Origin of the sequence: Streptomyces sp. 4F14 (genome assembly GCF_048159485.1) — a bacterium.
GTDB lineage: Bacteria > Actinomycetota > Actinomycetes > Streptomycetales > Streptomycetaceae > Streptomyces.
Genome location: NZ_JBLRVY010000006.1, coordinates 169873 through 227543, shown reverse-complemented (window position 1 = coordinate 227543; position 57671 = coordinate 169873). Strand labels below are relative to the sequence as shown.

General features: G+C 72.3%; 46 protein-coding genes, 1 pseudogene and 1 riboswitch (2 of these 48 only partly in view). Of the genes and pseudogenes, 26 read left to right on the top strand and 21 right to left on the bottom strand.

The window, feature by feature from the left end:
• The 3 genes in view from ACLZOT_RS12385 to ACLZOT_RS12375 are tightly spaced (at most 20 nt apart) and all read left to right on the top strand, a layout consistent with a single transcriptional unit that may run on beyond the window.
• Positions 1–13 carry the 3' end of a vWA domain-containing protein gene (locus tag ACLZOT_RS12385; RefSeq protein WP_416968874.1) on the top strand. The gene continues 1367 nt to the left of window position 1, outside the view, so only the last 13 of its 1380 coding nucleotides appear in the window; its start codon lies off the left edge, out of view; the stop codon is at positions 11–13.
• Between the two features lie 20 nt (positions 14–33).
• Positions 34–1146: an ATP-binding protein gene (locus ACLZOT_RS12380; RefSeq protein ID WP_416968873.1), complete on the top strand. Its 1113-nt coding sequence runs from the start codon at positions 34–36 to the stop codon at positions 1144–1146.
• Positions 1143–4226, top strand: a complete 3084-nt coding sequence (locus ACLZOT_RS12375) for a hypothetical protein (protein WP_416968872.1) — start codon at positions 1143–1145, stop codon at positions 4224–4226. The genes ACLZOT_RS12380 and ACLZOT_RS12375 overlap by 4 nt, the downstream gene beginning before the upstream one ends.
• Before the next feature lie 25 nt (positions 4227–4251).
• On the opposite strand, the gene ACLZOT_RS12370 is transcribed toward ACLZOT_RS12375, so the two are convergent.
• Positions 4252–5061: an alpha/beta fold hydrolase gene (locus ACLZOT_RS12370; protein WP_416968871.1), complete on the bottom strand. Its 810-nt coding sequence runs from the start codon at positions 5059–5061 to the stop codon at positions 4252–4254.
• A 93-nt stretch (positions 5062–5154) separates the two neighbouring features.
• On the opposite strand from ACLZOT_RS12370, the gene ACLZOT_RS12365 reads away from it, so the two are divergent.
• The 6 genes and pseudogenes from ACLZOT_RS12365 to ACLZOT_RS12340 all read left to right on the top strand — a co-directional run bounded on the left by ACLZOT_RS12365 (position 5155) and on the right by ACLZOT_RS12340 (position 10554).
• Complete coding sequence (locus ACLZOT_RS12365; protein WP_416968870.1) at positions 5155–6267, top strand: hypothetical protein; 1113 nt, start codon at positions 5155–5157, stop codon at positions 6265–6267.
• A complete protein-coding gene (locus tag ACLZOT_RS12360; RefSeq protein WP_416968869.1) occupies positions 6260–6955 on the top strand; it encodes a GNAT family N-acetyltransferase in 696 nt (231 codons plus the stop codon). Before ACLZOT_RS12365 ends, ACLZOT_RS12360 begins: the two co-directional genes overlap by 8 nt.
• A 141-nt stretch (positions 6956–7096) precedes the next feature.
• Positions 7097–7507: pseudogene (locus ACLZOT_RS12355) on the top strand (sigma factor); the annotation flags it as partial.
• 58 nt (positions 7508–7565) lie between these two features.
• Positions 7566–7648: riboswitch (cobalamin riboswitch) on the top strand.
• Between the two features lie 109 nt (positions 7649–7757).
• Entirely contained in the window at positions 7758–8798 is a 1041-nt protein-coding gene (locus tag ACLZOT_RS12350; RefSeq protein WP_416968868.1) for a FecCD family ABC transporter permease, read from the top strand.
• Positions 8799–8803: 5 nt separating this feature from the next.
• Positions 8804–9559 carry a heme ABC transporter ATP-binding protein gene (locus ACLZOT_RS12345; protein WP_416968867.1) on the top strand — a complete coding sequence of 252 codons (756 nt, stop codon included), beginning with the start codon at positions 8804–8806 and terminating at the stop codon, positions 9557–9559.
• Positions 9560–9579: 20 nt separating this feature from the next.
• Positions 9580–10554, top strand: coding sequence for an ABC transporter substrate-binding protein (locus ACLZOT_RS12340; RefSeq protein ID WP_416969061.1), 975 nt, complete (start codon positions 9580–9582; stop codon positions 10552–10554).
• Here the strand turns inward: ACLZOT_RS12340 and ACLZOT_RS12335 are convergent.
• Both ACLZOT_RS12335 and ACLZOT_RS12330 read right to left on the bottom strand, forming a co-directional pair.
• Positions 10551–11369, bottom strand: a complete 819-nt coding sequence (locus ACLZOT_RS12335; protein WP_416968866.1) for a peptidoglycan-binding domain-containing protein — start codon at positions 11367–11369, stop codon at positions 10551–10553. The genes ACLZOT_RS12340 and ACLZOT_RS12335 overlap by 4 nt on opposite strands.
• A 145-nt stretch (positions 11370–11514) precedes the next feature.
• Positions 11515–12357, bottom strand: a complete 843-nt coding sequence (locus tag ACLZOT_RS12330) for an NAD(P)H-binding protein (protein WP_416968865.1) — start codon at positions 12355–12357, stop codon at positions 11515–11517.
• 88 nt (positions 12358–12445) lie between these two features.
• Between ACLZOT_RS12330 and ACLZOT_RS12325 the strand changes: the two genes are divergently transcribed.
• From ACLZOT_RS12325 to ACLZOT_RS12300, 6 genes are all read left to right on the top strand, one after another.
• The gene (locus tag ACLZOT_RS12325; RefSeq protein ID WP_416968864.1) at positions 12446–13372 is read left to right on the top strand and encodes an AraC family transcriptional regulator; all 927 of its coding nucleotides are present in this window, start codon (positions 12446–12448) and stop codon (positions 13370–13372) included.
• Positions 13373–13551: 179 nt separating this feature from the next.
• On the top strand, positions 13552–14391 hold the full coding sequence (locus ACLZOT_RS12320) for an alpha/beta fold hydrolase (protein WP_416968863.1): 840 nt from the start codon (positions 13552–13554) through the stop codon (positions 14389–14391).
• Between the two features lie 65 nt (positions 14392–14456).
• The gene (locus tag ACLZOT_RS12315) at positions 14457–15410 is read left to right on the top strand and encodes an ankyrin repeat domain-containing protein (RefSeq protein ID WP_416968862.1); all 954 of its coding nucleotides are present in this window, start codon (positions 14457–14459) and stop codon (positions 15408–15410) included.
• Between the two features lie 204 nt (positions 15411–15614).
• Positions 15615–16589, top strand: coding sequence for a Dyp-type peroxidase (locus ACLZOT_RS12310; RefSeq protein WP_416968861.1), 975 nt, complete (start codon positions 15615–15617; stop codon positions 16587–16589).
• A gap of 139 nt (positions 16590–16728) precedes the next feature.
• Entirely contained in the window at positions 16729–17634 is a 906-nt protein-coding gene (locus tag ACLZOT_RS12305) for an ion transporter (RefSeq protein WP_416968860.1), read from the top strand.
• A 64-nt stretch (positions 17635–17698) separates the two neighbouring features.
• The gene (locus ACLZOT_RS12300) at positions 17699–18175 is read left to right on the top strand and encodes a MarR family winged helix-turn-helix transcriptional regulator (protein WP_416968859.1); all 477 of its coding nucleotides are present in this window, start codon (positions 17699–17701) and stop codon (positions 18173–18175) included.
• Between the two features lie 21 nt (positions 18176–18196).
• Here ACLZOT_RS12300 and ACLZOT_RS12295 read toward each other — a convergent pair whose 3' ends face one another.
• The 10 genes from ACLZOT_RS12295 to ACLZOT_RS12250 are packed head-to-tail and all read right to left on the bottom strand — an operon-like array spanning position 18197 to position 29645.
• Entirely contained in the window at positions 18197–20170 is a 1974-nt protein-coding gene (locus tag ACLZOT_RS12295; protein WP_416968858.1) for an ABC transporter ATP-binding protein, read from the bottom strand.
• Positions 20170–20961: an ABC transporter permease gene (locus ACLZOT_RS12290; RefSeq protein WP_416968857.1), complete on the bottom strand. Its 792-nt coding sequence runs from the start codon at positions 20959–20961 to the stop codon at positions 20170–20172. Before ACLZOT_RS12290 ends, ACLZOT_RS12295 begins: the two co-directional genes overlap by 1 nt.
• Positions 20958–21911, bottom strand: a complete 954-nt coding sequence (locus tag ACLZOT_RS12285) for an ABC transporter permease (protein ID WP_416968856.1) — start codon at positions 21909–21911, stop codon at positions 20958–20960. The genes ACLZOT_RS12290 and ACLZOT_RS12285 overlap by 4 nt, the downstream gene beginning before the upstream one ends.
• Complete coding sequence (locus tag ACLZOT_RS12280) at positions 21908–23461, bottom strand: ABC transporter substrate-binding protein (RefSeq protein WP_416968855.1); 1554 nt, start codon at positions 23459–23461, stop codon at positions 21908–21910. The genes ACLZOT_RS12285 and ACLZOT_RS12280 overlap by 4 nt, the downstream gene beginning before the upstream one ends.
• A gap of 9 nt (positions 23462–23470) precedes the next feature.
• The gene (locus ACLZOT_RS12275) at positions 23471–24247 is read right to left on the bottom strand and encodes a class I SAM-dependent methyltransferase (RefSeq protein WP_416968854.1); all 777 of its coding nucleotides are present in this window, start codon (positions 24245–24247) and stop codon (positions 23471–23473) included.
• A 3-nt stretch (positions 24248–24250) separates the two neighbouring features.
• Positions 24251–25498, bottom strand: coding sequence for an MFS transporter (locus ACLZOT_RS12270; protein ID WP_416968853.1), 1248 nt, complete (start codon positions 25496–25498; stop codon positions 24251–24253).
• Complete coding sequence (locus ACLZOT_RS12265) at positions 25482–26525, bottom strand: mandelate racemase/muconate lactonizing enzyme family protein (protein WP_416968852.1); 1044 nt, start codon at positions 26523–26525, stop codon at positions 25482–25484. The genes ACLZOT_RS12270 and ACLZOT_RS12265 overlap by 17 nt, the downstream gene beginning before the upstream one ends.
• Positions 26522–27595: a PLP-dependent cysteine synthase family protein gene (locus ACLZOT_RS12260; protein WP_416968851.1), complete on the bottom strand. Its 1074-nt coding sequence runs from the start codon at positions 27593–27595 to the stop codon at positions 26522–26524. Before ACLZOT_RS12260 ends, ACLZOT_RS12265 begins: the two co-directional genes overlap by 4 nt.
• A complete protein-coding gene (locus ACLZOT_RS12255; RefSeq protein WP_416968850.1) occupies positions 27592–28398 on the bottom strand; it encodes a Rossmann-like domain-containing protein in 807 nt (268 codons plus the stop codon). Before ACLZOT_RS12255 ends, ACLZOT_RS12260 begins: the two co-directional genes overlap by 4 nt.
• Positions 28395–29645 carry an ATP-grasp domain-containing protein gene (locus tag ACLZOT_RS12250; protein WP_416968849.1) on the bottom strand — a complete coding sequence of 417 codons (1251 nt, stop codon included), beginning with the start codon at positions 29643–29645 and terminating at the stop codon, positions 28395–28397. Before ACLZOT_RS12250 ends, ACLZOT_RS12255 begins: the two co-directional genes overlap by 4 nt.
• Before the next feature lie 147 nt (positions 29646–29792).
• Between ACLZOT_RS12250 and ACLZOT_RS12245 the strand changes: the two genes are divergently transcribed.
• The 3 genes from ACLZOT_RS12245 to ACLZOT_RS12235 all read left to right on the top strand — a co-directional run bounded on the left by ACLZOT_RS12245 (position 29793) and on the right by ACLZOT_RS12235 (position 34341).
• Positions 29793–31499, top strand: a complete 1707-nt coding sequence (locus ACLZOT_RS12245) for an alpha/beta hydrolase (protein ID WP_416968848.1) — start codon at positions 29793–29795, stop codon at positions 31497–31499.
• 309 nt (positions 31500–31808) lie between these two features.
• On the top strand, positions 31809–32729 hold the full coding sequence (locus ACLZOT_RS12240; RefSeq protein ID WP_416968847.1) for a hypothetical protein: 921 nt from the start codon (positions 31809–31811) through the stop codon (positions 32727–32729).
• Positions 32730–32871: 142 nt separating this feature from the next.
• A complete protein-coding gene (locus ACLZOT_RS12235; protein ID WP_416968846.1) occupies positions 32872–34341 on the top strand; it encodes a glycoside hydrolase family 3 N-terminal domain-containing protein in 1470 nt (489 codons plus the stop codon).
• Between the two features lie 109 nt (positions 34342–34450).
• On the opposite strand, the gene ACLZOT_RS12230 is transcribed toward ACLZOT_RS12235, so the two are convergent.
• Positions 34451–35713: a glycoside hydrolase 5 family protein gene (locus ACLZOT_RS12230; protein WP_416968845.1), complete on the bottom strand. Its 1263-nt coding sequence runs from the start codon at positions 35711–35713 to the stop codon at positions 34451–34453.
• A gap of 57 nt (positions 35714–35770) precedes the next feature.
• On the opposite strand from ACLZOT_RS12230, the gene ACLZOT_RS12225 reads away from it, so the two are divergent.
• Positions 35771–37246, top strand: coding sequence for a BadF/BadG/BcrA/BcrD ATPase family protein (locus ACLZOT_RS12225; RefSeq protein WP_416968844.1), 1476 nt, complete (start codon positions 35771–35773; stop codon positions 37244–37246).
• A gap of 134 nt (positions 37247–37380) precedes the next feature.
• Positions 37381–39630, top strand: a complete 2250-nt coding sequence (locus ACLZOT_RS12220; protein ID WP_416968843.1) for a glycoside hydrolase family 3 N-terminal domain-containing protein — start codon at positions 37381–37383, stop codon at positions 39628–39630.
• On the opposite strand, the gene ACLZOT_RS12215 is transcribed toward ACLZOT_RS12220, so the two are convergent.
• The 6 genes from ACLZOT_RS12215 to ACLZOT_RS12190 all read right to left on the bottom strand — a co-directional run bounded on the left by ACLZOT_RS12215 (position 39620) and on the right by ACLZOT_RS12190 (position 48941).
• A complete protein-coding gene (locus tag ACLZOT_RS12215) occupies positions 39620–40507 on the bottom strand; it encodes a carbohydrate ABC transporter permease (RefSeq protein WP_416968842.1) in 888 nt (295 codons plus the stop codon). The two genes, ACLZOT_RS12220 and ACLZOT_RS12215, sit on opposite strands and share 11 nt — an antisense overlap.
• Positions 40504–41514, bottom strand: coding sequence for a carbohydrate ABC transporter permease (locus tag ACLZOT_RS12210; protein WP_416968841.1), 1011 nt, complete (start codon positions 41512–41514; stop codon positions 40504–40506). The genes ACLZOT_RS12215 and ACLZOT_RS12210 overlap by 4 nt, the downstream gene beginning before the upstream one ends.
• Before the next feature lie 2 nt (positions 41515–41516).
• Positions 41517–42890, bottom strand: a complete 1374-nt coding sequence (locus tag ACLZOT_RS12205; RefSeq protein ID WP_416968840.1) for an extracellular solute-binding protein — start codon at positions 42888–42890, stop codon at positions 41517–41519.
• A gap of 138 nt (positions 42891–43028) precedes the next feature.
• Complete coding sequence (locus ACLZOT_RS12200; protein ID WP_416968839.1) at positions 43029–43700, bottom strand: peptidyl-prolyl cis-trans isomerase; 672 nt, start codon at positions 43698–43700, stop codon at positions 43029–43031.
• Positions 43697–47959 (bottom strand): NEW3 domain-containing protein, encoded by a 4263-nt coding sequence (locus tag ACLZOT_RS12195; RefSeq protein ID WP_416968838.1) that lies wholly within the window; start codon positions 47957–47959, stop codon positions 43697–43699. Before ACLZOT_RS12195 ends, ACLZOT_RS12200 begins: the two co-directional genes overlap by 4 nt.
• Positions 47960–48056: 97 nt before the next feature.
• Positions 48057–48941, bottom strand: a complete 885-nt coding sequence (locus ACLZOT_RS12190; RefSeq protein WP_416968837.1) for a MurR/RpiR family transcriptional regulator — start codon at positions 48939–48941, stop codon at positions 48057–48059.
• Between the two features lie 153 nt (positions 48942–49094).
• Here ACLZOT_RS12190 and ACLZOT_RS12185 point away from each other — a divergent pair, with 153 nt between their 5' ends.
• Positions 49095–49883 carry a sugar isomerase domain-containing protein gene (locus ACLZOT_RS12185; protein ID WP_416968836.1) on the top strand — a complete coding sequence of 263 codons (789 nt, stop codon included), beginning with the start codon at positions 49095–49097 and terminating at the stop codon, positions 49881–49883.
• Positions 49884–49926: 43 nt separating this feature from the next.
• Here ACLZOT_RS12185 and ACLZOT_RS12180 read toward each other — a convergent pair whose 3' ends face one another.
• On the bottom strand, positions 49927–52956 hold the full coding sequence (locus tag ACLZOT_RS12180) for a beta-N-acetylglucosaminidase domain-containing protein (protein ID WP_416968835.1): 3030 nt from the start codon (positions 52954–52956) through the stop codon (positions 49927–49929).
• A 136-nt stretch (positions 52957–53092) separates the two neighbouring features.
• Here ACLZOT_RS12180 and ACLZOT_RS12175 point away from each other — a divergent pair, with 136 nt between their 5' ends.
• The 5 genes from ACLZOT_RS12175 to ACLZOT_RS12155 all read left to right on the top strand — a co-directional run.
• Complete coding sequence (locus ACLZOT_RS12175; protein WP_416968834.1) at positions 53093–53569, top strand: hypothetical protein; 477 nt, start codon at positions 53093–53095, stop codon at positions 53567–53569.
• A gap of 60 nt (positions 53570–53629) precedes the next feature.
• A complete protein-coding gene (locus ACLZOT_RS12170) occupies positions 53630–54136 on the top strand; it encodes a MarR family winged helix-turn-helix transcriptional regulator (RefSeq protein WP_416968833.1) in 507 nt (168 codons plus the stop codon).
• Between the two features lie 215 nt (positions 54137–54351).
• The gene (locus ACLZOT_RS12165; RefSeq protein WP_416968832.1) at positions 54352–56094 is read left to right on the top strand and encodes an FAD-dependent oxidoreductase; all 1743 of its coding nucleotides are present in this window, start codon (positions 54352–54354) and stop codon (positions 56092–56094) included.
• 9 nt (positions 56095–56103) lie between these two features.
• Complete coding sequence (locus tag ACLZOT_RS12160; protein WP_416968831.1) at positions 56104–57000, top strand: dioxygenase; 897 nt, start codon at positions 56104–56106, stop codon at positions 56998–57000.
• Between the two features lie 23 nt (positions 57001–57023).
• Positions 57024–57671, top strand: partial view of a maleylacetate reductase gene (locus tag ACLZOT_RS12155; protein WP_416969060.1) — the 5' portion only. Its footprint extends 399 nt past the window's final position; only the first 648 of its 1047 coding nucleotides appear in the window; it begins with the start codon at positions 57024–57026; its stop codon lies off the right edge, out of view.

Sequence of the window (57671 nt, the reverse complement as noted above, 5' to 3'; positions counted from 1 at the left end):
CTTCCTCACCTGACCAGCCAGAAAGGCCCTCACATGTCCGACCTGCTGCGCGCCCCCGCCGAACTCAAGTACGCCGAGGAGCTGGACTGGCTGGAGTCCGTCGACGACAGCCCCAAGCCCTTCACCTGGCGCCTGTCGCCCAAGATGATCCGCCTGTTCGTCCTCGGCTCCGAGCGGGCCGACGGGCTGGACCGCGAGATCTCCCAGAAGTGGTTCGGCGACCGCGCCATCGTCGAGCGGGCGATCGTCACCCTCGCCTCCGACCGCGGCCTCCTGCTCATCGGCGACCCCGGCACCGGCAAGAGCTGGCTCGCCGAACTCCTCGCCGCCGCGGTCTGCCGCAACTCCACCCTCGTCGTCCAGGGCACCGCCGGGACCACCGAGGACCACATCAAGTACTCGTGGAACGTCTCCCAGGTCATCGCCAAGGGCCAGTCCCGCGAGTCGATGATCCCCTCGCCGATCATGACCGCCATGGAGGCCGGCGCGATCGGCCGCGTCGAGGAGCTCACCCGCTCCACCAGCGACGTCCAGGACGCGCTGATCTCGATCCTCTCCGAGAAGTACATCTCCGTCCCCGAACTCGACAGCGACGGCATCGTGTTCGCGAAACCCGGCTTCTCCGTCATCGCCACCGCCAACAGCCGCGACCGGGGCGTCAACGACCTCTCCTCCGCACTGAAACGCCGCTTCAACTTCGTCCGCATCCCGGTCGTCACGAACAAGAAGAGCGAGGCGGAGATCGTCCGCTTCCGCACCGAGGAACTCCTCCAGCGCCACCGGATCGAACTCGACGTCCCGCCCACCCTGCTGGACGTCCTCCTCCAGAGCTTCGCCGACCTGCGCGCCTCCTCCGCCGCCGCGGGCAGCGACGACGAGAAACTGGAGTCCGCGCTGTCCACCGCCGAACAGATCGGCGTCCTCGAAGACGCGATCCTGCACAGCAACTTCTTCGGCCGACGCGCCCTCACCGCGCACACGCTGGCGTCCTCCCTCGTCGGCTCCCTCGCCCGGCGCGCGCCCGAGGACCTCGCGATCCTCAACAAGTACCTGCACGGCGTGATCGAACCGCGCGGCAAGGAAGAGGGCGGCTCCTGGCCCGAGTTCCTCGAAGGCGGCCGGGCCGCGATCGCGACGCTGTCATGAGCGGGCCCTTCGACGCGCTGCGCGTCCAACTCGACGACGCCGCCCAGACGTTCGCCGACGGCCCCGACGCCCTCGAAGGCATCCTGCGGGGCATCGTCGACGACGTCGACCGGGCGATACGCGAACCCCTGGAGATCTTCCCCGTCTGCCACCACTCCCCGGCGTCCGCGCTCGCCATGGCCCGCCGATTGCGCGAGAAGCAACCCCGGGTGATCTACCTGGAGTTGTGCGAGGACATGGCGCCGCTCCTCACCGAGCTGCGCAACTGCCGCCTCCCCGTCGCCGTCCAGGCGTTCGCCGGCGAGGTCGAGGGCTTCCCCCTCGACTGGGCGCCCCTGTCCGTCGTCGCCCCGATCACCGAGGCGTCCGCCGAGTACCAGGCCATCGCCTACGCCCTCGACACACCCGGCGTCGAACTCGTCCTCGTCGACCGCTCCTCCGACCACGTCTTCCAGTGGGAGACCCCGCGCGGCGCCGACCCCGCGCCGGGCGACGAGGACAGCGCCCTGCACGGGGACGCCGTCGGCGTCGAGATCGGCGATCTGCGGCCCCGGTTCGGCGAGCTGGAGGAACACCTCCTGCGGCACGGCAAGGTGAGGCACTGGTCCGAGTGGTGGCACCAGTACGTCGAACTCCCCCTCGGGGACGGCGACCACGACACGTACCGGCAGGTCATGCTCCTCATCGGCAGCCTCTTCCGCCGCCTCGCCCCCGGCGACACCCGGCGCGTCGCCATCGACGAGGACCGCGAGCGGTACATGTGGACGCGGATGCGGGAACACCTCGCGGCGAGCGGCGCCGACCCCGCCGACTGCCTGTACGTGTGCGGCGCGTTCCACGCGGCCAGCCACGTCGACGAGTTCGGCATCGCCGGCACCGACACCTTCACCATCACCCCGCCCAGCGGCACACAGTGGCGCCACGGCCTCATCCCCTCCAGCAACACGGCCATCGAGACACAGTTCGGCCTCGCACCCGGTTCGGTGTCGATCGCGGCGACGGAGTGGACGAAGAACCTCAGACGCACCCGCGTGAAGCCGTACCGGCTGGAGGGACAGGCGGGGACGGGGAAGGGGCGCAGGAAGAAGGCCGGGGCGACGATTTCCTCCGGGACGGCGGCGGGGAGCCGCCAGGGAACAGCCGCGGTCGTGGCCGGCACGAGCGGGGTCACCCCACCGCCGGCCCCTGAGGCACCCGAACCGGCACCGGCCGGCTCCGCCTCGGCACCCGCCGCCGTGGCCCCGGGCGCCTTGGGGGCCACGGAGAGTGCGCTCCCCGGGCGGCCGACGGCCCTGGACGACGCGGCCGGCTCGGCACCGAGTGCGTCGGCCGAGTCCGCCACGCAACTCGCCGCATCCGCCTCGGCACCGCCCGGCGCCCTGGGCCCCACGCCGGGAGCCACGGCCGTACAGCTCCCCTCCCCGCCGTCCGCCACCACACCCTCGCCCGCCCCCGACCGCCTCACCGGCTTCCTCCGGCGTCCCCCGGTCCTCGACCCCGTCGACGAGGCCGAACTCCTCGGCTGGTCCGTCGACATCGTGCACGCCGCCCGGCGCAACGGGTACCTCGCCTCGACCGCCGACGCCATCGCCGTGTTCGAGACGTCGATCCTCCTCGCGGGGATGCGCGACCGGGCCAAGCCGACGCCGTACGACTTCCAGGACGCGGCCGTCACCTGCATCGAGAAGGACTCGGTGCCGGGGCGGCGGGACGTCGGCAGGCTCGTCGAGATCATGATGGGCGGGGACCGGATCGGGCAGGTCGGGTACGACGCGCTGCCGCCGCTCGCGCGGGACGTGCACGACAGGCTCGTACCGCTGAACCTGAAACTCCAGCAACGCGGCGTACAGCGCGCCCTGTTGGACATCGCCGGGCAGCCCGAGCTGGGCGCCTGCTCCGATGTGCTGTGGATCCTGCGCAGGCTGCTCCCGAAGGGTGCCGCGCGGCCGATCATGGGGGAGCGCAAGCTCGGGGAGCGGTCGATCCAGGAGTCCTGGGACCTCGCGCTCGGCACCCACCAGCGCGAGCTGATCGAGCTGGGCTACGAGGGCGTCAGCGTCGAGCAGGTCCTCGAACAGCGGCTGCGCCGCGCCGCGTACGGCCCGCAGGCCACCGCCGCGACCGTCCTGGAGGCCGTCGAGGACGCCGTGCTGTACCTGCGCAGCCGCCGCCTCGCCGACGAACTCGGCACGCACGCCCTGGAGGTCCTCTCCCGGGAACGCGGGGTCGACGGAGCGCCGGAGGTCCTGCGCCGGGTACGCCGCCTGCTCGCGTACTACCGGACGAACGAACCCGCGCTGCCCGCGTGGATCGAGTCGTTCGTCAAGACCGGCTACGCCCACTACTGCACGCTGCTGCCGACCGCGTTCACCGACGAGGACGCGACCGTACGGCAGGTCGCCGCGATGCTGGGCTTCCTGTTCAGCATGGAGAGCCTCGCCCTCTCGCTCGGCTGCGACCGTACGCAACTCGAACTGGCCGTCGGGCAGTCGCATCCCGAGGACGCCGGGGACACCGCGAAGACGGCCCTGCTGTGGGCGGCCCAGACCCACCTGGGCACCCTCCCGCGCGCCGAACTCTCCGCCCGCTGCGAGGCGTTGCTGTCCAGCCCGCTGACCGTCCCGGCCTACCCGCGCTACCTCAGCGGCTTCCTGCACGCCCTCGAACCGGTGCCGCAGCTCGCGGACTTCGTCGTCGAGGCCGTGTCCAACGCGTTCGGGCGGCTCCCGGACTCCGTGCTGCTGCCCTGGCTGCCGACGCTGGTGACGACCTTGCGCGCGAGCGGCGCCGAACTCGCCCCGCTGCTGATCCGCGAGGCCGACCGGCTCTTCCCGGCGCGGCTTCCGGCGCTGGACGCGTGGACGCCGCCGTGGCGCGAAGAGGGCGTCGTGGCGGGCACGCCGGTGGCGCGGACGGGTGGCTCCACCCTCCTCGCCGCCCACCCGGAGACCTGCGACGCGCTGGCCGGGCTCCTGGGGTGCGCCGGTCCGTGGCGGGTGACGGAGGCGGTGCAGGGGGTGACGCTGCTGGACCAATACCCGGACACCGTACGGGAGGTGGAGGTGCTGCTCAGCCGGTGAGGGCCGCTCGGCCGCTGAGGTCCGCTCAGTCGCTGAGGTCCGTGAGGAGCGGCCTCAGGCGGGCCGCGAACTCCTGGGGATACTTCGCGTATCCGCAGTGCCCGCCCGGGAACTCCACCAGTTCCAGGCCGAGTCGGGCGGCCAGCTCCACGGCCGGGCGGTGGATGTCCTGGTCGCGGGAGCCCTCGCCGCCCGCGATCGCGAGGTGGCCGGTGAGCGGGGCGGTGGCGGCCAGGTCGGGGAGGTGGGTGGAGGTGGGGTGCATCACGTGGGCGAGGAAGAAGCGCGTGTTGTCGTGCGCCTCCGGGAGGTCGGGCGCCGGGCGTCCGCCGAACAGCGCGCAGAAGACGGCCATCCCGGCGGCCTCGCCCTCCTCGTCGAACGCCCGGCGGGCCCGGTCGACCAGGGCGAGGAAGTCGTCCGCGTCGGGCAACAGGCCCAGCGCGGGCGGCTCGTGGGCGACGAGGGCCGCGACACGGTCCGGGTGCAGGCCCGCGAAGTGCAGGGCCGCCAGCGCCCCCGAGCAACTGCCGAAGATCCGCACCGGCTCGCCGTCCGGTACGAGGCGGTCGAGGAGCCGGGCGATGTCCGCGCCGTGCTCCTCGACCCGCTGGTCGGCGGGCGGGCCGGTGAGGGCGCTGCGCGAATTGCCGCGCGGGTCGCAGGAGATGACCCGGTGGTCGGCCGCCAGCTCGTCCGCGAGGCCGGTGAAGACCCCCGCGTCCGAGTTGCCGCCCGCGAGCAGGAGGAGGGGAGGGCCTTCGGTGCCGCGCACCTCGTAGTAGAGCGTCGCTCCCGGGGCCGGGAGGGTGCCTGCTCGCGCGGGTGAATTCATGAAACCCCCAGTGAACTGCCATGATTCGACGTACAGTTACCGAATCCGCACTCAGCGTACGGGCGGCGTGCGTGAAGAGGTAGGGGGACTTCGATGAGCGACGGGCCGCGCATTCTCCTCAACGCCGAGGCGTTCGGCTTCGGGCCGGCCGCCGCGTCGGCGCTGCTCGCCGAGGAACTCGCCGCGTGCGGCGCCGAGTTGGGGTACATCGGGGGCGGGCACACGCTCGATCTGCAGCACCGGCCGCCCTACACGGCCGTCCACGACATCACGGACCTCTCCGAACCGGCCCGCCTCGAACGGCTGCGCGGGCTCGCGGGCGAGTACGACGCGCTCCTGACGTCCATGGACTTCGCGCTCGGCCTGACGGCCCGTCAAGCGGGGTTCCGGGTCGCCGTGTACGACGCCCTGGCCTGGTTCTGGCCGTGGGTGTGGCCCGTCGTGCGCGACGAGAGCGTGCTGTATCTCGCGCAGGACTTCTTCGGGGTGCGCGAACGGGTCGCCGGGGAGCGGGAGTTGGCCGGGCGGGCGGTCGTCGTGCCGCCGCTGGTCGAACCCGGTGCCGGGTGGGCCGGCGGCGGGCGCCAAGTCGTCGTGAATCTCGGGGGGTTGTGCAATCCCTTCTGGGATGCCGGGGAGGTCCAGGCGTACGCGCGGTTCGTCGTCGAAGGAGTACGGGGCGGAGTGCCTGCCGAGTACTCCGTGGCCGTCGTCACCAGCGAGGGCATCGCGCGGGAGCTGGGGGACTCGGTGAGCGGGGTGACCGTCGGGACGTACCGGCGGGCCGAAGTCCTCGACCTCCTGCGCGACGCGCCGTACACCTTCATGACCCCCGGGCTCGGCAACATCTACGACGCCGCCGCGGTCGGGGTGCCCGCGGTGCTGCTGCCGGCGACCAACACGACGCAGGCCCGGCAGGCGGAGGCCGTCGCCGCGAACGGGTACTGCGACGGGCACATCGACTGGGCCGACCTCGGGCAGACGGTCGACTTCGGGAACGGGGCGCCGGACATGGAGGGCGTCCTCACCTCCGCGCTGAGCGAGCTGGACGGGGACAGCGACGGGCGGTTCGCGCACCGGGTGAAGGAATCCCTGACCGCCATGGGGACAGGCCGCGCGGCCGGCCTCCTCACCCGCTTCGGAGCCGGAGGCGCCCGGGCCGCCGCTGCCGCGGTGGTGGAGTGGGCCCGGGCCGGCGATGCCTGAAGCCGCGCTGCTGGGGCGGGTCCGGGGCCTGTGGGAAGGTCTCGCGGGCTCCGGGGCGCGGTTTCCCGCCGACGGTGGAACACAGGTCGTGGTCTCGCCGGGTTCACGCCTGTGCCCGCCCGCCTGGGTCGGTGCGGTCCGGATCGGGGACTCGGCGCTGGTCACGGCGCCGGACGAAGCCACGGCGCGGCGGATACCGGCCGACTTCGAAGCGCTGAGGCCGACGGGGGAGGCAGGGGGCATGCCGGGGTCGGCGCGAGACGCGCTGGGCCCGGCGGCCCTCGCCTACCTCCCGCCCGGCGGCCTCCGCGTCACCGCGACCGCGGCGGTCGCCACGCCGGAAGCGGTCCGCCGCCTCCTGGAGACCGTCGGCGCCGAGGACGCGAACGAGAGCGGCCTCGCCGACACCGACTCCCCGGTCTTCGCCGTCCGGTCCGGCTCCCGTCTCCTCGCCGCCGCCGGTTACGAGGTCTGGCCCGCCTCGACCGCCCACATGTGCGTCCTCGCGGCCCCGGAGGCGCGCGGGCGGGGCCTGGCCACCGAGGCCGCCGCCGCGGCCGTACGGCACGCCCTCGACGCGGGGCTGCTGCCGCAGTGGCGGGCACGGGTGGGGGCTTCGCGGCGGGTGGCGGAGAGGCTGGGGTTTCGGGAGGTGGGGGAGCAGATGAGTGTGCGGTTTCGGATATAGGTGCTTGAGGTGGGGCGGCTTTTCTTTGTACGTGCCGTGCGAGGTGTGTGTGGCGCAGTACAACCGGGAGACCCTGGAGGCGAGTTACAAAGGCAGGTCCATCGCGGACGTCCTCGACGAACCGACCAACGGCCTCCATGTCGCCGACGCGGACAGGTCGTCGTAGAGGGCACCCCGGAACAGGTCGCCACCCACCCCGCCTCCCGCACCGGCCGCGGCCTCGCCTTCCTCGACCTGATCCAGGAGGGCGACACCGGCCTCATCCGCGCCGTGGAGAAGTCCGACCACACGAAAGGCTTCAAGTTCTCCACGTACGCCACCTGGTGGATCAAGCAGGCCGTCAGCCGGGCCATCGCCCACCCCCGAGGAACTCGCCGAGAAGGCCGACGTGCCGGAGTCGCCGACTTGGCCGCCCGCGAGCCCGGGATCATCTCCCTGCGCTACGGCCTGTACGGCGTGACGCGCGAGCGGATCCGGCAGATCGAGGCCAAGGCGATGTCGAAGCTGCGCCACCCCTCCAGGTCACAGGCGCTGCGGGACTTTCTGGACTGAGCGGCGGCCTCTTGCGGAGGCCGTGAATCGGTTTGTTAGGCTCCGCTTGCCTCCCGCGGGGGAAGTCCGGTGCGAATCCGGCGCTGACCCGCAACGGTGTGCGCGGAGAGCCGAAAGCTTTCCGCGCGAGCCCGATCGCCCACGGCCGGCACAGCGACCCGTACGACCGCTCGCCGTGGACTGCGAGAGGGGACCGCAAGCCGTGTCTCCCGCGTGACGTCCGTCCGGCGGCCTCAGCCGAAGGACCGCCGTGCGCCGAACACCCCTCGCCCTGCTGACCGTTGCGCTCGCCCTGCTCCTGCTGCTGTCCCTGCTCGCCGGAGTCGTCCTCGGCGCCTCCGGCATCGGCGCCGCCGAATCGCTGAGACTCCTGTGGGCCGGACTCACCGGCGGAACCGTTTCCGCACAGGACGCCGGCGACTACACCATCGTCTGGGAGATACGCCTGCCCCGCGTCGTCCTCGGCGCGTTCGCCGGCGCCGGGCTCGCCTCCGTCGGCGTCGCCGTCCAGGCCATGGTCCGCAACGCGCTCGCCGACCCCTTCGTCCTCGGCATCTCCTCCGGCGCCGCCGTCGGCGCCAACGCCGTCATCCTCCTGGGCGCCTTCGCCGGGCTCGGCGTCTGGGCCCTGTCCGTCTCCGCGTTCGGCTCGGCGCTCGCCGCGATGGTCCTCGTCTACGCCGTCGCCCGCACCCCCCGCGGCCTCACCCCGCTGCGCCTGATCCTGACGGGTACGGCACTGGCGTACGGGTTCGAGGCGATCACGACCGTCATGGTGTTCAGCGCCGCCCGGGGCGAGGCGGCGCGCTCGGCGATGATGTGGCTGCTCGGGAGCCTCGGCGGGGCGACCTGGGCGCAGGTGCCGATCGCCGCCGTCACCGTCGTAGCCGGGTGGGCGTGGCTGCGGCGGCGGGCCGGGGCGCTCAACGCGATCGCGATGGGCGACGAGACGGCGGCCTCCCTCGGGGTGCGGCCGGAGCGGCTGCGGCGGGAGCTGTTCCTCGTGACGGCCGCCGTGACCGGCACGCTCGTCGCGGTCAGCGGGGCGATCGGGTTCGTCGGGCTGATGGTCCCGCACCTCGTGCGGATGGCCGTCGGCGCCGATCACCGCCGCGTCCTCGCGCTCGCCCCGCTCGCCGGGGCCGTCCTCCTCGTCTGGGCGGACATCCTGTCCCGCCTGCTCCTCGCCCCCGCCGAACTCCCCGTCGGCGTGATCACGGCCGTCGTCGGGGTGCCCGCGTTCCTGCTGCTGATGCGGCGCGGCGGCCACGCGTTCGGCGGAAAGTGGTGACCGGCATGCGGCTCGACGTGGACGGCGTGAGCGTCGAAGTGGCGGGCGCACGCCTCGTGGACGGCATCCGGCTCGCCGCCGGACCCGGCGAGGTCGTCGGGCTCGTCGGCCCCAACGGCAGCGGGAAGTCAACCCTGTTGAGGTGCGTGTACCAGGCGCTGCGGCCCGGCACGGGGACGGTACGGCTCGACGGCGAGGACATCCGGACGATGGCCCCGCGCGCCGCCGCCCGGGTGCTGGCCGCGCTGCCGCAGGAGTCCGGCGCCGAGTTCGACTTCACCGTCACCGAGGTCGTGGAGATGGGCCGCCTCCCGCACCAACGGCGAGGCGCTGCCGAGGACCTGAAGATCTGTACGGAGGCCATGGCGGCGACCGGCGTCGGCCACCTCGCCGACCGGGGCTTCCTCGCCCTGTCCGGCGGCGAACGCCAACGCGTCCTGATCGCCCGCGCGTTGGCCCAGCAGCCCCGCGTCCTGGTCCTCGACGAACCCACCAACCACCTCGACATCGCCCACCAGTTGGACGTCCTGTCCCTGGTGCGTGACGCCGGCCTCACCGTCCTCGCCGCGCTGCACGACCTCAACCTCGCGGCGGCGTACTGCGATCGGCTGTACGTCCTCGACGCGGGCCGCGTCGTCGCCTCCGGCACCCCCGCCGACGTCCTTCAACCCGCCCTGCTCGCCGAGGTGTTCGGCGTCAAGGCCCACCCCGTGCGCCACCCGGCCACCGGCGCCGTACAACTTCTCTTCGACCGCCTGTAAAGGAACCCCCTGTGCCCTCCCTGCGTCAACTCGCCGCCGTCGCCCTGTGTCTGACCGTCACCGGCTGCGGAGCCTCCGTGGAGAAGACCGCGTCCGCCCCGGAGGACAAGTCGGTCACCATCACCAACTGCGGGAAGAAGGTCACCTTCGACCGGGTCCCCGAGCGGGTCGTCACCAACGACGTCGGCATCACCGAGCTGATGTTCGCGCTCGGCCTGGAGGACCGTATGGCCGGGTTCGCGATGCCCGACGACAAGGGCGACCTGAGCGGCGTGCCGTGGAAGGACGGGTACCAGAAGGTCAAGTGGCTCTCCAAGGACCAGCTGACGAAGGAGAACGTCCTCGACGCCCGCGCCGACCTGGTCTTCGCCGGGTGGAACTACGGCTTCCGCGAGGACAGCGGCTTCACCCCCGACGCCCTCGCCAAGCTCGGCGTCCCCTCGTACATCCTCACCGAGTCGTGCCGCAACGGCCGTACCGAGACCTCGCGCGGCATCATGCCGCCTCTCGAAGCGCTCTACACCGACCTCACGACCCTCGGGCAGCTCTTCGGCGTCGAGCAGCGCGCGGCCACCCTGATCGCCTCCTTCAAGAAGGAGATAGCCCAGGTCGAGGCGCCCGCCGAGCGACCCAAGGTGTTCCTCTACGACAGCGGCCAGGACGCGCCGTTCACCTCCGGGAAGTACGCCGCGCCCGACCAGATCATCAGCGCGGCCGGCGGCGAGAACGTCACGCACGACGTCGACGACTCCTGGACGACCGTCGGCTGGGAGACCGTCGTCGCCCGCAACCCGGACGCCATCGTGATCTGCGACTACGGGAACGTGAGCGCCGAGCAGAAGCGGAAGTTCCTCCTGTCGTACGCGCCGCTGAAGAACGTCGCGGCGGTGAAGAACAAGAAGATCTTCGTCCTCGACTACGTCGACCTGGTCGAGAGCCCCCGCAACCCGTCCGCGATAGCCCGCCTCGCCGCGTACCTGAAGACCGTCTCCTAGGGCGCGCGGGTCTCCGACTCCAGGGACTGCCGGGTCGCCGTGCCGTACACGCCGGACTCGTCCGAGAGGATCAGGCGCGTGAACTGGTAGGTGCGGACGGCGCTCTGGACGCTCTCGTCGTAGACGCCGGTGGCCTCGCCGTCGTACCGGCCGAGCTGCTTGAGGCGCAGTTGCAGCTCCCGCACCTGGGCGCCGGTGTCGCCGAGGCGCAGGACGCGTGGGGCCTCGTCGCCGCCCGCGGTGGGCGTGGGGTCCGGGGCGGTGGTCGGCGATGCGGCCGGGTCCTTCGTCGCGGTCGCCGTCGGGGACGCGGCCGGCGAGTCCGTCGGGGAGGCGCTGGTGCTCTCGGAGGCCGACGCCGACGACGAGGGGCTCGTGGACGCGGAGGCGCTCGCGGAAGCGCCGGGCGTCAGCGACGCGCTCGCCGAGACCTGGTCGGGGACGCCCTCGCGCAGGTCGTCCTGGAGGTGGTCGCCCCGGGACGGGGTCTGGTACAGCGAGACGCCGACGAGGACACCGGCCGTCACGGCGAACGTCGCCGCGGTGACGGTGACGATCGCGATCCGGCTGCGCCTGGCGGGCGGCTTCTCGTCGGCGTCCGGGCCGAGTTCGGGGTCGGAGCCGTCCGGGTCCGGCTCGGGCTCGTCCTCGGGGAAGAGGCCGGGGCCCGGGCCGGGCTCGGGGAGGAAGTCGTACGTCGGGACCTCGGCGGACGGCGGATGCTCCGGGGTGGATTCCTCGGCGGACTCCGGGGCGGGGCCCCGGGCCGATCCGTCCTCGCCCCCGAACGCCGCCCTGCCGTTGTGTTCGCTCACGCCTTGATCCCTCTCCACGAGATCTCCGATCCTATGCGGAAGTCCCACTTTCAATCTTCACGGGTCTCCACAAGTGGAGGGCCGGATACGGGAGTTGGGATCGGAGGTTCCCTCCAGGCCCGGGCACCGCCGGGCCCGCGCGCCGCTACGCCCAGGCGCCGGACGCGGCGGCCCGGGCGGCGTACTCGGTGAACGCGACCGGCTCCCGGCCGAGAAGCCGCGCCACGGTGTCGCTCGGCGCCGCCGAGTGCCCGGCCCGCACCGTCGCGAACAAGGCGTTCAGCTCATACGCGGCCTCCTCCGCGAAACCCTGCTCCAGCAACTCGGCACGGTACTCCTCCGGCGTCAACTCCTCGTAAACGATGGGCCGTTCGGCCGCCCGGGAGATCTCCGCGACCGCCTCGCCGAACGTCAGCGCCCGCGCCCCCGACACGTCGTACACCTCCCCTTGGAGGCGGCTGCCGGACGTCAGCAGGACGGCGGCCACCTCGGCGATGTCCCGGACGTCCACGAAGGGTTCGGGGGCGTTCGCGGCGGGCAGGGCGAGGCGTCCCGCGCGCAGCGGCGCCCGCCACAGGTCCTCGTCGAAGTTCTGGTGGAAGTTGTTCGGCCGCAGGACCGTCCACTCGACCCCCGACTCCCGGACGGCCTTCTCCGCGGCGGTCATACCGCGGAACGTGTCGGCCGGGACCCGGTCCACGCCCCGCCCGGAGAGCGCCACGAACCGGCGCACCCCGGCGGCGACCGCCTGCCGCACGAAGGGCTCGGCGAGGCCGGGATCCTCCGGCGCGAGCAGGTGTACGGCGCTCGCCCCCGCCAACGCCCCGGCCCACGTGCCCTGTTCGGCCCAGTCGAAACGCACCGCGCCCTTCCGCGAGGCCGCCTTGACCTCTCGCCCCGTCGCCCGCAGCGCCGGAACCAGGCGCCGGCCGACCTTGCCCGTCGCGCCCAACACCAGGACTGTGTCTGTGGATGTGTATGTCGTCATGCCACGAGTCAACTGGGCCGTCAAACCGGGGGACATGGCCGATCGTCCGGAGGAACTGTGTGATCGTCCGGGCCACTAGGGTGGAGCCATGGATCCGTTCGACGATCTGCTGCAGGGCGTGCGCGCGGACGGGGGCGGGCTCACGCGCACCGACCTGTCGCCCCCCTGGTCCGTGCCGCTGGGCGCCGCCGGAGCGCTGACGCTGTGCACGGTCCTGCGGGGCGCGGGCCGCCTCGACACCGGAGACGTCCTGCGGCCCGGCGACACCGTCGTGGTACGCGGCCCGCAGCCCGTCCGGCTGTCGGACGCGGGCCCGGCGGAGACCGTGCTGCTCTGCGGCACGTACGACGCGCGGGGCACGGTCGGGCGGCGGCTGGTCGGCGTGCTCCCGGAGGTCGTCGTGGTGCCCGCGGGGGAGGGGTGCACGCCGGTCGTGGAGTTCCTGCACGGGCAGGGCGACGCCTGCGGTCCCGGCGAACGCGTCGTCCAGGACCGGCTGTTGGACTGGCTGCTCGTGTGCGCCCTGCGCGGCTGGTTCGACCGGCCGGGGAGCGTGCCGCCGGGCTGGTTCGGCGCGCTCGGGGACGAGGTGGTCGGGCCGGTCCTGCGCGCCATGCACGAGGCGCCCGAGCGGGCCTGGACGCTCGTCGGACTCGCCGCCGAGGCGGGGGTGTCGCGCACGACGCTGGCCGACCGGTTCACCCGGCTCGTGGGGACACCGCCGCTGACCTACCTGACGTCGTGGCGCATGAGCCTCGCCGCCGACTGGCTGACCGGTTCGCGCGAGACGGTCGGCACGGTGGCGCGGCGGGTGGGGTACGCGGACGCGTTCGGGTTCAGCGCGGCGTTCAAGCGGGCTCACGGGGTGAGTCCGAGTGTGTACCGGAGGTCCACGGGGGCGCGGGCGCGGGGGGATGCGGGGATGAGTGCGGGTGCGGACGCGGGGGTGGGCGTCGGGGCGGGCCCGGGGGCAGAGGCAGGCGTAGGGGCAGAGGCAGGCGTGGGGGCGAGCTGATAATCTCACCGCAGGCGCGCTCGACCGCGCCTGTCGACCGTCGACATCGACCGAGGAGGTGAGTCCCATCACCGCAGGAGCAGGCAGGGCACTCACCCCGGACGAGTCCGGACGACGCGGCTGACCCAGGTTCAGCGCTCGGAGTGCCTTGATACGGCACACCGAAAGGCTCGAACCCCATGGCGTACGACTTCTTCCCCGCCCCCGACGGCACCCGTCTCGCCCTCCACTCCACCGGCACGGGCGACCCCCTCGTCTGTCTCCCCGGCGGCCCCACCGACTCCGCCTACCTGGGCGACCTCGGCGGCCTCACCGACCGCCACCGGCTGATCCGCCTCGACCTCAGGGGCACCGGCCGCTCGGCCACCCCGGCGGACCCCGCCTCCTACCGCTGCGACCGGATGGTCGACGACGTCGAGGCACTCCGCGTCCACCTGGGTCTCGAAAGGGTGAATCTGCTGGCCCACTGCGCGGGCGCGAACCTCGCCGCCCGGTACGCCGAACGCCACCCCCAGCGGCTCGCCCGGCTCGTCCTCGCCACCCCCAGCACCCGCGCCGTCGGCTGCGAGATCACCGGTGAACAACGGCTGGCCACCGCACGCCTGAGGCGCGGCGAACCCTGGTTCCCGCCGGCGTACGCGGCCCTGGAGGCGATCGTCGCGGGCAAGGGCGACGCCGACGCGTGGGAGACCGTCACACCGTTCTCGTACGGCCGCTGGGACGCGCGTGCGCAGGCGCATCACGCCGGGGAGTCACTGGATCCGGTGATTCTGACGACGTACGGGGCTGACGGGGCGTACGACCCCGCGCGCACGCGGGAAGCGCTCGGCCGGGTCGGGGTGCCGGTGCTGGTGATCGCCGGGGAGGTCGACGTGGTGGCTCCGCAGCCGGTGGTGGAGGAGTTCGCGGGGATGTTCCCGGCGGCGGAGGTGGCCGTGCAGAAGGGCGCCGGGCACTTTCCCTGGCTCGACGGGCCCGAGGAGTTCGCGCAGGTCGTGGCGGGGTTCCTGGGAGGTTAGGGGGCGTTGTCAGTGGCGTCTGCGATGGTGGGGGAAGTGGTGATCGGCACGGGGAGGACGCGGGCATGAGCGGCGGGGACTGGGCGGGCATGGGGTGGGACTGGGCGGACCACGAGGGCATCCGCGCGCGGCTCGACGCGGGCGCGGATCCCGAGGCGTGGAGCGGGGGGCGGCCCCTGCACACCGCTGCCCTCCGAGGCTCGCCCGAGGTTGTCGCGGAGATCGCCGGCCGTGTCGCCGACGTGGACGCGCTGGAGGAGGGGCGGACCGCGCTGTGGGAGGCGGTCGAGTCCCGCCGCGTCGAGCACGCCCGCGCGCTCGTCGCGGCCGGCGCGGACCCCTGGCTGCCCCAGCTCGGCGGCTGGTCCCCGGGCCGCCTCGCCCTCGCGGGCCCCACCCCGGACCTCTTCGAACGGCCCGAGGGCGAGGCCGGGTTGACCGAGGCGGAGCGCCTGGCCGCCGAGGAGGCGGCGCAACTCGTCGGCGCCCTCGGGGAGTTCTACTACGACGGCATGGGCGTCGCCTGCGTCGCGGGCATCGACGCCGACGAGGCCGTACGGCGCTTGGAGGGCGGCGAGGTCGAGGCGGAGTTCCTGGAGGATCTGCTGGACGCGCCGTACGACTTCGAGATGGACGAGAGCCTGCTGATCGTCGGCGTGACGACGGTGCTCGGCGGGTGTGTCGTCGTCCAGCCGTGGGGGTACGGGCCGCAGATGCCGGGGGTGATGAAGCGGCTGACCGTCGGGACGCGCGGGTACGGGGTCTACGCCAACCCCAAGAGCGGCAACCAGGGGTGCATCGTCCGGGACGGCGTGGTGGAGGGCTGGGACCTGCATCCCGGCGGCGGGACGGACGTCGGACAGACCTCCGAAGAGGTGCTCATGGGCTACCTCTACTCGCTGAAGCCGATGGCGTACGCCTGCGCGTGGGCGGGGCTGAGGCCTGCGGACGCGCAGGCGTTCACGGGCCGGCCGGACCGGTGGGTGAAGCTGCCGGACCGGGACTACTGGGAGGAGTGAGGCGGCGCGGGCGCCGTCCGGACAACCGTGCGACCCATGGGCGCCGTTGGCGCCGGGCGCGCGAGGACGGAAGGTGGAAGCCGTCACTCCGCGACCGCGCTTCGGAGCCCGGTCGGCAGGGCATGTGACTACCGGGCCCCAGGTCCGGACATCCGCACATACACGCGTCACCGGATCCGGCAGGGATCCGCAGGGAGGGGAGCCATGTCGTCGTCCAGGTCTGCTTCGGAGGTCCGGCCGGATGAGGAGCGGGTGCCGTCGGCCGAGCGGGCACAGCCCGTCGTGGGAGCCCCGGCCTCCGCCGCCGTCTTCCTGGTCCTCACCGTCGAACCCGGCGGCGAACCCGTGGCCCGGGACCTGCTCGCCGGGCTCGCCGGACTCGTCAGGTCGGTCGGCTTCGGGCACCCAGAAGGGCAGCTCTCGTGCGTCGCGGGCATCGGCGCCGACGGCTGGGACCGGATCTGCGGCCCCGTCGGACGCCCCGCCGCCCTGCATTCCTTCCCGCCCCTCGAAGGCCCCCGGCACCGGGCCGTCGCCACTCCGGGCGACCTCCTGTTCCACCTCCGCGCCACCCGCCCCGACCTGTGCTTCGCGCTCGCCACCGAGATCGTCAAGCGGCTGCGCGGCGTCGCCGTCCTCCAGGACGAGGTGCACGGCTTCTCCTACTTCGACGCCCGCAACCTCCTCGGCTTCGTCGACGGCACGGAGAACCCGGTGGGCCGCGTCGCCGCCGAGACCGCGCTCGTCGGCGCGGAGGACCCGGCGTTCGCGGGCGGGTCGTACGCGATCGTCCAGAAGTACCTGCACGACGTGGAGGCGTGGGAGAAGCTTGCCACCGAGGAGCAGGAGGGCGTGATCGGCCGGACCAAGGCGACCAACATCGAACTGGAGCGGCCCGGTTCGCACGCCGACGTCAACACGCTGACCGGGGACGACGGCGAGGAGCGGCGGATCCTGCGCGCCGCGATGCCGTTCGGGCGGCCCGGACACGGCGAGTTCGGCACGTACTTCATCGCCTACGCGCGCGACCCCGAGGTCCCCGAGACCATGCTGCGCCGGATGTTCCTCGGCACCGAGGACACCGGGCCCGACCCGATCCTCGACTTCTCCGAGGCGGTCACCGGCACGCTGTTCTTCGTACCGTCCACGGACCACCTCAAAAGGCTCGCGGCCCGCTGAGACGCGCGTCTCTACTGTCCTGTAGAAGCTCTGTCCTGGTAGAAGTGTCCCCGGGTGATCATTCAACCCGCCCTTGTCCGGGGTGGGTTGACCGGGGGGCGCCCTCCCGCACGCGTGACGAAGGAGCTAGGGCAGCAGGATGCCGCACATGCAAGACCGGGCGATCGAGACGGGCGCCGCGCCGATGACCACCGCCCGCCGGGAACTCGCCGACCGCTGCCGCGCCGTGACCGAGTCCCGGTGGTTCGCCCTCACCGTCTTCGCGGTGATCCTCCTCAACGCGGCGCTGCTCGGCGTGGAGACCTACGCCGGGCTCGTCGCCCGATGGCAGACGGGGCTGCGGTTCGCCGAGCACCTCTGCCTCGCCGTCTTCACCGTCGAACTGCTCATCCGGCTCGGCGCGCACGCCGACCGGCCCCGGGACTTCCTCAAGGACCCCTGGAACCTCTTCGACCTCGCCGTGATACTGACGACGTTCCTCCCGGTCGTCCGGGAGAACACCACGATCCTGCGGCTGCTGCGCCTCGCCCGCGTCCTGCGCAGCGCGCGGTTCCTGCCCCAGCTGCGGGTCATGCTGGTCGCGGTGGTCCGCAGCCTGCCCGGCACGCTGAGCTTCCTGCTGGTCGGGGCGCTGCTGCTGTACGTGTACGCGATGGTCGGCTGGGTCTTCTTCAGCCGGGAGGACCCGCAGCACTACGGCTCCATCGGGCGGGCCGTCCTCACCCTCTTCCTCCTCATGACGCTGGACGGCATCGGCGACGCGGTCCACACGGGGCTGGAGATCTCGCGCTGGAGCCTCGTCTACTACGCCTCGTACGTCCTGCTCGCCTCGTTCGTGCTGGTCAACGTGTTGATCGGGGTCGTGATCACCTCCTTGGACGAGGCCCGTGATCTGGAACGGGAGATGGAGCGGGAAGCGGAACGGGAGCATCGGCAGCCGGCCGGGGAGGACACCGAACTCCTCCTGGCCCGTATCACCGCCGCCCGGCAGGCACTGGACGACCTCGAACGCGACCTCGCCGGGGCGGGCAGACCAGGGCCTTGACCTCAAGTTAAGTCCAGGTCCTACCGTCGTATGCGTCACCGAACGCACCGAGGGGGAACCCGACATGACGACCCAGCACCCCGCCGACGCCGAACTCGCCGCGCAGCCCGTCGCGTACTGGACCGGCGTCGCCTACCAGGCGACCATCGCCCGCATTCGCACCCACCTCGCCGAACTCGGCACCTCCCAGCCGCAGTTCTGGATCCTGCGCCATCTTTCCCGCGACGATCTGTCGGTGGACGGGCAGGGGCGGACGGTCACGGAACTCCGGGACGCCATGACCACCTACCTCCGCCCCGAGGACGACCTCGCCACCGAGGCGGAGACCCTCCTCGCCAAGGGCTGGATCACCCGCGACGGCGACGACCGGCTGTGGATCACCGGGGCCGGCGAGGAGGCGCGGATGACCGTCAAGCGGCACGCTCCCGCGATCCGTGAGGAGATGCATGAGGGGATCGACGATGCCGACTACGTCACGACCGTGAAGGTGCTCAGGCGGCTGATCCTCAACTCGGGTGATCCAGAAGGGGTGTTGGCTTGAGAGCCGGGGCGGCTGGGGTGCTCATGCCCCCTGCAACCGGGCCGTCGTCCGGGTCAGGGCGGCCGTGAAGGGGTGGGCCGGGCGCGTCAGGATCTCCCGCGCCGGGCCCGCCTCGACCAGTTCACCGGCGTCCAGGACCGCGATGCGGTGAGCGAGGGACGCGGTGTCGAGGTCGTGGGTGATGAGGACGAGGGTCAGGTCCGGGCGGGTGCGCAGGAGCGCGGTGAGGGTGTCGAGGATCGTACGGCGGGTCACCGGGTCCAGGGCCGAGGTGATCTCGTCACACAGCAGGACGCGGGGGCGGGCGAGCAACGCGCGGGCCAGAGCGGCGCGTTGGAGTTCGCCGCCGGACAGGGCCGTGGGGCGGCGCTCCCACAGGGACTCGGTGAGACCGAGGTTCGCGAGGGTCTCTCGGGCCTTCTCCCGCGCCGCCTCCGGGGCCAGCGCGCGCAGGCGGACCGCCGTGCGGGAGACCTGGTCCAGGATGGTGCGGTGCTCCTCGAACGCCGCACGCGCGTCCTGGAACACGTACTGCACGGCGGCCAGTTGGGCGCCGGTGCGGTCGCGGAGGCTGCGGGGGAGGGGCGTGCCGTCGAGGGCGACCTCTCCGTCGTAGGCGCGGTGCAGGCCGGCCAGGGCGCGGGCCAGGGTCGTCTTGCCGCTGCCCGAACGGCCCACCACGGCAAGACACTCGCCCTGGTGCAGGGTGAGGCGCGGGACCCGGACCACGGGAGTGCGACGGTGACGGGCCGTCAAGTCCGTGATCTCCAGGACCGGTTCTCCCGGCACGGTGTCCGGCTGCGTGAACGGCCGCGCCGCGTCGAAGAGTTCGCGGGTCCACGGGTGGTTCGGCGCGAGGCGGAGGCGGTCCACGGGGCCCGACTCGACGACGCGGCCCGCGCGCATCACGTGGACCTCGTCGGCGAGGGCCCGGACGACGTCGAGGTCGTGACTGAGCAGGACCACCGCGATACCGCGCGCGGCCAGGGCGGAGAGCTCGTCCACCACCCGGCTCTTCGTCAACGCGTCCTGCCCGGTGGTGGGTTCGTCCGCCACGACGACCTGGGCACCGAGCAGCAGTGCCTGCGCGAGGGTGACACGCTGCTGCTGGCCGCCGGAGAGCTGGTGGGGGAAACGGCGCACCAGAGGCTCGGGGACCTGCGCGTCGGCCAGGGCGCCGGCCAGCAGCTCCCGGCGCCGCGCACGAGGCCGGGTGCGCGCGATGTCCGTCAGCAGCGCCGAGACCCGGCGGGCGGGGTTGAGGACAGCGGCCGGGTGCTGCGGGACGTACCCCACCCGGTCGGCGGCACGGACCTCGCCGGTCACGGTCGCACCGGACGGGAACTCGCCGAGCAACGCCAGCCCCGTCGTGGTCTTGCCGCTGCCCGACGCGCCCACCAGCGCGGTGACTCGACCGGCGATCACCTGAAGGCTGACGCCGTCGACGATGGCCCGGCCGCCGATCCCGATGCGGAGATCGCGGAGTTCGGCGACGACACGGGGGGCTGCGACACCCTCGGCCGAAACGCCCTCGACTCCGGGACCGGCCGCCCCGGCACTCCTGCTCTTGGCGCGCGCGACTTCGGCGTCCCCGGCCCTGGCACCGGTTGTCCCGGCACCCCGCCTTCCGGGGCTCCTGGCTCCGGCTTCCGCCGCCCCGGCGCTCCCGGCCTCAGGGTTTGCCGTTCCGGCACGCTCGGCTCCGACGGCTCCGACGGCTCCGACGGCTCCGGCATCCCCGGCTACGACGCTACCGGCACTGACCGCCCCAGCATCCCCGCCGTCGATGCCCCCGGCCTCGACCATCCCGGCACTCTCAGCTCCGACGGGCCCAGCCCCGGCGCCGACCACCGCCTCGGCGCTCCCGGCCTCGACCATCCCGGCGCTCCCGGCTCCAGAGCCGACCGCCCCGGCACTCCCGGCCCCGCCGCCCGCCGCCCCAACGCCCCCCACCTCGACGCCCCCCGCCTCGGCACCCTCATCCGCACCACTCATCAACGCGCTTTCCCCTCCTTGCGGCCCAACGCCGCGTCGAACAGCAGATTCGTCCCCGTCGTCAGCGCGACGATCAGCAGTGCCGGCACCACGACCGCCCAGGGCTGCACGAACAGCCCTGTGCGGTTGCGGTCGACCATCACCGCCCAGTCCGCCGCGTCCGGCTCGACACCGACGCCGAGGAACGCGGCGGTCGCCACCAGGTAGAGGACCCCGGTGAGCCGGGTCCCCGCGTCGGCGGCCAGGGTCCGTACGCCGGACCGGGCGACGTGTCCGACGGCGATCCGCCACCAGCTCTCGCCCTGCATGCGCAGCGCCTCGACGGCGGGACGCGACGCCGTCTCCCCGGCGGCGGCCCGGACGATGCGTGCGGCGTCCGGGATGTTCACGGCGGCCACGAGCAGCGCGAGCCCCACAGCCCCCGGCGAGAACACGGCCGCGACCAGCAGGATCAGCAACAGCGAAGGGATCGCGAGCAGGACGTCCAGCGGACGCATCAACGCCTCCTCCAGCCACCGCCGATGCGTCAGCGCGCAGTACAACCCCACGGGCAGCGCGACGAGATACGCGAGCGCGGTCGCCGCGAGCGCGGTCACGACCACCGGCCGCCCCCCGTGCAGGATCTGCTGGACGACGTCCCGCCCCACGAAGTCGGTACCGAGCCAGTGCCCGCCCCCGAGTGTGAACGACGTTCCCCGGGGCCCGGGTTCACCCGCGAACACCGGCCCGAGCAGCGCCAGCAGGAGCGGCACGGCGACGATCGCCACCCCCAGCACGAACCGCCTCTTCACGCAGCCACCTCCGCCCGGGGCGCGAACCGGTGCGCCACCAGATCAGCCCCCAGATTCAGTACGACCGTCAGCACCCCGAACACCACCGCGAGCCCCTGCACGACCGGCACGTCCCGCTCGGACACGGCGTTCAGCAACACCGTCCCCAGTCCCGGGATCACGAACAGCGCCTCCACGACGATCACCCCGCACAGCAACCAGTCGACGGTGCGCGCGAGTTGCTGCACGGCCGGCGCGAGCGCGTTCGGCAGCGCGTGCAGATACCGCACCCGCGCCTCCGGCACCCCGTACCGCCGGGCCTGCGCCACGTACGGCGAGGCCAGCGCCTCGACCATCCCGGCCCGCACGAGCCGCGACAGCGAACACACCGGCCGGGCCAGCAGAACGAGCACCGGCAGCACCAACACGGCCGGATGCGCGAGGAGTTCGGTCCCGTACCCGACGGCGGTCGGCGGCAGCCAGTCGAGCCGCAGCGCGAACACCGTCACCAGCAGCACCCCGAGCGCGAACTCCGGTACGGCATACACCCCGAGAGTCACCGAACTCGCCAACCGGTCGATCCAGCCGCTCTCGTGACGAGCCATCAGGACACCCAGCCCGAACCCCGCCGGGATCAGCAGCGCCAGCGTCAGCGCGGCGAGCAGCAGCGTCGGCCCGAACCCCTCGGAGAGGTACAGGGAGACCGGCCGCCCGGAGACCAGGGACGTGCCCAGATCCCCGTGCAGCAGACCGCCCGCCCAGCTCAACAGCCGTTCCCCGGCGGGCTGGTCGAGGTGCATCGCCTCCCGGATCGCCGCGATCCGCGCCGGGTCGGGCTGATCACCCGCGAGGGCGACCGCCGCGTCACCCGGCAGCGCCTCGGCGAGCGCGAAGACCAGCAGCACCACGGCCACGGTCTGCGCGACGCCGAGCAGCAGCCGCCGGACGACGAACGAGCCGAGCAGACTCACGCGAGCCACACCTTGTCGAACCGCGCCCAGCCCAGCGTGTTGGCGGGCGCGGCCTTCTCAACGCCCTTGACCTGGCGGCCCGTTCCGATGATCCAGTCCGCGAACCCCCACACCAGGAACCCGCCCTCGGTGTACAGCCGCCGCTGCATCCGCGCGTACACGGCGGCCCGCTCCTTCGCGTCGGACGTCGACTGCGCCTGCCGGTACAGCGCGTCGAAGTCCTTGTGCCGCCAGTGCGTCGCGTTGGTCGTCGAGTCGGTCAGCAGCCGCTGCGAGATGTGCGCCTCGATGGGCATCGCGCCCGAGCGGTAGCAGGCGAGGACACCGGAGTCGAGGATGTCGCTCCAGTACGAGTCCTTGCTGCCGACGCGCACCTCGACCGTCACACCGGCCTTCTTGGCCTGGTCGCGGAAGATCCCGGCGGCCTCCGTGAACCCGGCGGCGACCTCCGAGGTGTCCAGCGTGACCTTGAGGTCCGAGGCCCCGGCCGCCTTCAGCAGCGCCCGCGCCTTCGCCAGGTCCTGGGCGCGCTGCGGGAGATCGGCCGCGTAGTACTCGTACCCCTTGCCGAACAGGTCGTTGCCGACGACGCCCGCCCCCGACAGCGCCCCGTTGACGAGTTCCTGCCGGTCGGCGATGAGGAAGAACGCCTGCCGGACGCGCGGGTCGTCGAACGGGGGCCGGTCGGTCTTCATCGCGAACGCCTGCATCGCGCTGCCGCGCAGCCGCACGATCTCGATCTGCCCGCGCCCCTCGTGCGCGCGGGCGGTCGTCGGGTTCAGCTCGTGCGCGTACTCGATCTGACCGCCCAACAGGGCGTTGACGCGCGCCGATTCCTCGTTCGCGACGACGAACTCCAGCTCGTCGAGGTGCGGGGCGCCCTCCCAGTACGCGTCGTTGCGCCGGAACACCGCCGAGCGGCCGGGAGCGAACGACACGAACTTGAACGGCCCTGACCCGACGGGCTTCTTGTCGAAGTCGGTAGCCTTGTCGGGCACGATGTACGCTCCGAACGCGGCCAGCACGTTGGGGAATTCGGCGGTCGGCCGCTTCAGCACGAACTCGATGGTCCGCGCCCCCGTCGCCCGGCTCGCCGTGAGGTCGATGGGCTCCAGGGACGCCTTGGCGCGGAACGCCTTCGCCGGGTCGGTGATCCGGCGGTAGCTGTACAGGACGTCCTGCGCGGTGACCGGCTTCCCGTCGTGGAACTCGGCCTCGCGCAGGGTGACTTGCCAGCGGTCGAGGGTCTTGTTCGGCTCCCACTTCGCGGCGAGCCGGGGCACGGCGGCGAGGTTCGGGCCGTAGTCGGCGAGCTTGTCGTACTGCGCCTTGGCGCGGGCGACGTCGCCGAAGAGGTTCGCGAGGTGCGGATCGAGGTTCTCGCTCGCGCCGCCGCCCGCGAAGGCGGCCCGGAGCCGGCCCCCGCGCCTGGGCGTGTCCGAAGCACCCCCCTCGGAACCACCGGAATCACCGCACCCGCTCACCGCCAGCGCACCCAGCGAAGCCGCCCCCGCCGCCAGAAAACCCCGGCGACCCAAAGAAAAACGCATCGGACATCCTCAAGAAGTAGTGAGTCGAGCAATCACATGCAGCCGGTCGGCATCCGCCGCAGAGCCCGGCAACAGCCCCTCCCGCCAAGGAGGTTCGGTACGCGGTCCAGGACCGTCGTGCAGCTCCAGCACCTCGAACCCGTGCGAGGCCAGCCGGTGCCGCAGCTCCAGCGGGAACAACAGCCGCCACGCGGACCGCTGTTCGACGGCGCCGTCCTCGGTGTCCCAGACCCGGACCCGGCGCAGCAGCTGAGCTGTCCGGTCCACGGTGAGCGTGGTCGTCGACCGGTACGAAACCCCCTGCCAGACGAAGGAGTTCACGCTCGGCGCGTCCAACAGGTCCGTCCGGCCCAGGAAATACGCCCCGTTGCGCATCTCCGCGACGAACAGCCCACCCGGCGCGAGCGCCCGCCGCACCGACCGCAGACAGCCGTCGAGCTGGTCGTCGGTGTGGCAGTACAGCAGCGCGCTGTCCAGACAGAGCACGGCGTCGAACACGCCCGCGCCCAGGTCGAATTGGTGCAGATCGGCCCTGACGTAGGAGGGCCCGGGGTGTACGTCCCGAGCGTGCGCCAGCATGGTGTCCGACAGGTCGGCCCCCGTGACGGTACGCCCGCCGGAGTGCAGGTGCGCCGCGTCGCGCCCGGTGCCGCAGCCCAGGTCGAGGACGCGCTTGCCGGCGTCGTACCGGCTGAGGCAGTCCTCGGCCCAGCGGGCGGCGAGCCGTTCGGCGTCGGGGAAGCGGGCCTCGTACAGAGCGGGGTTGTCCGTGAGGAAGTTGCCCACCGGTCACACCCCCGCCGGGGCGGCGGCCCGGGGCTCGGACGGCAGTGACCCGAGCCGGTGCAGCCAGGCCACGCCCGCCGCCGACAGCAGCCCGAACGCCGCGCAGCACACCCATGGCAGCCAGGCCACGTCGCCGCGCTCCCCGGTGTCCATCGCCCAGCCGACGACCGCGTTGCCGACGGCCGCCGCGATGCCCGACACGACGTAGAAGATGCCGAAGTACGTGCCGGTCAACTCGGGCCTGCCGAACCGGGGGATCAGCTCCATGACGAACGGCTGGGCCACCATCACGCCGAGGTACAGCAGCAGTGTCCCGGCGAGAACGGGCAGCACCCGCAAGGCAGTCGGCCCGTCGGAGACGCCCGCGACGACCGCCGGGGGCAGGAAGCCGAGCGCCATCACACCGAGCCCGACGGCGATCCAACGCGCCCTGTTGCCCCGCTCCTTGAGGGCGGCGGTGATCCGCAGTTGCAGCGCGAGGTTGGCGAGGGTGCCGACGAGGAAGACGATCCCGGCGGCCCCGTCCCAGCCGGTGGCCCGGCGGGCCCCGTCGGGCAGCAGCAGATAGAGCTGGTTCTCCAGGGTGAACATGCCGACCATGGCCAACGCGAAGGCGAGGAAGGCGCGTTGGCCGAGCACCTCGCGCCAGTCCCCGAGGACGGTGCCCTTGCTGGGGGCGACCTCGCGGGCGGGCAGCACCAGTGCCTGGGCGACCGTCAGCACCGCGAAGATCGCGGCGGCCGTCAGCGCCGACGTCCGGAAGTCCACCAGCAGCAGCGCGCTGCCCAGCAGCGGCCCGACCAGCGCCCCGGCCGTCGCGAACACGTTGAACAGCGCGAACGCCTCCGCCTTGCGCTCGCCCGACTCCTGCGAGACGTACGCCCGCACGGCCGGGTTGAACAGCGCCCCCGCGAACCCGCTCAGCACCGACGCGGCCAGCAGCACCGGCAGGCTGTCGCCGAGCGCGAACAGCGCGAAACCGACGGTCCGCAGCGCGCACCCGGCGATGATCACCCCGCGCGCCCCGAGCCGGTCGGACGCGGAGCCGCCGATGATGAACAGCCCCTGCTGGCTGAGGTTGCGCACCCCGAGGACCACGCCCACGACGGCGGCCGACAGCCCCAGGTTCTCCCCGAGATGCGTCGCGAGATAGGGGATCAGCAGATAGAAACCGGTGTTCACCCCGAACTGGTTGACCAGCAACAGCTGGACGGCGAGCGGGAATTGCCGCATCTCACGCCACGTGCGCACGCGACACACCCCCGAACCGAACCCCGAGCCCGGGCAGCCCGCTCGTACGGACGTACCCGTCGTCGCCCCCGATCCCCGACCAGGGATCGCGCGCCAGCAGCAGATGCCCGTCCAGGTCCACCCACCGCGCCCGGTCGGCGAGATGCACGGCGGGCGCGATCCCGAGACTGCTCGCGGTGAGGCACCCCAGCATCAGCGCGGTCCCACTGCCCTCGATCAACTCGGCGATCCGCAGGGCGTTCTGGACCCCACCGCACTTGGCGAGCTTGACGTTGACGCCCTGCACCCGCCCGGCGAGCCGCCGGACGTCCTCGACGCGTACGGCGTCCTCGTCGGCGATCACCGGGATCGGCGAGTCGGCGGCGAGCGCGGCCAGCCCCTCCGGGTCACCCGGCGCGACCGGCTGTTCCACGGCCTCGACGCCGAGTTCGGCGAGCCGGGGCAGCAGCCCGCGCGTCTCCGCCACGCTCCAGGCCCCGTTGGGGTCGAGCAGGAGCCGCGCATCGGGCGCCGCGTCGCGGATCACCCGGACGCGCTCCACGGCGTCCTCGGCCGCACCGGCCTTGACCTTGATCACGCGGAAACCGCTCGCGGCGAGTCTGCGCGCCTCGGCGGCGGCCTTGGACAGCGTGGTGATGCCGATGGTCCGCGCGGTCGCGGCAACCGGCGTCTCCAGCGAGCCCAGCAAGGCGTGCACCGGCTTCCCGGCCCGCTTGCCGACGAGGTCCAGCAGCGCCGACTCGACGGCTGCCGTGACGGCCGGGGGCGTGTCGGAGCCGGTCAACTCACCGTCGTACAGAGCCGTTTCGGGGTCCGGGTAGCGGGTCAGGTCGACGGCGTTGAGATGGCGGGTGAGGGTGTCGGCGTCCAGGTCGTAGTAGACGCTGCTGACGGCCTCGCCGTGGCCGCGTGTGCCGTCGGTGTCCTCGATCGTGAGCCAGACGGCGTCGCGGGCGGACATGGTGGAGCGGGAGATGCGCAGCGGCTCGGTGAGGTCGAGGCGGACGGTGCGCAGGGTGGCCTTCACGGGGTCCTTTCCAGGAGGGGGTCGGTGACGCGGGTGCAGCGGGCCCAGCCGGTGGCCTCGGTGGCGGTGGGGTGCGGGATCTCGACGGGGCGGGTGGCTGCCGTGGCGGGGGTGAGGCCGTGCGCGGTGGTGAAGGCGTCGTCGAAGACGGTGTCTAGGTAGCGGTGGGGGCCGTCGGGGAAGACGGTCGCGACGACCGCGCCCGGGTGGACGCGGGCCGCCCAGGCGGCGACGCGCGCGACCGCGCCCGTGCTCCAGCCGCCGCTGACGAAGCTCTCCCGGGCCAGCCTGCGGCAGGCGTCCACGGCCTCGGCGGGGCCGATCCAGTGGACCTCGTCGAAGGCGTCGTAGGCGACGTTGCGCGGGTGGATGCTGCTGCCGAGGCCGCGCATCAGCCGGGGCCGGGCGGGCTGCCCGAAGATCGTGGACCCCGTCGAGTCGACGCCGATCAGCCGCAGTCGGGGCCAGTGGCGGCGCAGCGGCCCGATGACGCCGGCGCTGTGCCCGCCCGTGCCGACGCTGCACACCAGGATGTCCACGTGGTCGAGCTGCACGGCGAGTTCGGCGGCCAGGGAGGCGTAACCGGCCGTGTTGTCGGGGTTGTTGTACTGGTCGGGCCAGTACGCGTCCGGCAGGACCGTGAGCAGCTCCCGCAGCCGCGCGAGTCGGGCCGCCTGCCAGCCGCCGACCGGCGCCGGACGCTCCACGAGGTCGAGCCGGACACCGTACGAGCGCAGCAACTGCCGCATGGACGGCTCCAGTTCACGGTCCCCGACGAGGACCACCGGATGCCCGAGCGCCTGCCCGGCGAACGCGAGCCCCACCCCGAGCGTGCCCGACGTGGACTCCACGACCGGCGCCCCCGGCCGGAGTCGGCCGCGCTCGCGGGCCCCGAGCAGCATCGACACGGCCGCCCGCGCCTTCATCCCGCCCGCCCCGAGACCCTCCAGCTTCGCCCAGAAACCGGGCTGCGGACCGGGCAGTGCGGCGGTGATCCGTACGACGGGCGTCCGGCCGAGGAGTTCGAGCAACTCCGGCCGGGCCACGGCACGTTCGGCGGTCGTCGTCATCGCGCGCCTCCGGCCCGGTAGCGGTGCACGACCCCGGGGCCGCCGTCCAGCCAGAAGAACGGGTACGGCTCCGCGCACACCGCGCTCACCCCGTGCCCGAGGAAGTGCGGCAGGATCGCGCTGCCGGTCTGGGCGAACATCACCAGCGGACGTCCGCCGGCCCGTTCGCGCAGCGCGTCGAACGTGCCGTTGCCCAGCGTCATCCCGGACACCAGCAGCGCGTCGCACCCGTCCACGGCGGCGAGCGCGTCGGCCACGACCGGCTCGCCCCACTCCGTCGTACCGCCCTTCAGATCGCACGCCACGTACCGCAGCCCGCGCGAACGCAGCGCCTCCAGCAGGGAGTTGACGACCCCGACGACCAGGACCGTCGAGCCCTCCGGCAGGTCGAGCAGCTCGACCACGGCCCCGGCGCGCACCCGGGACTTCTCCAGGGACGTGCCGGCGGGCAGCGCGACCGGCTCGCCGCCGTGCGGGACGGCGTGCATGAGGTAGGCGTCCAGCGCGGCGACGCGCACCGGGAGCAGGGGGTGTCGGAGGAGCTGGGCGACGTCGGCGCCGACGCAGTCGTCCAGCGCCTCTTCGGGCAGCGCGCCGGGTTCGACCGCGCACGAGCCGACGGCCTCGCCGATGCGCAGGCTCAGGACCTCGTTGCGGTAGCCGGTGCCGCGCCCGTCGTGCCGTACGGCCTGCTGGGTGCGGAAGGCGACGGCGACGCGGACGGTCGCCGGGTCGGGGCCGAGGGCGCCGTCGAGGGCCTGGTGCAGGAGTGCTTCGAACGAGGTGTCCGTGAGGGTGGTCACCGGATCACCAGCCCGGCGCGCAGGGTCGAGAGCGCCGACTCGGCGAGGTCGCGGGCGCCGAGGCCGTGCGGGTCGCCCGCCATGACGTGGCCGAGGTACTCGTTGTTGCTGCCGGCCGCCTTCACCTGCCGTCCCGGCTCGGCGAGTTGGAGCTCCAGGAGGTCGGCGGGCAGGCCGGTGCCGTCCAGCGCTTCGAGGGTGCCCGAGGTGTCGGGGACGACGAAGCCGATCGCCGCGCTGGTCAGGCCGGTGTCCTTGCGGTCCAGGTCGGGGGCGAGGCCGAGGGCGACGTCCACGAACGCGGCGGCCAGGTCGATCCCGGTGACGTGGCGGACCAGTTCGGTGATGCGGTTGCCCGCCGGGCGCGGGTTCACCTCGACGATCCGGGGGCCCGAGGAGGTCAGCTTGATCTCCGTGTGCGCGACGACGCCGTCCACCAGGCCGAGCGCCTTGAGGGCGGCCAGCGCGGTCTGCTCGGCGGCCTCGGTGTCCGCCGGGGACAGGGCGGCCGGGAACATGTGGCCCGTCTCGATGAACGCCGGTTCCCCGCCGATGCTCTTGTCGGTCACGCCGATCACGTGGACCGCGCCCGCGTGCGACACCGTCTCCACGCTCACCTCGGGGCCGTCCAGCAGCTCTTCGAGGAGGACGGCCGGATCGCGGCGCTGGCCCCGGGCGTTGACCGGGAATCCCGACAACGCGCGGAAGGCGTCCGTGAGTTGGGCCTCGTCGTCGACGCGCCGGACGAACATGCCGGCGCACAGGTCGACCGGCTTCACGACCAGCGGGTAGCCGATCTCCCGGGCCGCGTCGGCGAGTTCGGACCACTCGGTGCGGACGGCGAAACGCGGGCCGGGGACCCCGGCCTCGGTGAGGACGCGGCGGGTGGCGTCCTTGCGGCACGCGTTCTCCACGGCCTCGGCGCCCGGGCCCGGCAGGCCCAGGTGGCTCGCGATGCGGGCGACCGCCGGGAGGTAGTAGTCGCAGGACGTGACGACACCGTCGAAGCCGAACACGCCGTGCAGCTCCGCCACCCGGGGCAGCAGGGTGTCCATGTCGTTCGTGTCGGCGGTGACGATGTTGTCGGCGCCGAGCAGCGGGTGTGCCGTGCCCTCCGGCGCCGAGCGCAGGTAGTGATGCAGGTCACGGGTGAGGAACGTGAACGTGTGGCCGCTCTCGCGGATCGCCCTTGGCAGCAGTCTGCTCATCGAGCCGACCCAGCTCTCGACCACCAACAGATGAGCCACGACTCCCCTTTCAGGGACAGGAGTTGAGTTCTCGCGCAGGCCGGAGCGCGCCTTCGCGGAAGGCGGTCCCGGTTGTGACGTGGACACGTTATCGATAATCATTTTCATTGTCATCTGGTTGTCCGATGGTCATCCGAAGGGATTCCCTTGACCCTCCTGCCGCGCTGCGTGGTCCTGCTCGCCGCCACCGCGCTCCTGCACCTGCCCGCCCCGGCCGCATCCGCCGCCGAGCCGCTGAGCTTCGGCCCCTGCCCCGACTCCGTCCCCGCCCCGCCCGCTCCCGACCGCGTCGAGTGCGGACACCTGAGCGTCCCCCTCGATCACCGCCGCCCCGACGGCCCCCGCATCGACATCGCCGTCTCCCGCGTCCCCGCCTCGGGGAAGCGCCGGGGGATCCTGCTCGTCAACCCCGGCGGACCCGGCGGCTCCGGCCTGCCCTACGCCGTCACCAAACGCGCCAAACTCCCCGAGAGCGTCCGCCGCGCCTACGACGTGATCGGCTTCGACCCGCGCGGAGTCGGCGCCAGCACCCCCGCCGACTGCGGCGACATGGGCGGCCTGTTCGACACCCCGGCCCCCGACCTCGAAGGCCGCGCCTACCTGGCGTCCCTCAAGGCCCTCGCCGACGACTGCGCGGACAACGCCCTGCCCCACCTCTCCACCGAGGAGACCGCGTACGACATGGACGCGATCCGCTCCGCGCTGGGCGAGCCGGTGACCAACTTCCTCGGGGTGTCGTACGGGAGCTACCTGGGCGCCGCCTACACCACGCTCTTCCCCGCGCGCACCGGACGGATGGTCCTGGACAGCGTGGTCGGACCCTGGGACTGGTACGACTTCGACGTGATCCAGGCCCGGGCACTGCTGCGCCAGCGGGACGTGTTCTTCGGCTGGGCCGCGGCGCACGACGAGCGGTTCGGACTGGGGGACACGCCGGAGGAGGTCCGGCGGGCGTATCTGCGGGCGCGGGAAGGGTTCGAGGGGTACGGGGCCGGCGGGGCGAGCGGCGTCAGGGGCGACGGCTCCGCCGGACGTGCCGACTCCGACGGGCGGGCCGACGCTGATGCCGGGGGCTCCGGTGGGCGTGGCGACTCGGGAAGGCGGACCGGCGCTGATCTCGCGAGCGCCGACCGCTCCGGAGCCCCCGGTCGCTCGGCCCGACCGGCCCTCGGCCTCGCCGACTCGGGCAGGCGGACGGGCGCGGATCCCGGGGCCTCCGGGAGTGCCGACGGCCCCGCGGATCCCGGCCGCCCGGCCCGACTCCCCCTCGGCCCCGCCGACTTCGATCGCGTCGTCTACCGCGCCCTCGGCCGCACCGAACGCTGGACCCCCCTCGCCGACGGCCTGCGCGCCTACCTCCGCGACGGCTCCACCGACGGCCTGCGCCTCCCCGCCCCCTTCGACAGCCCGGCGTCACGCAACTACGAAGCCGCCAACCGCATAGTGAAGTGCGCCGACGGACCCGCCCCCACCCCCGCGCGGATCCTCGCCGACCGGCACCACCTGCACCGCCTCGCCCCCGCGCCCGTCCTCACCGGCATGGAGGCGGCGGCCTGCGCCTACTGGCACCACCGCCCCGCCCACCGCACCCCGCTGGGCAGCCCCGACGCCCCGCCGCTGCTGCTCGTCTCCTCCGCGCACGACCCCGTCACCCCCGCCGAGGGCGCCCACGCCCTGCGCCGCCTGCTGCCGGGCTCGCGGATCGTCACCCTCGACGACGACTACTCGCACGGGGTGTTCGCGAGCCGGGGCAACGCCTGCGTGGACGGGACCGTCGCCGCGTACCTCCTCGACGGGGACGTACCTCCCGCCGATGTCCGGTGCGCCGGGCCGGGGTTGCCCGCAGTGAGCTGAGCCGCCGCGTCAACTCCCCCGGGCGGGCGGGGGAGTTGACGCGGGAGTTGATGACTGGGAGTTGATGACTGGGGGTTGATGACTGGGGGTTGACCCCCATTTTACGTGGGGGAAGTGGTGCTGAATTGACGGAGGTTGTGAAAGTGAATCATGATTCAACCAACCTCACCGCGCTCGCAGCAGCGGGTGGGGCGTTGCGCGACCCCCTACGCCTGTTGGCCTCCACGCGTGTCCGCGGACACTTCCGCCCGCGTCGAGCGCCCGCAGCGAGAGTCACCTCCCACACAAACGACTGCACAGAGGCTCAACTTGTCCCGTACGCAGTACTCAAGAAGCCTGGCGCTGCTCGCAGCGACCGCCTTCGCAGCCTCCGCCGCGCCACTTCTCGCGGCCACCCCGGCAGCCGCCACGAACGGCGCCGGCTGCTCCTCCGCCACCATCCAGTACCGCATCGAGGGCGGCGACTGGACCTCCACCGGCGGCTTCCGCACCTGGAACTCCGGCCTCGACAAGGTCGAGGTCCGCCTCGCCCCCGGCCAGCAGGTCGGCGCGGACTGCAAGTACCCCGTCTCGCTCGCGAAGTACACGACGGAGGGCCCGAGCTGGCCCACGTCCGGCAAGCAGACCCTCGTCGAGAAGGCCACCGTCTACCTCGGCAAGGACGACGTCGCCGGCCAGGACGACTCCGGCCGCACCTGGCAGAAGCTGAACGTCAAGACGCCCGACTGCTACGGCCAGATCGACCTGTACGGCGACGACGTCACCTACGACGGCGGCACCGGCGAGGGCCACGGCCCCGCGCCCTACCAGCCCGGGAACGTCGTCACCCCGAACCACCTCATAGCCGCGTGGAACGGCGGCGACAAGAAGTGCGAACCGCAGGAGAACACGCCGCCGGCCCCGTCGACGCCGCCGAGCACGCCGCCGGTCACCGAGACCACGCCGCCGCCCGCCACGGAGACGACGCCGCCGGCCGCGCCGCCCACCACGCCGGTCTCGGAGACCCCGCCGACCACGCCGGACGTGCCACCGCTGACCTCGACCCCGCCGGCCACGCCGCCCACCTCGCCCTCCCCCTCGCCGAGCGAGTCGACGCCGCCGCTGGCCGAGACCGGGGCGAGCACGCCGGTCGGGCCGATCGCGGGCGCCGCCGCCGCTGTCGTCATGATCGGGGCGGGCGCGGTGTTCCTCGCGAACCGGTCCCGCAAGAAGGGCGCGGCTCACCAGTGAGCGCGTGAGGTGATGTGAGGGGGCCTCTCCGTGCGGTCTGCGGGGAGGCCCTTTCGTATGCGCGCGTATGTTTCAGCGCGTATGAATGACTAAATCCGGTTCTCTGTTGACTTTCGGTTCGGTGAGCCAGAGGATTTCGGGGGTGAACCCTCTTGCGAGCCCCGCTCTCCCCGCCGCCCTCGACGAGGCCGCCCACCGCTGTCTCGTCGCCGGATTCGCCGGTACGGACACCGTGCCCGACGACCTCAAGAAGCTGATCGAGCGCGGGCTCGGCGGGGTCATCCTGTTCACCCGCAACATCCGGGACGCCGAGCAGGTGCGGGCGCTGACGTCCGCGCTGCGCGCGCTGCGGGGCGATCTGCTCATCGGCATCGACAACGAGGGCGGGGGCATCGGGCACCTCGTCACCGCCGGGGCACCCGAGGTGCCCGGCAACTTCGCCCTCGGCGTCGTCGACGACCCCGCGCTGACCGCCGACTGCGCGGACGCGCTCGCCGCGCACCTCGCGAGTCTCGGGATCAGCGCGTCGTACGCGCCCGTCGCCGATCTTCAGCATCGGGGGGAGAACCCCATCGTCCGTACGCGGGCCTTCGGGTCCGATCCCGAGTTGGTCTCCCGGCATCTGCGGGCCTGGATCTCGGCCACCGAGGCTCGGGGGGTGGCGTCCTGCGCGAAGCACTTCCCTGGGCACGGAGGGACCGTCACCGACAGCCACTACGAACTCGCCGTCGACCCCCGGGCGTACGAAGAGTTGGATCTCGCGCCGTTCCGGGCCGCCGTCGAGGCGGGGGTGCCGATGCTGATGAGTGCGCATGTCGTCTTCCCCGCGCTGGACGCCGCGCTGCCTGCGACGCTGAGTCCTTACATCCTGGGGGAGTTGCTGCGGGGGGAGCTGGGGTTCGAGGGGGTGCTCGTGAGTGACGCCCTGGAGATGAAGGCCATCGCGGATCGGTACGGGGAGGCTGCGGGGGCTCGGCTCGCGCTTGCCGCCGGGGCTGACCAAGTCATCGTCGCCGTGCCTGAGCTGGCGACGACTCTTGCTTGCCGGGACGCGGTTCTGGGGGCGCTGGCCGAGGGGGCGTTGAGTGAAGAGCGGGTGTTCGAGGCCGCGTTGCGGGTTCAGGGGCTGGTTTCGCGGTATGGGGTGCCTGTGGTGCCGGGGGAGATCGCCACATGGGATGCGGGGCTGGTGGCTGCTCGACGGGCCGTGGGGAAGACGGAGTTGGGGGTGAAGGGGGCGTATGTCGTGGATCTGTTTCCTCGGCCGCATCCTGCTTTGAACTGGGGTGGGGAGAGTTTCGTGAGTGCTGTGCGGGATGTTGATCCGTCTGCCGATGGGGTGGCTGTCGCCGGGGAGCCGGAGGACGGGGACGCGGTGGTGGCTGCGGTGGTGAAGGCGGCTGAGGGGCGGGTGTTGGTGGTGGCCGCGTGTGATGCCGAGTTGCATCCTTGGCAGGAGTGGGTGCGGGGTGCCTTGCTGGCTGCTCGGCCGGATGCGGTGTCTGTGGCGACCGGGTTGCCTGGGGTGGGGGATGAGGGGGCTGTGCTGTCCTATGGGCGGGGGAGGGTGAATCTTCGGGCTTTGGCGGAGGTTGTGGTGGGGGCGCGGTAGGGGAGGGGTGGCGCGGGGAATGCGGCGCGTGCGGGTTGTATGTGGCTGATCGCGCCCGCGCGGCGGAGCCGCAAATCGACACAGCCCCGCGCCCCTAAAAGACAGCTACTCACTCGGGGTTGATGAGTTCTGTTACTCCCCTTGCCGCCACGTAAGCGGCATCCCCGGCGTGTTCGGCCAGGACTACTGCCGGGCGTGCGCCCTCCGTCCGCATGGTCATCCATGCTTCGAAGAAGGCGCCTCCCGGGCCTGATGTCGAGCGCGTTGACGGGGTGCAGTCCAGGATCAAGGCCGATTCACGCGGGGACGGGGTCAGTGGCAGCGTGTTGAGTTCTGTGATCGTTTCCTCGATCGTCTCCGCGATCGGTTTGGGTTTGCCCTGGGAGTCGAACAGGCCCAGCGTGTATTCGAGTTCGGGGTAGTCCGCGAGGCTGCGGTCCACGTCGTGGGAGCACCACCAGGTGACGCCCCAGAGGTTCGTGCAGCTGGCCGCGTTGAGGAGGGTCTCGCGGGCGAAGAGGGGGGCGTCGGAGGCCGGGATGTGGGGCTCGGGGGCGCCGGTCTCCTGGACCCAGACGGGGCGGGCGGGGTCAGTGGCGTACGCCTTGGCCAGCTCCGTGCCGTACTCCGCGAGGTGGTGGACCTGGGGGGAGCGGGGGCCGTAGCGGCGGGCGCAGTCGCCGGAGAAGACCCACGGGTGGACGGTCGTGAGGTCGCCCTTGCGGGCGGACGCCTCCGGGGTGAACGGGTGGTTGTCGCCGTACCAGGCCGCGTCGTACGCGGAGTGGGTGACCAGGCCGGCGGTGCCGAGGCCCTCGCGGGAGGCGGTGAGGAGGGTGTCGAGGTAGTGGTCGACCTCGGCCGCCGTCACCGGGTTGTGCTCGACCAGGTTGTTCAGCTCGTTGCCGAGCTGGAGGCCGATGAGGTTGGGGCGGTCGGCGAGGGCCCGGCCGAGGGTGCGCAGCAGGTTCGCCTGGGCCTCGACGGCCTCGGGGTCGGTGAAGACGTTGCGGTGGTGCCAGCTGCGGGTCCACTCCGGGTAGAAGTCGAAGCTCGACAGGTGGCCCTGGACGCCGTCCACCATGACGTCGAGGCCGACCTCCGCCGCGAGGTCCACGAGGCGGACCAATTGGTCCACTGCGGCCGGGCGGATGTAGGTGCGGTTCGGCTGGAGAAGGGGCCACAGGTGGAACACGCGGACGTGGTCGAGGCCCAGCGCGGCGATCTGGGCGAGGTCCTCGCGGGCGTTTTCCGCGTCGAAGTCGTGCCAGGCGTGGAACCAGCCCCGGCGTGGGGTGTAGTTGACGCCGAAGCGGAGTTCCGGAGCGGGCTGGGGTGTGCTGATGGCGTACTCCTCGGGTCGCGGATCCACTTCGGACCTTGTCTGCGGCGAATGTATCAACCACCATGGGTGCCGATGAATAGTGATTTGAACCAAAGCTTGGTCTGTGACGGCCCCGCGTACGTCCTCGGCGTCGACGCGGGCGGGACGCGCACGCGGGCGGTCCTCGCGGACGCGACCGACGGCCGTGTCCTCGGCGAGGGCGTCTCCGGGCCCGGCAACGCGCTGACCGTGCCGGTCGAGCGGGTCACCGAGCATCTGGTGGAGGCGATCGGGGAGGCGGTGCGGAGGGTCGCGCCGGGGAGGGTCGTGGCGGTGGCGGGAGGGTTCGCGGGGGCGGCGAGTGTGCGGGTGGAAGGGGGGCAGGGGCCGGGGAAGGGTGCGGTTGCGGAGAGGGGAGCGAAGGAGCGGGGCGGCGTGGGTGGGAACGGAGATTCGGAGGACGAGAGGGGCGCGCAGCGCGAGGCGTCAGCTTCCGAGACCGGTCCGACGGGCGTGCCCGGTTTGACGACGGCCCCTGATCCCGGCCCTGACCCGGCGCACACGCCCGACCTGGCGACGAACCCCGGCCCGGCGCCCACCTCGACGCCTCGCAGCGCCTCCGTACAGGCCCCCGACGAGGAACCCGGGCGTCTCCGCGCCCGCGCGGCCCTCACCGAGGCCCTCGGGCGCCTCGGCATCCCCGTCCCCCCGATCAGCATCCACAGCGACATCGAGGCGGCCTTCGCCGGAGCACCCGGTCATCCTGCCGACGGGCTCGCCCTGATCGCGGGTACCGGCTCGGTCGCTGCCCGTGTCCGGGACCGGGTCCTTGTGGCGACCTCCGGTGGAGACGGATGGCTCCTCGGTGACGACGGCAGCGGATTCTGGATCGGTCGGAGGGCGGTCCGCGCGGCGCTCCGGGCGGCGGACGGGCGGGGGTGTCCGACGTCGCTGGTGGCGGCGGTGGGGCGGGCACTCGGCATGCCGGAGGGAGTGTTGCCGCCCAGGGGATGGGAGGACGCTCCGGAGATGCCGGGTGCGGAGGGAGAGAGCATTGCTCCGCCGGGGGCGGCGGGGGTTGAGGCCGGGCGGCGTGGGCAGGGGGCAAGCTCCGAGGTGGTGGGCGTGGAGGGCGAGGCGCTCGCGTCGGGTGAGAGAGCTGCCGGGGCGCCCCAGCGGCGTGACGGTGTGGGCGACGACGCCGGGCACGCGCCGTCCCCGTACCGCTGGGGCCTGGCACAGCGTGCCGCGTACCGAGCCCACCTCCTTCCCGCGGTGATGGAACGCCGCCCCACGGACCTGGCCGCCCACGCCCCTCTGGTCACCCGGGCCGCCGACGAGGGTGACGAGGTCGCCCGGCGGATCCTGGAGGAGGCGGCTGCCGCGCTGGTCGAAACGGTGCTGGCACTGACACCCACCCCCGGCGAGCCCCTGGTGGTGACCGGCGGCCTGCTCGCCCCCGACGGCCCGCTCCTGGGACGACTCACCGAACGCCTCACCCCCCTCGGCCTCACGATCTCCCCGGTGGTGGACGGCTCGGCCGGTGCGGTGGCACTGGCACGGATCGAGACCCGGAGCTGAACGGCGTACGCCGAGGCCCGAACCGGCGGCCCCAGAAACGGACCGCCGACCACGGACCCGAGCCCACCCCCCGGAGGGGGAATGCACAAATTCACCCGCCACCCGCCACCACCCCACCCTCTGAAGGACTCCCCATGCCTCCCCTCTACCAGGACCCCACCGCCCCCACACCCTCCCGAGTGGCCGACCTCCTCTCCCGCATGACCCTGAGGGAGAAGGTCGGCCAGCTCAACCAGCGCATGTACGGCTGGAACGCCTACACCCGAACCCCCACAGGCGACTTCACCCTCACCGAAGCCCTGGACGAGGAGACCACCCGCTGGCAGGGACTGGGCGCGCTGTACGGCCTGATGCGCGCGGACCCCTGGTCCGGGGTCACCCACGACAACGGCCCGGACGCGAGGACGAGCGCGGACCTGGCGGACATGGTGCAACGGCATGTCCTCGCGAAGAGCCGCCTGGGCATCCCCGCCCTGTTCGTGGAGGAGGTCCCGCACGGACACATGGCGCTGGACGGCACGGTCTTCCCCGTGAACCTGGGCATAGGGGCCACCTGGAACCCGGACCTGTACGAGCGGGCCGCAGCCCACGCGGCGGCGGAACTCCGGGCCAGGGGAGGCCACTTGGCCCTGGTGTCGGCGCTGGACATCGCGAGGGACCCCCGCTGGGGCCGGACGGAGGAGTGCTTCGGCGAGGATCCGTACCTGGCAACGCGCCTCACGGAAGCGCTGGTTCACGGAATGCAGGGGGGCCAGGCCCCTTTGAAGGGCGGCCAATTCGCCGACGACAAAGCCCCCGTGGTCCTCAAGCACTTCGCCGGCCAGGGGGCCACGACAGGCGGCAGAAACTCCGCAGAGACAGAACTCGGCCCGAGGGAACTCCACGAGATCCACCTCCCGGCGGCCAGAGCGGGCGTCGAAGCGGGCGCCGCAGCCGTGATGTCCGCGTACAACGAGGTGAACGGCCTCCCCTGCACCGGCAACAGACCCCTCCTGACCGGCCTGTTGAGAGAGACGTGGGGATTCGACGGCCTGGTGATGGCCGACGGCCTGGCCGTGGACCGCCTCGCACGCATCGCCGGCGACACGGTCACCGCAGGGGCCCTGGCCCTCAACGCGGGCGTGGACATGAGCCTTTGGGACGAGGGCTTCACCCACCTGGAAGCGGCACTGGAGCGGGGACTCGTCACCGAAGCCGCCCTCGACAGCGCCGTATCGCGCGTCCTGTCCCTGAAGTTCCGCCTGGGCCTCTTCGAGAACCCGTACACGAGGAGGCGTCCCCTTCCCGAAGGCCGGGTCCTCAGTACGGAGTTGGCCCGCGCCTCGATCACGCTGCTGCGCAACGACGGCGTCCTCCCGGTACGACCGGACACGCGCCGTATCGCGGTCATCGGCCCCCACGCGGCCACCACCACCCACCAACTCGGCGACTACACGGCCCCTCAACACGAAGGCGTCACCGTCCTGGACGCCCTGCGCCGACTCGCCCCGTCCGCCACGGACATCCGTCACACGAGGGGCTGCGCCCTCACCGGCGACGACCGCAAGGACATCCCCGAGGCGGTGGCCACGGCAGCGGCCTCCGACCTCGCCGTCCTGGTGCTGGGCGGCAGCAGCGCCCGCACCCCGGACACGGAGTTCGACGCGAACGGCGCCGCCCTGTCCACGCGCGACGACATGACGTGCGGCGAGGGAGCCGACCTCGCGTCCCTGCGCCTCGGCCTGGCCCAACACGCCCTGCTGGACGCGGTGCTGGCCACCGGCACCCCCACGGCCGTCGTCCTGGTCCAGGGCCGCCCGCACGCGGTACCGGAGGCGGACCGGGCCGGCGCCGTCCTCACCGCCTGGTACCCGGGCCCCTGGGGCGGCGACGCGATTGCGCAGGTCCTCCTCGGCCACACCGCCCCACAGGGCCGCCTCCCGGTCTCGGTCCCCCGCTCGGTGGCCCAACTCCCCGTCTACTACAACCACAAGGAGACGGAGTACGGCGGATACGTCGACGAGCGGGCCGAGCCCCTCTACTCCTTCGGCCACGGACTCGCGTACACGACGTTCGCGTACGGAACACCGAGGCGCGACGGCGACACCGTCGACGTCGAGGTCACCAACACCGGGGCGAGGCAAGGGCGTTCAGTGGTCCAGCTCTACATCCGCCCTCTGCGCACGCCCGTTTGGCCGCGCACCCTCGAACTGCGGGCCTTCCAGGGCGTCGACCTGGAACCCGGCGAGACGCGCACGGTCTCGATGCACCTCGGCGCCGACCAACTGAAGCTGGTCGGCGCCGACTTGGAGGCGTTCGTGCCGGACGAGATCGAGGTCAGGGTGGCCGCCTCCGCGCGGGACGCGCTGACGGCCGTACCCCTGATCGCGAGCGTCAGAGCTTGACCGCTCCCGACGAGACGCCCTTGTAGAACCAGCGCTGGGTGATGACGAACAGCACCAGCACCGGGATCACGGAGATCACGGAACCCGCCATCACCAGCCGCTGGTCGTACCCGAAGGACGAGGACTGGAGGCGGGAGAGGCCGAGGGTGAGCGTGAAGTGGTCCTCGGTGCGCAGCACGATCAGCGGCCACAGGAAGTCGTCCCAGGCGCTGATGAACGTGTTGATGGTGACGACGAGGATCGCCCCGTACGCGGACGGCAGGTACAGGTACCGGAACCGCTTCCACTCGCCCGCGCCGTCCAGCATCGCCGCGTCCTCGATCTCGCGCGGCACCGCGAGGAACGCGGCGCGCATGATGAGGACGTTGATCGCGCCGACGAAGCCGGGCAGCCAGACGCCGACGAGGTTGTCGACGAGCCCGAGGTCGCGGATGCTGAGGAACAGCGACACCATGATCGACTCGAACGGGAACATCATGGACGCCATCAGCAGGATCCACACCAGCTTGCTGCCCTTCCAGGCCGGCTTGGAGAGCATGTAGCCGGCGAGGGTGGAGAAGAGGAGCTGGCTGCCGACCGACAGGACCACGATGATCAGGCTGTTGCGGATGTACGTCCACACGGGGACCTGGTCGAAGACCTGCTTGTAGGCGTTGAGCGTGGGGTGCCGGGGGATGAGGGAGGCGCCCGCGCCGAAGACGTCCTCGCCCGCGCCCTTCAGGGACGACAGCAGCTGCCAGACGAGGGGGCCGACGGTGATGCCGAGGACGAACAGCAACAGCAGGTAGCGGACGACGAGTTCGCGGGGGCGGCCGTAGTCGCGCCAACGGGGCATCAGGCGACGGCGCTTGGGGGTCGGGGTGACGGCCGTCGTCATGACTCGTCCTCCTTCGTGAGGCGCTGCGAGAGCAGCGTGAGGCCGAGGGTCAGGACGAACAGGGCGACGCTGACGGCCGATCCGTACCCGGCGTTGCCGGTGAGCGGGTCGAGGGCGACGTCCCGGATGTAGAAGGGGAGCGTGCGGTCGGCGCCGCCGGGGCCGCCGGTCGAGCCGCCCAGCATGTAGATCTCGGTGAAGACCCGCAGTGAGCCGATGCCGGTGAGGGTGCCGACGAGCATCATCGAGGTGCGTACGCCCGGCACGGTGACGTTCCAGAACCGGCGGATCGCGCCCGCGCCGTCCACGGAGGCGGCCTCGTGGAGTTCCTTGGGGACGTTCCCGAGCGCGGCCAGGTAGAAGATCATGTACCAGCCGAGGCCCTTCCAGATCGTCAGGCCCATCGCGGAGAACAGGATCAGCCACGAGTCGGACAGGAACGGGATCGCCGACTTGATCAAGTGGCCTTTCTCCAGCCACGTGTTGACCAGGCCCTGGTCCGACAGCAGCCACTGCCAGCTCAGGCCGACGACCACGCTGGAGGCGAGGACCGGGGTGTAGAACGCGGACCGGAAGAAGCCGATGCCCGGGAGGTTCTTCTCCACCAGCACGGCCAGCATCAGCGGCAGCAGCACCATCAGCGGTACGACGACGATCGCGTACAGCAGGCTGTTGCGGGTGGCGAGCCAGAAGTCCGGGTCGTCCAGCATCCGCGTGTAGTTGTCCAGGCCCACGAAGTTCGCCGCGCCGCCCAGCGGTTTGGCGTCCGTGAAGGACAGCAGCAGCGTGTTCAGGAACGGGTACACGCCGAACACCGTCACGCCGATGATCGCCGGGGACATCCACAGCCACGGCAGCCACCAGCGGCGGTACAGCGCGGCGCCGCCCGCCTCAGCGGTGGGTCCTGGCTTCAGCCACCGCAGCAACCGCCGTACCCCGGAGTGGCGTTCGGGGGCCGGACGGCCCGGTGCCGCGACGGGCACCGGGGTCAGGGTCTTGGACGCCATGCTCAACTGCCCTGCGCGATCAGCTCGTTCATCTTCTTCTGCGCGTCGTTCAGGGCGTCCTGGGCGCTCTTCTTGCCCTGCATCGCGAGCTGCACCTGAGCGGTCGCCGCGTTCAACTCGCCGGGCGTCAGGGCGACTTCGTCGGCCGTGGCGGTCTTGCGGTCGCTGGCGACGATCTTGCGGGCGTCCGCGAAGGGGTCGTCACCCTTGACCGACTGGAAGAACGGGTCGTCCAGGGAGGCGGTCGTCGAGGGGAAGATGACGACGTTCGGGTCCTTCGCCCAGGTCAGCTGGTTCTGCGCGTTCGTCAGGAACTGCGCGAAGGCGAGCGCGGTCGCCGCGTGCTTGCTGGTGGAGGCGACGCCGACGTACTGCGGGGCGCCGACCGTGTGGCCGAGGCTGTCCAGCATGTAGCGGGCCACGCCGGTCTTCTTGTAGACCGTCGGGTTGTTCTGCTGGATGAACCGCAGGTAGTTGGGGTTCGACGCGCCGAACACCAGCTTGCCCTGGCCGTAGACCGTGGACGGGTCCTGGTTCGAGGAGATCGAGTCGCGCGGCATCGCGCCGGCCTTGTAGAGCTTCGTCATGCCCTCGACCCACTGGACGGTCTTCGGGTCGTCGGCGAACGTGAACTTCTTGCCGTCGGCGGAGAAGATCTTGATGCCCATCTGCTGCCAGTCGGCGGGGATGCGGAGCTGCGGGTTGGCGAGGAAGGCGTAGTAGTCGCCGTCCGCCGCCTTCGCGATCTTCTCCGCGTCGGCGAACAGGCCGAGGACGGTGGTCGGAGGTTTCGCCGGATCGAGGCCCGCCTTCGTCATCAGGTCGGTGTTGAAGGTCTGCACGATGCCGCCCGAGTACCAGGGCAGGACGCTGTGCACCTTCTGGCCGGCCGCGTCGGTGTACGTGCTCGAATCCCACAGGCCGGGGACGAAGGGCTTCCCGGCGTCCGGGGCCTTCTGGTCCAGGTTCAGCAGGTAGCCCGTCTTCGTCAGCGCCTCGGCCGTGTTGACGTTGATGTTGACGACGTCCGGGAGCGTGCACGCCTGCGCGTCCGACACCAGCCGCTGGGTGAACGTCGAGTCGCCCGGGTCGTCGATCCACTTGACCTTGGCGCCGGGGTTGGCCTTCTCGAAGGCCGCGATCACGCCGTCGAAGTACTTCGAGAAGTCTTTCTTCAGGTTCGTCGTCTGGAAGGTGATCTCACCCTTCACGTCACCGGTGAGCTTCCCGGAGCCGACGTTCGCCTTGTCGACGCTACAGCCGCCCGCCTTGGCGCCGCCGTCGTCCGAGCCGCCGCCGGAGAGGCCGCAGCCTGCCGCAGTCAGGGCCAGGACGAGGGCTCCCGCCACGGATCCGGTCAGTGTTCTCACTCGCATGCCTGGGCCTTCCTGCTGGTTCAAATCACCAAGTTGGACTCCGAATGATGAAAAGGTGGACCAGAATTCATCGGAGGTCAATGGTTTGCGTGTTGCGTTTCGGTTCCGTGCGTTACCCGTGCGGTCGCCGTACCCCTGTCAGTGGCGGTGTTCGTGGTCCGGATGCGCCGGATCGCCGGGATGCTCGTGACCGTGCGTGTACTCCACGCCGGCCCGCTCCCCGTCCAGCCAGTCGAAGAACGCCTGCCGGCCCCGCGCACGCCGCAACTCGCCCTCGATACCGGCCCGTACACGCGCGTACGGCACGAGATCCCGCGCCTTCGCACCCCGGAACGGATCCACCCCCCGCCGCAACGCCTCCGGCGTCAGGAACCGGTCCGGATTGCGCTCGTAGTACTCCCGCACGGCCTCCTCCCCGACCCGCTGCTCCCCCTCCAGCGCCGCCAGCAGCGCCCGCGCGGCGGCGGAGTGCGCGAGCGCCACGGCCACGATGCTCCCCAGGTCCGCGACATCCGTCCCGGACACCCCGAGCACCCTCCCCGGCGCCATCTCGGGCGGCGGCGCGAGCCCCCGCGCCACACACGCCCGCCGGGCCAGCTCATCGACGACCACGACCTGCGTGGCCCACCGCCGCCGCTGCCGCTCGTCCCGCGCGAGCCCCTCGGGCCGGGTGACCCGGTCCCGGGCGGGCACGGCGGCGAGAACGGCGTCCACCCGGGATGCCGGTACGGCGCTTCCGGCGACGGTGGCGGCGAGGGGTGGGTGGTGATGGCCGTCGTGCGGGTGCGTCCCCGTCACTTCCCCGCTCACGCCGTCACCTCCACCACGACCGCCTCCGTGTACGCCACGCACCCGTGCCACCCCACCTTCGCCATCAGCCAGTACGCCCCCGGCGCCACCGCCGACGCGTCGATCTCGATGCCCGCCTCCACGCTCTCCCCGGCAGGCACCGCGAACCCCTGCAACCCGGGCGACACCCCCGCCCAGGTCCCCCACGCCGACACCGCCCACAACTGCCCGCTCACGGTCCCCCGCGTCGTATTGCGCAGCCGCACCGGCACGGTCACCCGCTCACCCCGCCGCACCCGCACCCGGTCCACCCCGAGGGACGTGACCAGCGTCGGCCCGGTGCGCCCGTCGGGCTCGCCGGGAGGCACCTCGCCCGGTACGTCGAGGGCGACGACGTCCTCGTACACCTGCCCGCCGTACGACAGGTGCGCGGCGAGCCAGTGCCGGCCGGGTACGACGTCCGGTGGCGGTACGACGGTCACCTCCGCGAGGCTGAAGCCGCCCGGCGCCAGGTCGTACGGGACGACGGGCGGCGAGGCGCTCCAGCCGTCCGGCACGGACAGCCGTACGGTGCCGGAGGCCGGCGCGTCGGTCAGTTCCGAGGAGACGCGGACCGTCGTGGTGACCGGGCCCGAGGCGGTGAGGGAGGTGGGGGAGAGGTAGACGGCGAGGGGGAAGTTGCCGCGTGGAGCCGGACCCGAGTTGTGGAGCCAGTAGCGGGTGTAGACGGGCTGTGCGGGCTCGTGCCCGGCGACCGGCTCAACGCCCTCGGCCGGTACGGCAGTTGAGGGCACCGCCAGCACCGTCCCCACCTCGAACCCACCCAGCCCGAACCCGACACCCCAGTCGGCCTCAAGCTCTTCCCCGGCCCGCTCCAGCACATCGGACCGGACAGCCGAAGACCACTCCACGGGCCCCGTCACCCGGGCCCGCACGGGCCGCCCCTCCACCTCGTGCACCCGCACGACCACACTCCGCCCCGGATCCACGGCCTCCGACCCGCCCCGGGCCAGCGGCGACCCGGCGGCCTTCAGCGCGTCCACCACGACCCGCCCCTCGGGCTCGACGGCGAACAGCGTCGCCGCCCGGGGCAGCCCGGTGACGACCTCGCCCCCCGCCCGGATCCGCCCGCTCAGCGGCCGGTTGAAGGCGTGCCCGGCCTGTGGGAGCCGCTGCTCGCGCCAGTCGCCGGGCCCGGCGAGGACCGCGTACTCGAACGTGTGCGACCAGTGCTGGAGCTGGAACCCGGACCCGTCGGGCGCGGTCCGGCGCGGCGGATCGACCCAGATCCCGGACGGCCAGCCCGTACAGGACCGCATCAGCGACATGTAGAGGTCGCCCGAGGCGGTGACGACACACCCCGGCGTCCCCCGGTTCAGGACGGCGAAACTCCGCCCGTCCCACGCGTCCCCGGGCGGCAGCGCCTCTCCGTTCCCGGCCGCCGTGGCGTGCACGACGGCGTCCTCCAGGTCCCTGATTAGCGCGTCGACGGCCTTCGCGTCCTGCTCCGCGTCGAGGCCCGCGACGACGAGCAGCGGCAGCCGCTCCAGGTCCCGCAGGTCCGCGCCGGGCACCCACTCCTCGCGCAGCGAGGCACGTGGCGCGACCCACACGAACGCGAGCCCCTCCTCGGCGAGCCTGCGCCGCAGCTCGCGCGCGGCGGCCGGGTCCCAGCCGAGCGCCTCGGCGACCAGCGCGTTGCGCTCGGGCCCGCCGACGGCGATCCGGATGTCCGGCAGATTGGAGTCGACCTCCAGGTCGCCGTACCGCTGCCCGCCCGCGATCGTCGAGGTCGCGGTGACCCCGGCGCGTACGAGGGCCGCCGCGAGCGGAGTCCCCAGCTCGCCGGCGCTGCCCCAGTCGGGGTAGATCAACTCGGCGACGCCGACGGCCCGTTCGCCCAGCGGCGAGCCGTCCGTGTCGTGCACGGCGACCCGGGCCGTCGCCCCGAGCCCGAACCACGTGTTCGCCGGGTTGTCCAGCGTCCACGGGAACCGCTCGCTGTCCACCTCCACGAACCCGAACCCGCGCCCGATCACCGCGTCCGCGACCTCGTGCACCGGCAGCCCGCCCCGCACGTCCGACGGCCACCGCACCCGGATCAGCCGGTCGGCGCCGTCGTACCCGTCGAGGGTCGTCGAGACGTCGAGCCGGTCGACGTCCGCCCACAGCGTGATCCGCTGCGTGTAGCGGAAGAGCCCCAGGTCACCGCGCACGGTGATGCGGGACCCGGCGGGGGAGTGCTCGACATCGATGTCAGCCGTGACATCTCCGCTGCGTGCGGCGGTGATCCCGGTCGGCGTGAGATGCCACGGGCCCTCGCCGAAGCGGGGGTGCCGGGCGAACTCCTCCTGCACGACGAGCTCGTTGCCGATGTCGCCGGGGCGCAGCAGCTCACGCCCGCCCTCTGTCTCGTTCAGCGCCCGCAGACTGCTGACCCCGCCCCCGCGCGCGGGATCGACGGTGACCTCGTAGTACGCGTTGCGGATCGTCACCCCGTCGCCACGCGTCCACCCCGGCACCGAACCCTCCGCCAGGGAAAGGGCCTTGAGCCCCATGCCGGGCACCTCCGGTACGACGACGGTCAGTTGACCGTCCTCGCGTACGGCGGGCAGCGGCAGGCCGGTGACGTCCAGCGGGACGAGGCCGGGGTCGTCGACGGTGAGGGTGTCACGCCGTTGCCAGGTCGCCGAGTTGAAGACGACGAGGTCCGGTGCGCCGCCGGGCAGCGACACGACCCGCGAGGCGATGGCGTCGGTCGCGTCCGCGTGGACGTCGCGCGCCAGGTCGTACAACTCCCGCCAGCCGGTGAGGAGATCGACGTACACCTGGTCGGACTCGGAGCCGGTGATCGCGTCGTGGTGGGCGCCGTAGATCAGCTGGCGCCACGCCTTGTCGAGCGCCGCGTCCGGGTAGGCGCGGCCGGCCACCAGGGAGGCGAGCGTCGCCCAGGACTCCGCGTCGGAGAGCAGCGACTCGCCGTACCGCTGGGCCTGTTTGGTGTCGATGTACGAGACGTCCTTGCCGGTGTAGACCGGGTTCATGTCCCGGGTCTGCGGCGAGGCGACGCGGCCCTCGGTCTCCAGCTCGGCGCGTACGGCGGCGAAGAAGTCGCGGGGGATCGCGCTGACGAACCTCGGCCAGACGTAACGGGCGTTCCAGTCGCGGTGGATGCCCATCACCCAGCGGCACGGGGGCGCGTAGTCGCCGCCGACCGGCAGCATCACGTTCTTCGTGAGCGCGACCTTCTTCAGCCCCTTGAAGAGCTTCAGCGCGGCCTGTTCGGCCTCGGGGAGCGTGGGCGCGTTGTCGATGGCCCAGCCGGCGCCGTAGTGGTTGACCATGTACGCCGTGAGCAGGCCCCGGCCGGAGGGGGCGATCCAGTTGAACTCGGCCTGGAACTGCATGCGTTGCGGGTCGCGCGGCTCCTCGCCGAACACCGACAGGGTCGGCCCCCACTGGTGGAACGGGCCGCGCGCCCAGGAGCTGGTGGAGATGTCCGCGTCCGCCATCAGGCCCGGGAACTGCGGGTCGTGCCCGAACGCGTCCAACTGCCAGGCGGTGTCCGGCTCCGCGCCCATGATCCCGCGCTGGAAGCCGTCGCCGTACAGGGCGTTGCGTACGGTCGCCTCGGCGCCGGTGAGGTTGGTGTTGGGCTCGTTGTAGGTGCCGCCCATGATCTCGACGCGCCCGGTGCGGATCAACTCCCGCAGGAACGCCCGTTCTTCGGGGAAGGAGTCCCAGTACGGCTTGAGGTAGTCGACCTCGGCGAGGACGAACGTGTACGCCGGGTCGCGCCGCGCGAGGTCGCAGTGCGCGCGCACCAGGCTCATGCCGGACTGGCCGCGCGAGTCGAAGGTGCGGGCGGGCAGTCCGCCGGCGTCGTCGGCGACGTCCCAGGTCTCCGTGTAGGCGGCCTGCGTGTTCCACCAGACGGGGTCGTAGTGGAAGTGGCTGACCATGAACATCGTCCAGCCGGGCTCGGCGGCCGTGAACTCGGCGGTGTGCCGGACGCTCTCGCCGTCGTCCTCGGCGGTGACCGTGATCTCGCGCCGGTCGCCGGGCGCGAGGCCCTCGGACGTCACGGATATCTCGGCGCGTACGGTGCCGTCCTCGCCGACGGTGACCAGCGGCTCGTCGACGCCGTGGACGCCGTCGCCCGTCAGGGTCAGCCGGACCGGCCGGCCGGGATCGTGCCCGATCTCGACGGCCACCACCTGGCGCGGATGCTCGGCGGTGCCGGTGAACAGCTCGGTCGACTCGACGGAGATGACACGCATGGGGCTCCTACGGGAGGTCGAGGGAGCCTCATAGTGGCATCGAGCGGTGGTTCAATCAACCACTCCTGGGTATCGAGGATGGTTGATCCATGCACGATCAGCGGGCGCGGCGAGCCTTCACCGCGTGCTGCGGACCGATGTGGTCGGTCAGCGCGAGGGAGGCGCTGGCCCGCTGGTAGGAGAGCTGCGCGACCCGTACGTACAGGCAGTCCACGATCATCAGGACCGAGTGCCGGCCGCCGATCGAGCCGGTGCGGAAACTGGTCTCCGAGGTGGCCGAGATCAGCCGGATGTCGGCGGCGCGGGCCAGCGGGGAGCGCGGGTCGGTGGTCAGCGCGATCGTCGTCGCGCCCCGCTCCCTGGCCATCTCGAACGGCTCCAGCGTCTCGCGCGTCGACCCCGAGTGCGAGATGCCGATCGCCACGTCCGCCGGGGTCAGCAGGGCCGCCGAGGTCGCCGCGCCGTGCACCTCCGTCCAGCCGCGCACCGCGCAGCCGATCCGGAACAGCCGCGTCTCCGTCTCCTGCGCGACCGCGCCGCTGCCGCCGACGCCGTACACGTCGATCCGGCGGGCCTTGGCCAGGGCCTGGGCGCCGCGCTCCAGGGCGTCCAGGTCGATGCGGTCCACCGTCTGCTGGATCGCGCGCAGGTCCGCGCTGCCGACCACCTGCACGACCCGCTCCAGGCTGTCGTCCGGCGAGATGTCCGGGCCGATCTCCGCCGTCCCCCAGTCCGACGCCTCGCCCCGGCCGCGCTCCTGCGCCAGCTCGATCAGGAGGTGCTGGTAGGAGTCCAGGCCGATGGCCCGGCAGAAACGGGTCACCGTCGCCTGCGAGGTGCCGGTGCGCCGGCCCAGCTCCGCCGCCGAGCAGTGCGTGACGGCGGCCGGGTCCTCCAGGATCAGCTCGCCGACCTTCCTCAGGGAGCCGGCCAGTCTCGGCAACTCGGTGCGGATCAGTGTGGTGACGTCGGTCGTGGGCATGAGGAGAAGGTATCAGCCACCGACTGACTGGTCGGATGAATACCAGGACCGAACGTGCGCCTCATTGCCGGTGAGCCCGCGTGTGTGATTTATTGATTCACCTGTTTGCTGAAGCAGGGTGGTTTGAGCCATCGATCAGTGGGGAGTGCCCAGGTGACCGTCGAGTCCGCCAACGAGTCCGCCAACGAGTCAGTGCGTGCGGAACGCTTCGCAAAGGAGGGGCTCGACGTCCTCTCCCGCCTCGTCGAGACAGCCGGGGAGGACGTGTCCCGGGCCGCCTCCCTCATCGCTCAGTGCGTCCGCGACGACGGGGTGATCCAGGCGTTCGGCACGGGCCACTCCCAGGCGCTCGTCCTCGAACTCGCCGGACGCGCGGGCGGGTTCGTCCCCACCAACCGCCTCCAGGTCCCCGACCTCGTCCTCTTCGGCGGCGATGCGCCCAGCGCCCTCGACGACCCCCTCCTCGAACGCGAACCCGGCATCGCCGCCCGCCTCTACGACCTCGCCGCGCCCCGGCCCCAGGACCTCTTCGTCGTCGTCTCCAACTCCGGCGTCAACAACGTCATCGTGGAGATGGCCATCCAGGCGAAGGAACACGGGCACAAGCTGCTCGCGATCACGTCCCTGGCCCACACACGTGCCGTCCCGGCGAAGCACCCGAGTGGGCAGAAGCTGGCGGACCTGGCGGACGTCGTGCTGGACAACGCGGCGCCTCCGGGGGACGCGCTGCTGCCGCTGCCGGACGGCGGGGCGGTGTGCGCGCTGTCCACGCTGACCGGGGTGATGCTGGTGCAGATGGCGGTCGCGGAGGCCGCCGGGCAGCTGATCGAGTCCGGGGACCGGCCGCCGGTGTACGTGTCGGCGAACGTGCCGGGGGGCTTCGAAGGGAACCTGGAGCTGGAGAAGCGGTACGAGGGACGGATCCGCCGCACCGCGAGCTGAAGCAGGGGGGTGCCGTCTCCTTCGAGACGGCACCCCTCTTTCTTTACTTCACCGGCACCCCCGTCACCGTCGCCGCCAACGGGTACGCCCCTGTCGGCAGCGGCGTGCCCGGCTTGCCGGTTCCCGTGTTCACCGGCACGAGCCGGTTCTCGTCGGCCGTCGTCACGTAGACCGTGTCGCCGTTCCAGCCAGGGGTGGCGTCGAAGGCCGAGCGGCCGACCGTCACCGGGGTGCCCGGGGCGCCCGTGACCGTGTCGACCGGGGTCGCGGTGTCGCCCGTGCTGGCGGTGACCCAGAGGGTGCGGCCGTCGGGGGTGATGGTCAGGCCGTACGCCTGGCCGGTGACCAGGAACGTCGGCTTCGTCGCGTTCGTGGCCGTGTCGATCGGGGTGATCGTCGAGCCGCCCGAGTTGGAGACGTACACCGTCCTGCCGTCCGGGGACGCGACCACGTTGAAGGGGCGCGGGCCGACCGGGATCGCCTTGCCCGCCTTGCTCGTGGCCAGGTCGATCGGGGTGACCGTGTTGCTCCGGATGTTCGGGACGTACAGGGTCCTGCCGTCCGGCGTGATCGCCAGGTTCTCGGGACCGCTGCCGACCTTGACCGGCGTGCCCGCCTTGAGGGTGGCCGTGTCGATCGGCTGGACCGTGCCGTCCGTGTAGTTGGCGACCCAGAGGGTCTTCTCGTCGGGCGTCAGCGCGAGGCCCGCCGGGACCTTGCCGACGGCGACCGTCCCCGTGACCGTACCGGTCGAGACGTCGATGACGCTGACCGTGTTGGCGCCCTGGTTCGCCGCGTACGCCGTACGGCCGTCCGAACTCGTGATCACCTCGCCGGGGTTGGCGCCGGTCTTGATCTCGGTGCTCGTTCCGGACGCGAGGTCGATCGAACTCACCGAGCCGCCGCTGAAGTTGGCGGTGAGCGCACGCAACGTGCCCTGGCCGTCGGTGACTTGGACGGGGAGTGTGCGGGGCAGGGCGCCGGAGACGGTGAGGGAGCGGACGCCGGGTTTCGCGGTCGCGGCGGCCGTCAGGGTGATGGTCGCCGTGGTGCCGGTGCCGGTGGACGGGGTCGCCGTGAGGCCGTCGGGGACGGTCAACTGCCATTGCGCCGGGCCGGACTCGGAGAAGTTCAGCGTGACCGTCGCCTTCTCGCCGGGCTTCAGGGAGACGGACGGCGGGGTGAAGGTCGCGTCGGAGCCGGGGGCGGGGGCGTTCTCCAGGACCGTCCGGTACAGGAACTGGTCCATGACGCCGGGCGAGACCTGCTGGGGCACCGCGTCCAGGGCCTTGCGCTCCGACTGGAGGCGGTTCCAGAGGCGGGACACGGCGTCGGTGTCGCCCTGCTGGTGCGCGCGGAGCAGGTCCAGCGCCGTGACGCCGGCCGTGCCGTACGCACCCAGCTTGTCCAGCCAGGCCGAACTCTCCTTCAGGAAGCCGGGGTTGGCGAGGTGGGCGCGCAGTTCGGCCGGGGTCCGCGTCATGTCGGTGAAGTAGGCGCGCAGGGCCTTCTCGTCACCGGACGCGCGGAAGTCCGCGATCAGCTTCGTCAGGGTGGGGGACTCGGTGGTGTTCAGCGCGGACGAGTACTGGTTCTCCGCGAAGATCCGCAGCCAGTGCTCCGCCGCCGGACCACCCGCGAGGTCGCGGACCGAGGCGAGGAACGCCTTGCCGGGGTCGTACACGTGCGGGTTCCAGAGGTAGGCCGCCGAGGTGAACAGGGCCAGTTTGCTGGCCTCCGCCTGCACCATCGGGTTGGCGGTCACGCCGACGGCGGTGGTCGGCACGCCGGGTTCGCGGCCGGTGTAGGGGCCGAGGAGGAGGCGGCTGGTGACGTAGTCGTTCACCGGGTAGTTGTCCCAGATCAGGATCGGATGCCCGTACACCTCGCGGGCCTGCTCGGTCTGGGCGGTCGTGATCACCGGCGGGATCGTGGCGGTGCCGGTCCACTCCACGATGACGTCCTTGTCCAGGTGTTCCCGCAGCGCCGACTTGTACGGGCTGTCCGCGAGGTCCGAGTACTCGGTGGGCACCATCTCCAACGCGCCCAGCCCCGAACGGCCTTGGGAGAACGCCGCCCACGCCTCGTCGAGCAGGTACGCCTGGGCCGTGCCGGCCGCCGCGCCGCCCGTCCCGAACTTCGCCTCGTCCGCGGGGCAGTTCCACTTCGTGTAGCTGATGTCGTCCAGCGGGATCGCGAACGAGCGCACGCCGATGTCGTACAGCGAGGCGAACTTCCGTACCAGCGCCGCGATGTCGTCCTGCGAGGAGTAGCAGACCGACAGACCCGGGGAGAGCGCGTACGTGAACCGGACGTGGTTCTCGGCCGCCCTGTCCACCAGCTCCTTGAGCGTCGCGAGCGCGGCGGGCGGGTACTCGTCACGCCAACGCGCCCTCAAGTACGCGTCGTTCTTGGGGGAGTAGACGTACACGTTCTGCTTCGTGCGGCCGTAGAAGTCCAGTTGGGCCAGGCGCGCGGCGTGCGACCACGGGGTGCCGTAGAAGCCCTCGATGACGCCCCGCAGTTTCGCCGTCGGCCAGTCCTTGACGGTGACGACCGGGAGTTGACGTCCCGTCAGGAGCTGGCGGAGGGTCTGGGCGGCGTAGAACGTGCCCGCCGTGTCCACGCCGGACAGGGCGAGTGTGCGGCGGCCCGAGGCGAGGACGTACCCCTCGGCGGGGAGGCCGGCCGGGGAGGGGGCGTGCAGTCTCCTGAGCGCGCGGGCCGTGTCCGGGTTCTCCGTCGGGCCGCCCACGTAGACGGTCAGGGCGGCCGGTGGGGGCCGGTCGCCCGCGGTGACGGTGACGATGTCGTCGGCGCCGGCCGCCCGCAGGGCCGTCTCGACGACCCGGCGGGCCGCGGGGTCGGTCTTCTCCCCGACCACCTCGACGACCCGGTCCGGCACGGTCAGCGAACCCCGGCCCGCCGTGACGTGCTGCGGCGTGGGCCAGATCTGGGGGAGGGGGGCCGCCGGGGCGGCGGAGGCGGGGGGAAGGGTGGGGAGAGTCAGCCCGAGGGCCAGCAGCAGGGCGAGGGGGAGTCGCCTGCGTAGCGCATGGGTGAATGAATCCATCGGCGCATGGTAGTGGGGGTGAATGGATCATTCAATGGGGGCGCGCGGGGCAAGGGGGTGATCGGGCCGTTGTGCGGGGTCTTGGAGGGAGGAGGGCGGGGGTGCGTCGGGCCGGAGCGTCCGGCAGCATGGCGGGGTGGCTGATCTGCTGTGGGGTGACGTGCGTTCCTTCTTCGACCCGGACTTGATGGGGGCGCTGCCGGACGTGCGTGTCCCTGGCGCCTCGGTGCGGGACTGGCAGGCGGTCCTCGATCTTGTCGCGGAGAAGGGGTGGAGGTGCCGTTACTCCGAGGGGGAGACGGTGCTTCCGGTGCCTCGGGCGGAGACCGTGCTGTCCCGCCCGGCGGACGCCGAGTGCCCCAGCCTGCGGGTCTGGCCGGCTGCCGGTGTGCTGGCGGTCTTCCGGTTCTACGCCGACGACGAAGTCGACTTCGATGTCGACCTGCGGGAGTTGCAGAGCCAGGATCGACTGGATGTGTTCTGCGGCTTCTTGCGGGATATCGGGCGGCGGCTGGACAAGCCCGTGCTGATGGATCCGGAAGGGTTCTATGGCCATCCGGTGCTGGGCTTCGATGTCGAGGCCGATCGGGTCGTTCTCCTCGCGGCTTCGTAAGGCGGGCCACACCCGCATTCGCATTGCTTAAGTTACGCAACTAACGGGTAGGCTGGGAGCATGACCCCAATGCCGCCCACCTCCCTGTCACCGGCCTCCGGAGAGGTCACGGAGATCGAGCGTCACTTCAACCGGCTCACGCTGCACTCGGGGCGGATGCGCCGGCACGAACAGATCATGGCCGCGAGCGGCGTCACGCTGGACCGGGCCGCCGCCGGCATCCTCCGCCATCTTTCCAGCGACCCGTCCCCCCAGCGCCCCGGCGTCCTCGCCGCCCGGCTCTCCGTCGAGGCGTCCCACGTCACCCGGCAGCTCGGCCAGCTGGAGAAGGCGGGCTACCTCGTCCGCACCCCCGACCCCGACGACCGCCGCGCCCAACGCGTCCACCTCACCGAGGCCGGCCTCTCCGCGGCACGCCGCGTCCGCGAGGTCAGCCGCCGCAGCATCGACCAGGCCCTCGCGGAGTGGTCCCCGGAGGACCGGGAACGGCTCGCGGCGTTGTTCGGGCGGATGGTGAGCGATTTCCTGGCGCATGCGGAGACGGAGGTCCAGGAGCGGGGTTCGTAGGTGCCGCGGGGCGGCTGCTCGCCGGGTGTCCGGCCGGGCGCCGGGCTGTTTCGTCGCGGCCGCCGCCCCTCGGGAAGGACCAGGTCGCACCCCCGAACCAGCCACACCCCCCACCACCCCCAAACCCGCCTCACTGTCTCGAAGTGAGACACCCGCCCCCACCCCCTCCGGTTCATGATCATGGAAGATTCCCCTCACTTCCCCGGAGCGGCCCCGTGCACACCGTCGAGCCCGATGTCGTGACCGACGTCCTCATCGTGGGCAGTGGCCCCGCAGGTGCCTCGGCGGCGCTGGCGTTGAGTACGTACGGCGTGGCGAACATGGTCGTCACGCGGTACGGGAGCCTCGCGGACACCCCCCGCGCGCACATCACGAACCAGCGGACGATGGAGGTGCTGCGGGACCTCGGCGTCGAGGACGAGGTCGTGGCGCAGGCGACGCCTCAACACCTCATGGGGAACACGACTTTCTGCACCAGCCTCGCCGGTGAGGAGCTGGGCCGGCTGCGTTCGTGGGGCAACGACCCCCTCGTGCAGGCCGAGCACGACCTCGCGAGCCCCACGCGGATGTGCGACATGCCGCAGCACCTGATGGAACCGGTCCTGGTGGACGCGGCGATAGCGCGCGGCACGGTGTTCCGGTACAGCACGGTCTACAAGTCGTTCGTGCAGGACGAGTTCGGCGTGACGGTGACCGTCGAGGACCGGGTGCGCGGCGACGAGTACACGATCCGCGCGAAGTACCTGATCGGCGCGGACGGCGGCCGTTCGCAGGTCGCCGAGGACGCCGGACTCCCGACGGTCGGGAAGATGGGCGTCGCCGGCAGCATCAACATCGTCTTCGACGCGGACCTGACCCAGTACACCGCGCACCGCCCCTCCACCCTGTACTGGGTCCTCACGCCGGGCGCGACGGTCGGCGGCATCGGCGCGGGCCTGGTGCGGTGCGTACGGCCCTGGCACGAGTGGATGATCGTGTGGGGGTACGACGTGACGGCGGGCGCCCCCGACCTGACCACGGAGTACGCGGAGTCGGTCGTACGGAAGCTGATCGGCGACGACGAGATCCCGGTGACCATCAGGTCGTCGTCCGCGTGGACGGTCAACGACCTGTACGCCGAGACCTACTCCAACGGCCGGGTCTTCTGCGCCGGGGACGCCGTGCACCGCCACCCGCCGTCCAACGGCCTCGGCTCGAACACGTCGATCCAGGACGCGTACAACCTGGCGTGGAAGCTGAAGCTGGTCCTGGAAGGCGCGGCGGGCCCGAAGCTCCTCGACACGTACACCGCCGAACGCGCCCCGGTGGGACGGCAGATCGTGACCCGCGCGAACAAGTCGATCGGCGAGACCGCGCCCGTCTTCGAGGCCCTCGACCTGCTCGCCCCGCAGACCCCGGCCCAACTGCGCGCGAACATCGCGGACCGCAAGGACGCCGGCGCGGCGGCGGAGAAGCGCCGCGAGCGGCTGCGGGAGGCGATCGCCTTCAAGGCGTACGAGTTCAACGCGCACGGCGTCGACCTGAACCAGCGCTACGCGTCCGACGCGGTCGTCCCCGACGGCACCCCCGACCCCGGCTTCGACCGCGACCCGGAGCTCTACCACCAGCCCACCTCGCGCCCCGGCGCCAAGCTCCCGCACGCCTGGATCACCTCCGGCACGCGCACCCTGTCCACGCTGGACACGGTCGGCAAGGGCCGTTTCACGGTCCTGACCGGCATCGGCGGCGAGGACTGGGTCCGGGCGGCGGACCAACTCGGCCTGGCGTCCGTGGTGATCGGCCCCGGCCAGGAGTACGACGACCCGTACGGCGACTGGGCCCGGCTGCGGGAGGTCTCGGACGCGGGCGTACTGCTGGTGCGCCCCGACGGGTATGTCGCGTTCCGGTTCGCGGGCGCCGCGCAGGATGCTGGAGAGCGGTTGTCGGAGGCGCTCGGGCGGGTGCTCGGGCGGGGCTGAGGGAGTCGTATGAGTACGGAATTCAGGAGTGCGGGGCCCGCCGGAGAGCCGGGCGGTGTCTCCGGCGATCTGACCGGTGCGGTCGTCGAGAGCTTCGCCGGTACGGCCGACCCCCGGCTGCGCGAGCTGCTCGGCTCCCTCACCCGGCACCTGCACGACTTCGTCCGCGAGACCCGGCTCACCGGCGAGGAGTGGGAGCGGGCGGTCGGCTTCCTCACGGCGACCGGGCAGGCGTGCACCGACACCCGGCAGGAGTTCATCCTCCTGTCCGACGTGCTGGGCGTGTCGATGCTGGTGGAGACGGTGAACGCCGCCGCCGGGCCCGGCACCGAGTCGACGGTCCTCGGACCGTTCCACATGACCGAGTCGCCGGTGCGTGAACTCGGCGCGGACATCGACCTGTTGGGAAGCGGCGAGCCGTGCGTGGTGAGCGGCCGGGTGCTGTCCGACGACGGAACCCCGCTGCCGGGCGCGGTCCTCGACGTGTGGCAGGCCGACACCGAGGGTTTCTACGACGTCCAGCAGCCCGACGTCCAACCCCCGGGCAACGGGCGGGGGTTGTTCACGGCGGACGGTGAGGGCCGGTTCTGGTTCCGGACGTGCGTGCCGGACGCGTACCCGATCCCCACGGACGGGCCGGTCGGCGATCTGCTGCGGGCGACCGGCCGCCACCCGTACCGGCCCGCGCACATCCACTTCATCGCCGACGCGCCGGGACACGAGCCGGTCACCACGCACATCTTCGTCGCGGGCGGCCGCTACCTCGACTCCGACGCGGTGTTCGCGGTGAAGCAGAGCCTCGTGCAGGACTTCACCCCGACCGACGACCCTGTCCTGGCACGGGAGTTCGGCGTCGCGAACCCCTTCCGGCACGCGCGCTTCGACCTCGTCCTCAACCCCCGGTGACCGGCGTGGAGTTCGTGCACGACATGCCGGGGTCGCGGGTCGTCCTGCGGCCCGGGGCGTCGCTGAGCGCCGTGCCCGGGGAGGTCGAACGGCTGGGCCTGAAACGGGTGCTGGTGGTGAGCGGCCCGCGCGGCGCGGAGGTCGCGGAGGGGGTCGCGCGGGCGCTCGGACCGGTGTGCGTGGGGGTGCACGCACAGGCCCGCATGCACGTACCCGTCGAAGTCGCCGAGCACGCCGTCCAGTTGGCCGCCTCGCTCGGCGCCGACGGCTGCGTGGCCGTCGGCGGGGGCTCGGCCATCGGCCTCGGCAAGGCCCTCGCCCTGCGCGCCGGCCTGCCGCTGCTCGCCGTCCCGACGACGTACTCCGGCTCCGAGATGACCCCCGTCTGGGGACTCACCGCGGACGGCGTGAAACGCACCGGGCGCGATACGGCGGTCCTGCCGCGCAGCGTCGTGTACGACCCGGAGCTGACCGTCGGCATGCCGGTGGGCCTCTCGGTGACGAGCGGGATGAACGCGATCGCACATGCCGCCGAAGGGCTGTACTCGCCCGGGGTGTCCCCGCTGCTCCAGCTGATGGCCGAGGAGGGAGTCCGGGCCATGGCCGGCGCCCTCCCCGAACTCGCCGCGGAGCCCGGCGACCTGGCGGCCAGGGGGCAGGCCCTGTACGGG

What these genes read in the sequence shown, in the direction of transcription:
- ACLZOT_RS12365 (WP_416968870.1), top strand. Translation starts at nt 5,155, where the DNA reads ATGAGCGACGGGCCGCGCATTCTCCTCAACGCCGAGGCGTTCGGCTTC.
- ACLZOT_RS12330 (WP_416968865.1), bottom strand. Translation starts at nt 12,357, where the DNA reads ATGACGACATACACATCCACAGACACAGTCCTGGTGTTGGGCGCGACG.
- ACLZOT_RS12295 (WP_416968858.1), bottom strand. Translation starts at nt 20,170, where the DNA reads ATGAGTGGTGCGGATGAGGGTGCCGAGGCGGGGGGCGTCGAGGTGGGG.
- ACLZOT_RS12190 (WP_416968837.1), bottom strand. Translation starts at nt 48,941, where the DNA reads ATGCCCACGACCGACGTCACCACACTGATCCGCACCGAGTTGCCGAGA.
- ACLZOT_RS12345 (WP_416968867.1), top strand. Translation starts at nt 8,804, where the DNA reads ATGCGGCTCGACGTGGACGGCGTGAGCGTCGAAGTGGCGGGCGCACGC.
- ACLZOT_RS12280 (WP_416968855.1), bottom strand. Translation starts at nt 23,461, where the DNA reads ATGCGTTTTTCTTTGGGTCGCCGGGGTTTTCTGGCGGCGGGGGCGGCT.
- ACLZOT_RS12195 (WP_416968838.1), bottom strand. Translation starts at nt 47,959, where the DNA reads ATGCGTGTCATCTCCGTCGAGTCGACCGAGCTGTTCACCGGCACCGCC.
- ACLZOT_RS12210 (WP_416968841.1), bottom strand. Translation starts at nt 41,514, where the DNA reads ATGGCGTCCAAGACCCTGACCCCGGTGCCCGTCGCGGCACCGGGCCGT.
- ACLZOT_RS12380 (WP_416968873.1), top strand. Translation starts at nt 34, where the DNA reads ATGTCCGACCTGCTGCGCGCCCCCGCCGAACTCAAGTACGCCGAGGAG.
- ACLZOT_RS12205 (WP_416968840.1), bottom strand. Translation starts at nt 42,890, where the DNA reads ATGCGAGTGAGAACACTGACCGGATCCGTGGCGGGAGCCCTCGTCCTG.
- ACLZOT_RS12160 (WP_416968831.1), top strand. Translation starts at nt 56,104, where the DNA reads ATGAGTACGGAATTCAGGAGTGCGGGGCCCGCCGGAGAGCCGGGCGGT.
- ACLZOT_RS12320 (WP_416968863.1), top strand. Translation starts at nt 13,552, where the DNA reads ATGGCGTACGACTTCTTCCCCGCCCCCGACGGCACCCGTCTCGCCCTC.
- ACLZOT_RS12325 (WP_416968864.1), top strand. Translation starts at nt 12,446, where the DNA reads ATGGATCCGTTCGACGATCTGCTGCAGGGCGTGCGCGCGGACGGGGGC.
- ACLZOT_RS12215 (WP_416968842.1), bottom strand. Translation starts at nt 40,507, where the DNA reads ATGACGACGGCCGTCACCCCGACCCCCAAGCGCCGTCGCCTGATGCCC.
- ACLZOT_RS12300 (WP_416968859.1), top strand. Translation starts at nt 17,699, where the DNA reads ATGACGACCCAGCACCCCGCCGACGCCGAACTCGCCGCGCAGCCCGTC.
- ACLZOT_RS12315 (WP_416968862.1), top strand. Translation starts at nt 14,457, where the DNA reads ATGAGCGGCGGGGACTGGGCGGGCATGGGGTGGGACTGGGCGGACCAC.
- ACLZOT_RS12260 (WP_416968851.1), bottom strand. Translation starts at nt 27,595, where the DNA reads ATGACGACGACCGCCGAACGTGCCGTGGCCCGGCCGGAGTTGCTCGAA.
- ACLZOT_RS12360 (WP_416968869.1), top strand. Translation starts at nt 6,260, where the DNA reads ATGCCTGAAGCCGCGCTGCTGGGGCGGGTCCGGGGCCTGTGGGAAGGT.
- ACLZOT_RS12180 (WP_416968835.1), bottom strand. Translation starts at nt 52,956, where the DNA reads ATGGATTCATTCACCCATGCGCTACGCAGGCGACTCCCCCTCGCCCTG.
- ACLZOT_RS12370 (WP_416968871.1), bottom strand. Translation starts at nt 5,061, where the DNA reads ATGAATTCACCCGCGCGAGCAGGCACCCTCCCGGCCCCGGGAGCGACG.
- ACLZOT_RS12220 (WP_416968843.1), top strand. Translation starts at nt 37,381, where the DNA reads ATGCCTCCCCTCTACCAGGACCCCACCGCCCCCACACCCTCCCGAGTG.
- ACLZOT_RS12305 (WP_416968860.1), top strand. Translation starts at nt 16,729, where the DNA reads ATGCCGCACATGCAAGACCGGGCGATCGAGACGGGCGCCGCGCCGATG.
- ACLZOT_RS12170 (WP_416968833.1), top strand. Translation starts at nt 53,630, where the DNA reads ATGACCCCAATGCCGCCCACCTCCCTGTCACCGGCCTCCGGAGAGGTC.
- ACLZOT_RS12310 (WP_416968861.1), top strand. Translation starts at nt 15,615, where the DNA reads ATGTCGTCGTCCAGGTCTGCTTCGGAGGTCCGGCCGGATGAGGAGCGG.
- ACLZOT_RS12375 (WP_416968872.1), top strand. Translation starts at nt 1,143, where the DNA reads ATGAGCGGGCCCTTCGACGCGCTGCGCGTCCAACTCGACGACGCCGCC.